General features: G+C 42.6%; 60 protein-coding genes (2 of these 60 running past the window's edge). 47 read left to right on the top strand and 13 right to left on the bottom strand.

Annotation, left to right across the window (positions count from 1 at the left end; translation table 11 throughout):
• Together ACWF5P_RS06020 and pdxK are read right to left on the bottom strand one after the other, a co-directional pair.
• Window positions 1-61, bottom strand: partial view of a YojF family protein gene (locus tag ACWF5P_RS06020; RefSeq protein WP_096339115.1) — the 5' end (the start) only. Its footprint begins 287 nt before the window's first position; 61 of the gene's 348 nt are visible here — the first part of the coding sequence; the start codon lies at window positions 59-61; its stop codon lies off the left edge, out of view.
• A gap of 124 nt (window positions 62-185) precedes the next feature.
• Window positions 186-1,013: a pyridoxine/pyridoxal/pyridoxamine kinase gene (gene pdxK, locus ACWF5P_RS06015; RefSeq protein ID WP_230176092.1), complete on the bottom strand. Its 828-nt coding sequence runs from the start codon at window positions 1,011-1,013 to the stop codon at window positions 186-188.
• Window positions 1,014-1,384: 371 nt separating this feature from the next.
• Between pdxK and mobA the strand changes: the two genes are divergently transcribed.
• Genes mobA through ACWF5P_RS05995 form a run of 4 tightly spaced genes read left to right on the top strand, consistent with a single transcriptional unit; the run spans window position 1,385 to window position 3,744 of the window.
• Entirely contained in the window at window positions 1,385-2,020 is a 636-nt protein-coding gene (mobA, locus tag ACWF5P_RS06010; RefSeq protein ID WP_452444712.1) for a molybdenum cofactor guanylyltransferase, read from the top strand.
• A complete protein-coding gene (locus tag ACWF5P_RS06005; RefSeq protein ID WP_427573370.1) occupies window positions 2,010-2,474 on the top strand; it encodes a molybdenum cofactor biosynthesis protein MoaE in 465 nt (154 codons plus the stop codon). Before mobA ends, ACWF5P_RS06005 begins: the two co-directional genes overlap by 11 nt.
• The gene (gene moaD / locus ACWF5P_RS06000) at window positions 2,467-2,700 is read left to right on the top strand and encodes a molybdopterin converting factor subunit 1 (protein ID WP_101223877.1); all 234 of its coding nucleotides are present in this window, start codon (window positions 2,467-2,469) and stop codon (window positions 2,698-2,700) included. The genes ACWF5P_RS06005 and moaD overlap by 8 nt, the downstream gene beginning before the upstream one ends.
• 24 nt (window positions 2,701-2,724) lie before the next feature.
• The gene (locus ACWF5P_RS05995; RefSeq protein WP_230176094.1) at window positions 2,725-3,744 is read left to right on the top strand and encodes a MoeB/ThiF family adenylyltransferase; all 1,020 of its coding nucleotides are present in this window, start codon (window positions 2,725-2,727) and stop codon (window positions 3,742-3,744) included.
• Between the two features lie 62 nt (window positions 3,745-3,806).
• Here ACWF5P_RS05995 and ACWF5P_RS05990 read toward each other — a convergent pair whose 3' ends face one another.
• Window positions 3,807-4,154, bottom strand: coding sequence for a general stress protein (locus ACWF5P_RS05990; protein ID WP_053536921.1), 348 nt, complete (start codon window positions 4,152-4,154; stop codon window positions 3,807-3,809).
• A 135-nt stretch (window positions 4,155-4,289) separates the two neighbouring features.
• Window positions 4,290-5,723, bottom strand: coding sequence for a phospholipase D family protein (locus tag ACWF5P_RS05985; RefSeq protein WP_452444711.1), 1,434 nt, complete (start codon window positions 5,721-5,723; stop codon window positions 4,290-4,292).
• Between the two features lie 151 nt (window positions 5,724-5,874).
• Between ACWF5P_RS05985 and ACWF5P_RS05980 the strand changes: the two genes are divergently transcribed.
• The 3 genes from ACWF5P_RS05980 (at window position 5,875) to ACWF5P_RS05970 (ending at window position 7,475) form a co-directional block, all read left to right on the top strand.
• The gene (locus ACWF5P_RS05980; protein WP_230176096.1) at window positions 5,875-6,555 is read left to right on the top strand and encodes a uracil-DNA glycosylase; all 681 of its coding nucleotides are present in this window, start codon (window positions 5,875-5,877) and stop codon (window positions 6,553-6,555) included.
• A 270-nt stretch (window positions 6,556-6,825) separates the two neighbouring features.
• A complete protein-coding gene (locus ACWF5P_RS05975) occupies window positions 6,826-7,083 on the top strand; it encodes a YwdI family protein (protein ID WP_076368544.1) in 258 nt (85 codons plus the stop codon).
• 23 nt (window positions 7,084-7,106) lie between these two features.
• The gene (locus ACWF5P_RS05970) at window positions 7,107-7,475 is read left to right on the top strand and encodes a DUF423 domain-containing protein (protein ID WP_098370223.1); all 369 of its coding nucleotides are present in this window, start codon (window positions 7,107-7,109) and stop codon (window positions 7,473-7,475) included.
• 108 nt (window positions 7,476-7,583) lie between these two features.
• Here the strand turns inward: ACWF5P_RS05970 and gerQ are convergent, their stop codons facing one another.
• Window positions 7,584-8,099 carry a spore coat protein GerQ gene (gene gerQ, locus ACWF5P_RS05965; RefSeq protein ID WP_434168165.1) on the bottom strand — a complete coding sequence of 172 codons (516 nt, stop codon included), beginning with the start codon at window positions 8,097-8,099 and terminating at the stop codon, window positions 7,584-7,586.
• 411 nt (window positions 8,100-8,510) lie between these two features.
• Window positions 8,511-9,260, bottom strand: a complete 750-nt coding sequence (gene hemQ / locus ACWF5P_RS05960; RefSeq protein ID WP_101223873.1) for a hydrogen peroxide-dependent heme synthase — start codon at window positions 9,258-9,260, stop codon at window positions 8,511-8,513.
• Between the two features lie 254 nt (window positions 9,261-9,514).
• Between hemQ and pta the strand changes: the two genes are divergently transcribed.
• Genes pta through ACWF5P_RS05945 form a run of 3 tightly spaced genes read left to right on the top strand, consistent with a single transcriptional unit; the run spans window position 9,515 to window position 11,560 of the window.
• Window positions 9,515-10,501: a phosphate acetyltransferase gene (gene pta, locus ACWF5P_RS05955; protein ID WP_434168164.1), complete on the top strand. Its 987-nt coding sequence runs from the start codon at window positions 9,515-9,517 to the stop codon at window positions 10,499-10,501.
• A gap of 35 nt (window positions 10,502-10,536) precedes the next feature.
• Window positions 10,537-11,385, top strand: a complete 849-nt coding sequence (locus ACWF5P_RS05950) for a lipoate--protein ligase family protein (RefSeq protein ID WP_101223871.1) — start codon at window positions 10,537-10,539, stop codon at window positions 11,383-11,385.
• Between the two features lies 1 nt (window position 11,386).
• On the top strand, window positions 11,387-11,560 hold the full coding sequence (locus ACWF5P_RS05945) for a hypothetical protein (RefSeq protein ID WP_434168163.1): 174 nt from the start codon (window positions 11,387-11,389) through the stop codon (window positions 11,558-11,560).
• 62 nt (window positions 11,561-11,622) lie between these two features.
• Here ACWF5P_RS05945 and ACWF5P_RS05940 read toward each other — a convergent pair whose 3' ends face one another.
• Complete coding sequence (locus tag ACWF5P_RS05940; protein WP_101223870.1) at window positions 11,623-12,369, bottom strand: RsfA family transcriptional regulator; 747 nt, start codon at window positions 12,367-12,369, stop codon at window positions 11,623-11,625.
• A gap of 268 nt (window positions 12,370-12,637) precedes the next feature.
• Here ACWF5P_RS05940 and ACWF5P_RS05935 point away from each other — a divergent pair, with 268 nt between their 5' ends.
• The 3 genes from ACWF5P_RS05935 to ACWF5P_RS05925 all read left to right on the top strand — a co-directional run bounded on the left by ACWF5P_RS05935 (window position 12,638) and on the right by ACWF5P_RS05925 (window position 14,945).
• Window positions 12,638-12,859, top strand: a complete 222-nt coding sequence (locus tag ACWF5P_RS05935; RefSeq protein WP_048683566.1) for a DUF1450 domain-containing protein — start codon at window positions 12,638-12,640, stop codon at window positions 12,857-12,859.
• Between the two features lie 236 nt (window positions 12,860-13,095).
• Window positions 13,096-14,403 carry an HD domain-containing protein gene (locus ACWF5P_RS05930; protein ID WP_434168162.1) on the top strand — a complete coding sequence of 436 codons (1,308 nt, stop codon included), beginning with the start codon at window positions 13,096-13,098 and terminating at the stop codon, window positions 14,401-14,403.
• 32 nt (window positions 14,404-14,435) lie between these two features.
• Window positions 14,436-14,945: a YwgA family protein gene (locus ACWF5P_RS05925; RefSeq protein WP_098185024.1), complete on the top strand. Its 510-nt coding sequence runs from the start codon at window positions 14,436-14,438 to the stop codon at window positions 14,943-14,945.
• A gap of 29 nt (window positions 14,946-14,974) precedes the next feature.
• Here the strand turns inward: ACWF5P_RS05925 and ACWF5P_RS05920 are convergent, their stop codons facing one another.
• Complete coding sequence (locus ACWF5P_RS05920; RefSeq protein WP_034315897.1) at window positions 14,975-15,160, bottom strand: 2-hydroxymuconate tautomerase; 186 nt, start codon at window positions 15,158-15,160, stop codon at window positions 14,975-14,977.
• A 140-nt stretch (window positions 15,161-15,300) separates the two neighbouring features.
• Here ACWF5P_RS05920 and ACWF5P_RS05915 point away from each other — a divergent pair, with 140 nt between their 5' ends.
• Both ACWF5P_RS05915 and ACWF5P_RS05910 read left to right on the top strand, forming a co-directional pair.
• Window positions 15,301-15,975, top strand: a complete 675-nt coding sequence (locus ACWF5P_RS05915) for a site-2 protease family protein (protein ID WP_434168161.1) — start codon at window positions 15,301-15,303, stop codon at window positions 15,973-15,975.
• Window positions 15,976-16,013: 38 nt separating this feature from the next.
• Window positions 16,014-16,523, top strand: coding sequence for a YwhD family protein (locus ACWF5P_RS05910; RefSeq protein WP_434168160.1), 510 nt, complete (start codon window positions 16,014-16,016; stop codon window positions 16,521-16,523).
• 150 nt (window positions 16,524-16,673) lie between these two features.
• Here the strand turns inward: ACWF5P_RS05910 and ACWF5P_RS05905 are convergent, their stop codons facing one another.
• The gene (locus ACWF5P_RS05905) at window positions 16,674-18,743 is read right to left on the bottom strand and encodes a PBP1A family penicillin-binding protein (protein ID WP_434168159.1); all 2,070 of its coding nucleotides are present in this window, start codon (window positions 18,741-18,743) and stop codon (window positions 16,674-16,676) included.
• Between the two features lie 207 nt (window positions 18,744-18,950).
• Here ACWF5P_RS05905 and speE point away from each other — a divergent pair, with 207 nt between their 5' ends.
• The 4 genes from speE (at window position 18,951) to argS (ending at window position 23,066) form a co-directional block, all read left to right on the top strand.
• Window positions 18,951-19,778, top strand: coding sequence for a spermidine synthase (gene speE, locus ACWF5P_RS05900; RefSeq protein ID WP_101223866.1), 828 nt, complete (start codon window positions 18,951-18,953; stop codon window positions 19,776-19,778).
• 14 nt (window positions 19,779-19,792) lie between these two features.
• A complete protein-coding gene (gene speB / locus ACWF5P_RS05895; protein ID WP_101223865.1) occupies window positions 19,793-20,671 on the top strand; it encodes an agmatinase in 879 nt (292 codons plus the stop codon).
• A 280-nt stretch (window positions 20,672-20,951) separates the two neighbouring features.
• Entirely contained in the window at window positions 20,952-21,392 is a 441-nt protein-coding gene (locus ACWF5P_RS05890) for a DUF1934 domain-containing protein (protein WP_434168158.1), read from the top strand.
• Between the two features lie 3 nt (window positions 21,393-21,395).
• Window positions 21,396-23,066 carry an arginine--tRNA ligase gene (argS, locus tag ACWF5P_RS05885; protein WP_101223863.1) on the top strand — a complete coding sequence of 557 codons (1,671 nt, stop codon included), beginning with the start codon at window positions 21,396-21,398 and terminating at the stop codon, window positions 23,064-23,066.
• A gap of 49 nt (window positions 23,067-23,115) precedes the next feature.
• Here the strand turns inward: argS and uvsE are convergent, their stop codons facing one another.
• Together uvsE and cls are read right to left on the bottom strand one after the other, a co-directional pair.
• Complete coding sequence (gene uvsE, locus ACWF5P_RS05880; protein WP_101223862.1) at window positions 23,116-24,069, bottom strand: UV DNA damage repair endonuclease UvsE; 954 nt, start codon at window positions 24,067-24,069, stop codon at window positions 23,116-23,118.
• A gap of 29 nt (window positions 24,070-24,098) precedes the next feature.
• Window positions 24,099-25,301 carry a cardiolipin synthase gene (cls, locus tag ACWF5P_RS05875; RefSeq protein ID WP_434168157.1) on the bottom strand — a complete coding sequence of 401 codons (1,203 nt, stop codon included), beginning with the start codon at window positions 25,299-25,301 and terminating at the stop codon, window positions 24,099-24,101.
• A gap of 293 nt (window positions 25,302-25,594) precedes the next feature.
• Between cls and ACWF5P_RS05870 the strand changes: the two genes are divergently transcribed.
• From ACWF5P_RS05870 to ACWF5P_RS05825, 10 genes are all read left to right on the top strand, one after another.
• Window positions 25,595-27,724 (top strand): heterodisulfide reductase-related iron-sulfur binding cluster, encoded by a 2,130-nt coding sequence (locus tag ACWF5P_RS05870; protein WP_452444718.1) that lies wholly within the window; start codon window positions 25,595-25,597, stop codon window positions 27,722-27,724.
• Between the two features lie 200 nt (window positions 27,725-27,924).
• Entirely contained in the window at window positions 27,925-29,115 is a 1,191-nt protein-coding gene (locus tag ACWF5P_RS05865) for an acetyl-CoA C-acetyltransferase (protein WP_402943295.1), read from the top strand.
• Window positions 29,116-29,151: 36 nt separating this feature from the next.
• Entirely contained in the window at window positions 29,152-30,003 is an 852-nt protein-coding gene (locus ACWF5P_RS05860) for a 3-hydroxybutyryl-CoA dehydrogenase (protein ID WP_434168156.1), read from the top strand.
• 34 nt (window positions 30,004-30,037) lie between these two features.
• A complete protein-coding gene (locus tag ACWF5P_RS05855) occupies window positions 30,038-31,174 on the top strand; it encodes an acyl-CoA dehydrogenase (protein ID WP_452444710.1) in 1,137 nt (378 codons plus the stop codon).
• A gap of 27 nt (window positions 31,175-31,201) precedes the next feature.
• Window positions 31,202-32,341, top strand: coding sequence for an acyl-CoA dehydrogenase (locus ACWF5P_RS05850; RefSeq protein ID WP_101223858.1), 1,140 nt, complete (start codon window positions 31,202-31,204; stop codon window positions 32,339-32,341).
• 112 nt (window positions 32,342-32,453) lie between these two features.
• A complete protein-coding gene (locus ACWF5P_RS05845; protein ID WP_101223857.1) occupies window positions 32,454-33,104 on the top strand; it encodes a TetR/AcrR family transcriptional regulator in 651 nt (216 codons plus the stop codon).
• An 11-nt stretch (window positions 33,105-33,115) separates the two neighbouring features.
• Window positions 33,116-36,382, top strand: coding sequence for a fused isobutyryl-CoA mutase/GTPase IcmF (gene icmF / locus ACWF5P_RS05840; protein WP_452444709.1), 3,267 nt, complete (start codon window positions 33,116-33,118; stop codon window positions 36,380-36,382).
• Window positions 36,383-36,519: 137 nt separating this feature from the next.
• Entirely contained in the window at window positions 36,520-36,681 is a 162-nt protein-coding gene (locus ACWF5P_RS05835; protein WP_157831069.1) for a hypothetical protein, read from the top strand.
• 210 nt (window positions 36,682-36,891) lie between these two features.
• Entirely contained in the window at window positions 36,892-37,488 is a 597-nt protein-coding gene (gene rpoE, locus ACWF5P_RS05830; RefSeq protein WP_452444708.1) for a DNA-directed RNA polymerase subunit delta, read from the top strand.
• Window positions 37,489-37,890: 402 nt separating this feature from the next.
• Window positions 37,891-39,498, top strand: coding sequence for a CTP synthase (locus tag ACWF5P_RS05825; RefSeq protein ID WP_101223854.1), 1,608 nt, complete (start codon window positions 37,891-37,893; stop codon window positions 39,496-39,498).
• Window positions 39,499-39,545: 47 nt separating this feature from the next.
• On the opposite strand, the gene ACWF5P_RS05820 is transcribed toward ACWF5P_RS05825, so the two are convergent.
• Window positions 39,546-40,073 carry a DUF2529 domain-containing protein gene (locus ACWF5P_RS05820; protein WP_434168153.1) on the bottom strand — a complete coding sequence of 176 codons (528 nt, stop codon included), beginning with the start codon at window positions 40,071-40,073 and terminating at the stop codon, window positions 39,546-39,548.
• A gap of 300 nt (window positions 40,074-40,373) precedes the next feature.
• Here ACWF5P_RS05820 and ACWF5P_RS05815 point away from each other — a divergent pair, with 300 nt between their 5' ends.
• From ACWF5P_RS05815 to ACWF5P_RS05745, 15 genes are all read left to right on the top strand, one after another.
• The gene (locus ACWF5P_RS05815; protein WP_101223852.1) at window positions 40,374-40,745 is read left to right on the top strand and encodes a response regulator; all 372 of its coding nucleotides are present in this window, start codon (window positions 40,374-40,376) and stop codon (window positions 40,743-40,745) included.
• Between the two features lie 246 nt (window positions 40,746-40,991).
• A complete protein-coding gene (locus tag ACWF5P_RS05810) occupies window positions 40,992-41,849 on the top strand; it encodes a class II fructose-bisphosphate aldolase (protein ID WP_101223851.1) in 858 nt (285 codons plus the stop codon).
• Window positions 41,850-42,021: 172 nt separating this feature from the next.
• The gene (gene fsa, locus ACWF5P_RS05805) at window positions 42,022-42,672 is read left to right on the top strand and encodes a fructose-6-phosphate aldolase (RefSeq protein WP_063234171.1); all 651 of its coding nucleotides are present in this window, start codon (window positions 42,022-42,024) and stop codon (window positions 42,670-42,672) included.
• Between the two features lie 209 nt (window positions 42,673-42,881).
• Window positions 42,882-44,165: a UDP-N-acetylglucosamine 1-carboxyvinyltransferase gene (locus ACWF5P_RS05800; protein WP_101223850.1), complete on the top strand. Its 1,284-nt coding sequence runs from the start codon at window positions 42,882-42,884 to the stop codon at window positions 44,163-44,165.
• Window positions 44,166-44,264: 99 nt separating this feature from the next.
• Window positions 44,265-45,227, top strand: a complete 963-nt coding sequence (glpX, locus tag ACWF5P_RS05795) for a class II fructose-bisphosphatase (protein ID WP_101223849.1) — start codon at window positions 44,265-44,267, stop codon at window positions 45,225-45,227.
• 318 nt (window positions 45,228-45,545) lie between these two features.
• Window positions 45,546-46,835, top strand: a complete 1,290-nt coding sequence (rho, locus tag ACWF5P_RS05790) for a transcription termination factor Rho (protein WP_034315849.1) — start codon at window positions 45,546-45,548, stop codon at window positions 46,833-46,835.
• 149 nt (window positions 46,836-46,984) lie between these two features.
• Complete coding sequence (gene rpmE, locus ACWF5P_RS05785) at window positions 46,985-47,185, top strand: 50S ribosomal protein L31 (RefSeq protein ID WP_034315847.1); 201 nt, start codon at window positions 46,985-46,987, stop codon at window positions 47,183-47,185.
• Between the two features lie 138 nt (window positions 47,186-47,323).
• Window positions 47,324-47,929, top strand: coding sequence for a thymidine kinase (locus ACWF5P_RS05780; RefSeq protein ID WP_101223848.1), 606 nt, complete (start codon window positions 47,324-47,326; stop codon window positions 47,927-47,929).
• A 189-nt stretch (window positions 47,930-48,118) separates the two neighbouring features.
• On the top strand, window positions 48,119-48,574 hold the full coding sequence (locus ACWF5P_RS05775; protein WP_101223847.1) for a hypothetical protein: 456 nt from the start codon (window positions 48,119-48,121) through the stop codon (window positions 48,572-48,574).
• 160 nt (window positions 48,575-48,734) lie between these two features.
• Complete coding sequence (gene prfA / locus ACWF5P_RS05770) at window positions 48,735-49,805, top strand: peptide chain release factor 1 (protein WP_048683507.1); 1,071 nt, start codon at window positions 48,735-48,737, stop codon at window positions 49,803-49,805.
• Window positions 49,806-49,812: 7 nt separating this feature from the next.
• Entirely contained in the window at window positions 49,813-50,667 is an 855-nt protein-coding gene (prmC, locus tag ACWF5P_RS05765; RefSeq protein WP_452444707.1) for a peptide chain release factor N(5)-glutamine methyltransferase, read from the top strand.
• Window positions 50,668-50,817: 150 nt separating this feature from the next.
• Window positions 50,818-51,750, top strand: a complete 933-nt coding sequence (gene spoIIR, locus ACWF5P_RS05760) for a stage II sporulation protein R (RefSeq protein ID WP_434168151.1) — start codon at window positions 50,818-50,820, stop codon at window positions 51,748-51,750.
• Between the two features lie 289 nt (window positions 51,751-52,039).
• Window positions 52,040-53,089 carry an L-threonylcarbamoyladenylate synthase gene (locus tag ACWF5P_RS05755; RefSeq protein WP_434168150.1) on the top strand — a complete coding sequence of 350 codons (1,050 nt, stop codon included), beginning with the start codon at window positions 52,040-52,042 and terminating at the stop codon, window positions 53,087-53,089.
• A 75-nt stretch (window positions 53,090-53,164) separates the two neighbouring features.
• Window positions 53,165-53,731, top strand: coding sequence for a manganese efflux pump (locus ACWF5P_RS05750; RefSeq protein ID WP_434168149.1), 567 nt, complete (start codon window positions 53,165-53,167; stop codon window positions 53,729-53,731).
• A gap of 144 nt (window positions 53,732-53,875) precedes the next feature.
• Window positions 53,876-54,319 (top strand): low molecular weight protein arginine phosphatase, encoded by a 444-nt coding sequence (locus tag ACWF5P_RS05745; protein WP_260358793.1) that lies wholly within the window; start codon window positions 53,876-53,878, stop codon window positions 54,317-54,319.
• Between the two features lie 39 nt (window positions 54,320-54,358).
• Here the strand turns inward: ACWF5P_RS05745 and ACWF5P_RS05740 are convergent, their stop codons facing one another.
• On the bottom strand, window positions 54,359-54,568 hold the full coding sequence (locus ACWF5P_RS05740) for a hypothetical protein (protein WP_452444706.1): 210 nt from the start codon (window positions 54,566-54,568) through the stop codon (window positions 54,359-54,361).
• Window positions 54,569-54,692: 124 nt separating this feature from the next.
• On the opposite strand from ACWF5P_RS05740, the gene rpiB reads away from it, so the two are divergent.
• The 3 genes from rpiB to ACWF5P_RS05725 form a co-directional block, all read left to right on the top strand.
• A complete protein-coding gene (gene rpiB / locus ACWF5P_RS05735; protein WP_101223842.1) occupies window positions 54,693-55,139 on the top strand; it encodes a ribose 5-phosphate isomerase B in 447 nt (148 codons plus the stop codon).
• A 69-nt stretch (window positions 55,140-55,208) separates the two neighbouring features.
• Window positions 55,209-55,802, top strand: coding sequence for a TIGR01440 family protein (locus tag ACWF5P_RS05730; protein WP_101223841.1), 594 nt, complete (start codon window positions 55,209-55,211; stop codon window positions 55,800-55,802).
• 370 nt (window positions 55,803-56,172) lie between these two features.
• Window positions 56,173-56,829: the 5' portion of a serine hydroxymethyltransferase gene (locus ACWF5P_RS05725; RefSeq protein ID WP_434168148.1), read on the top strand. Its footprint extends 585 nt past the window's final position; 657 of the gene's 1,242 nt are visible here — the first part of the coding sequence; the start codon lies at window positions 56,173-56,175; its stop codon lies beyond the right edge, outside the window.

Below are 56,829 nucleotides of genomic sequence, written 5' to 3'. Positions count from 1 at the left end.
CATCTTGTCCTGCGAAAGAATCAATGGCATTTTGCACCTCTGTACGGTCTATAGGTTTCATACTATAATTTCCTCCTTAACTGGGCGGCTAGATAAGCTTTTCCTTCTTTCTATTTTACTAAATAAAAACGAAAAAAGCGAAAAAGGCCGCTCGATGAATTTGAGCGGCCATTAAACTTGATGTTTTATTTTTGTGTTTTTTCAGCGATTCCATATTTATGGTATGCACCATGATTGACAGGTCCAACATAGTCATTCATCTTCCAAGAATGGCGAACGGCCTCGGTGATGAAGTCTTTAGCAATGAGGATAGCCTCACGCGGGCTTTTACCTTCAGCCAATTGAGCTGCAATGGCCGCTGAAGATGAACAGCCGGCACCATGTGTATTGGTCGTTTCGATTTTTTCTGATTCAAGGATTTCAAATTCAGTTCCGTCATATAAAAGGTCAATGGCTTTATCATGATCCAGCTTATTACCGCCTTTGATCAAGACATATTTTGCACCAAGTTCATGAATCTTTTTGGCTGCAGCCCTCATATCGTCAATCGTCTTGATAGGCGCAGTTCCCGCTAACTGAGCGGCCTCGAACAGGTTTGGCGTGACTACAGTTGCACGTGGAACAAGCAGTTCGCGCAGAGCTACAGCCGTTTCAGGGTGCAATACTTCATCTTCACCTTTACATACCATAACTGGATCGATTACGACCTTGTCCAGCTTCAACTCGTCTATTTTACGGGCAACAAGTTCAATGATTTCCACTGATCCAAGCATTCCCGTTTTCATGGCATCGATGCCGATTGATAGAATCGTTTCGATTTGGGCTTCTAAAACCTCGACCGGTGTAGGGAATACATTATGGGACCAGCCATTCTTTGGATCCATCGTCACGATTGTCGTTAAAGCGGACATACCGTAAACGCCGAATTCTTGGAATGTCTTTAAATCTGCTTGAAGACCTGCACCGCCGCTCGAATCCGATCCGGCAACTGTCATAGCTCTTTTCATAGTCATTATGTGACCTCCTCAGGAGAATTAGATTTCGATATTATCAGCATACCAGTTAATATCCTATTTTTAGAATATACCAAAATTTCTTTTATGTAAAACTTAGATTTCACCTTAATATAAGTACCTTAAGAAAGGTAATGGAATGGCCACGCATGAGTCATTTTTTCGGACATGGAATTCAGAAAATAAAATGGGTGGGTGGCCTGCTTTTTAGCTTTTGATCCTACTTTCCATCTTTTGATATGCAAAGCAAAGTTTGTGAAGGTGTCATTATTTTCAAAGTTGATTTAAAATATTTAAATATAGTGGGATACATTTAGTATAGCTTTACCGTTCGATGCTGGATTAAACCCAAAAAAGGGAGGGTGATTTCTATGGAATGGACAATGTTGCTTTTAGCTGGTGGGAAATCAAGCCGTATGGGCGTGAATAAGGCCCTGTTGTCCATAGGTGGCATTGTGAACATTTCAAGAGTGGCATCCGAATTGAAAAAGGTGTCAGAAAACATTATGGTCATTACGAATACAGTTGAAGAATATCGTTTTCTGCAGCTGCCGCTAATTCCGGATTTACATAAAGATCAAGGACCTCTTGGCGGATTGCATGCAGGGTTGACCTCATCGGAAACGGAGCTTCAGTTCCTTGCAGCCTGTGATATGCCGTTTGTGAGTGCAGCTGCCATAAAGGATATCATATCCAATTATGAACCTGAATTCGACGCAGTCATTCCAGAAATAAATGGCAGGCTCCAGCCGCTTTTTGCTGTTTACCATAAAAGATGTCTTCCTGTACTGACGGACTGTTTATTAAAACATGAATTGAAAATGAGACTATTTTTGGAAAAGATTTCGGTGAAAATCATGAAAGAAACCGAATTTAAGTTATATCGCGAGAATCCTGAACATTTTCACTACCTTTTTTTCAATATGAATACGATGGAAGATTATCAAGAGGCAGGTTATATTGATCGAACTGAATTATATATAAAGGATGGTAGACATGAATTATAATATTTCAAAAGAGCCGATTGTCATCCAGGAAGTGATTGATAAAGTAGTCAGTCGAAATGCTGGTGCCGTCACGACCTTTATTGGTACGGTGAGGGAAATGACGAAAGGAAAAAAGACTCTCTTCCTAATATACGAAGCGTATGAACCGATGGCCATCAAGAAATTGGAGCAAATCGGATCAGAGATCAAGGAGCGTTGGCCTGATGCAGAAGCGGCTATCACCCATCGTGTAGGTAAACTTGAAATCACGGATATCGCAGTGGTTATTGCCGTTAGTACGCCACATCGGAATGATGCATATGAGGCAAACAGGTATGCGATTGAAAGAATTAAAGAAATCGTCCCGATTTGGAAAAAGGAACACTGGGAAGATGGGGAGACATGGGTCGGAAACCAGTTGGAAACCGTTCCATATCCAACGGGGAAACCTGAAGAGGAGGATATTGATGATTAATGTACTTTTATTTGCCCAATTGAAAGATGAGCTAGGTAAGGAGACTGTTACTATAGAAGGAAATGGAATGAGTGTAGCCCAGCTAAAAGGAAAAATGAAGGTGGATTTTCAATTGGAAGGTCTTGAAACCGTGATGACAGCGGTCAATGAAGAATTTGCCGATGATGACACAATTCTATCTGATGGAGATACTGTAGCTTTCATTCCGCCAGTAAGTGGAGGCTAAAGCATTTGGAAGGGAGGGTTCACGGTGAAAGAGCGATTTTCAAGGCAGACTTTATTCGCCCCCATTGGTGAAGGGGGCCAATTGAAAATTATGAAGAAGCATGTATTGCTTCTTGGTGCAGGGGCTTTGGGATCTGCTAATGCCGAGGCCCTTACTCGTGCAGGAGTAGGGAAGCTTACCATTGTCGACAGGGATTATGTCGAGACCAGTAATTTACAGCGCCAACAAATGTATACGGAACGGGATGTCGAGGAGAAACTGCCAAAGGCAGAAGCGGCAAAGCGTCATTTATTTGATATCAATCATGAAGTTGAAGTGAATGCCATCATCATGGACGCAACAGCCCAGAACCTCGAGCAGCTGCTTGGTGATGTTGATTTGATCATGGATGCAACCGATAATTTTGAGACACGGATGATAATTAATGATTTATCACAAAAGCTTCATATACCATGGATTTATGGGGCATGTGTGGGAAGTGTGGGGATGACTTTGACGATCCTTCCCGGACAGACACCATGTTTGCACTGTTTGCTGAAAGCGATCCCCATTCAAGGTATGACCTGTGACACAGGAGGAATCATATCACCAGCAGTAACGATGGTAGTGGCACACCAAACTGCCGAAGCTTTGAAAATCCTTGTAGAAGATTGGGAATCTGTACGGCCTGCACTTGTTTCTTTTGATCTGTGGAGAAATCAATACCAAACCGTTAAATTGACAAAAGCAAAAAAGAAAGATTGTCTCTCATGCGGGGAGCAGAGGACATATCCCTTTTTAACAATGGAGAATGCAACGAAAACGGCTGTTCTTTGCGGGAGGGATACTGTACAGGTAAGACCGCCAAAACCTTTGAAACTGCAACTCGAGAAATTAGCCAAGGATCTGGACGGCAGCGGCTATTTGGTGAAATTCAATCCATTTCTTCTCTCTTGTGAAAAAGCTGGGGAGCGTATCGTCATTTTCAAGGATGGACGGGCGTTGATACACGGTACGAAGGACATGGTCCATGCAAAGGCCACGTACCAAAGCATCCTGGGATAATGATTATAAAAAACGAGGCCACAGGTTTTGGGGCCTCGTTTTTTATGAATTCATATAGGGTTTTAGTGTGTAACCCCGTCTTTATTGTCTTGTTTGGAAGCGACGATGACTACTTTTCCTTCGTCAAGAACTTCCTCGTAACGTTCTGCCTCCATATCACTAAGGCCAAGGTTGCTCATTCGATTACGAAGTTCATCTCCGCGTGATTTAAAGAGATTTCCGACGGTATCAAGGAAACCTTGTTCCTTCATGCCTACACCTTCTGTATTTGTATTCTCGGTAAGGTGTTTTGAACGGGTTTTATCATGGGCAAACAAATATACATCGTCTTTCGTATAACCTGATGTAACTAATTCATCGATTTTTTCCTTTGCTTGTAAACCGTTTTCTACTACATGTACTTGATACATATAAACTCCTCCTTGAATTTCAGTGAGATTCTCTTGAAAATAGGTAAATGGAATCTTGCTTATTACAGTTGCCGATTGGCTATAGTAGTATATAACCTTGTTTGGGCACGGATAAACATTTTTATCGAAGAATATTTAGTAAGTGGTGAAGCGGAATACCTTTTGAATGCGGTAGGTCAAGTATTTGAAGACAGGCAGTTTCTTTTGGTATTCACTGTAATCCACCGTGTAAGTTCCGTTTTGATTTGTCCAAAGTCTTTGAAAATAGCTATCGACATCCTTGGAAACGCCGGCATCATTTGGAGCATGGATTTCAACATTCGCTTCAAGATTATAGTCATCTAGATTGCGGGAGGTATAATTAGCCGATCCTCCAAGGATAACCGTTTCATTAGCCTTTTGGATCATCATCAATTTTGTATGGAACTGTTCTTTATCTGTTTTGTACCAGCGGATCGAGATGTTTTCATCCCCCAGTTTTTCAAATTCGGCGGCAACCGGAAGGTTGGGAAGCCCGATTTTCTCACTTCCGAAAGCGTTTTGATTCGGATCCAATATCATATGAATCTTCACACCCCGTTCAGCTGCATCCGTTAATGCCTCGACAACCTCGCGATCGGCAATGTAGAACATGGCAAGATGGATCTTGTCCCCCTTTTTTGCATCCTTAATTGCCTTAAGGACATGTTTATTGATTTTTCCTTCCGTTAGCAGTTGTACCGATATCGGTCCTTTATCTGCCGATGTCCCTTTGAACTCAGGAAATGACTTTGGTCCTCCCGAGAATTTCGAAGCGGCTTCTTCGGCTTTAAGAAAATCGCCGATGATATTCCCATCCATCTGGAACGCGATATTGGAATGGAATCCACTTGCGTCATGAGGATTGGCAGATGAGATGATGGCCGTTTTTTCAGTAGCGACCACTTTTCTGTGATTGGCTTTGATATTCATCAGTCTAAGGTAAGAACGCAAGGTGACCTTTGGTGCGCTTTTGGCCATTGGATTCACAATCCAGCCTTTTCCGCTTTCACCGAACCATTGGAAAAAGGTCCGATATACACCTGAATAGAGAGGATTAGGATCCCGGAGGCGGTCTAAGTTGGTAACAATGACATCAATGCCACTTTTTTTCATCGTTTCCAATGCCTCTAATTGGTAGGCATTATAGGAAGTGTTCACTTCATCTGTAATGAATATAACCTGGAGATCAGGTTTCCTTTTCTTCTGTTTCACCAGATTATCCTTCAGAGTCTCGGTTAACTTCGGGAAGTTTATCTTTTCATCATAAAAAGCATTAAACAAAAACATATCGATTACGATATAAGAATCAGCCTCTTCTATCGCTTGATTTATGGTTTGGAAAATTCGCTGCTCATGTTGCAGACTCCCTTGTTCATCGTGATAGGAAAGGTCATAGATGAAATCGATATCCTCGACATGATGAACTTTTCCTTCATAAGAAATACCATCGGGGAGAGGCTTGTAGCTGTTATAGACGATTACGATTGCAATGACGATCAAAATGCTGACAAGCAGATAAAATCGTTTTCTTTTGTACCATTTTTTCATAGGGAATCCTCCAACATGGTTAAATTGCTTGCTAACTTTCTATTTTCCCACTTTTGGGGTATATAGAAACATAAATCGTAATCTATGGAAAAGGCAAGGCGATTAAGTTTGATATAATATAGTTTCAAAAAGTGGAAAGGGGCTGTGGCAGATGGAAAAGCAGTTATTGACAAATGATTGGTGGCCTCTATTGAAAGAGGAATTCAAAAAAGAATATTACCAGGAGCTAAGGGAATTTATAAAGCAAGAGTACAGCCAGCAAGTCATTCATCCTGATCAGGACGATATTTTCAATGCGCTTCACTATACTCCTTATGAAGACGTAAAGGTTGTCATCCTTGGACAGGACCCTTACCATGGCCCTGGTCAAGCGCATGGCCTTAGTTTTTCAGTTAAGCCGGAAGTTCGCATCCCACCCTCTTTAAGAAATATCTTTAAAGAGTTAAACACCGATCTAGGCTATGAGGTTCCGGATAATGGTTACCTTGTTGAATGGGCAAAACGGGGAGTGCTTCTATTGAATACCGTCTTGACTGTGCGTGAGGGGGAGGCGCACTCACACCGCGGAAAAGGATGGGAAATCTTTACGAATCAAGTTATTCGCCTATTGAATGACCGTCCGAAACCGGTTGTATTCATCCTGTGGGGAAAACCTGCTCAAACCAAAATCCCTTTGATTGATGAAACCCGCCATAAAATCATTAAGTCCGTACATCCAAGTCCGCTGTCGGCTTCCCGTGGTTTCTTTGGCACAAAACCTTTTTCCAAAACAAATCAATTGCTGTTGGAAATGGGGGAATCCCCAATTGATTGGAAAATCACGAACCGATGATATGGGCAGGAAAACGAAACGGGTGAATTGTATGGCGTGCAGTCATTTCTATATAACTTGGGATCCCAGTTTTCCAAAGGGCTGCCGTGCTTTTCAATTCAAAACATCAAACCAGCCTTCTCTTGATGTCTTTCATTCCTCAGGACAGCCATGCTTGAAATTTCAAGCCAAGCCAATGAAAAGGTAGGAAATATGCAAGGTGTTTTCTTCTCTGATTTTTGCTATGCTAGTTATGATAGTTTTGACCTGTATATAGACGAGGTGGTAAAGTTGGATATTTCATCAAGACAAATGTTAGATAAAATCGAAGAGCTTGTTTTAAAAGCGAAACAGGCAAATTCAGAGGATAAGGTGCAGGGGTATGTAATCGCCATTAAGTCCCTTTGTGAAGTAATGGTGGATGAAAAAGCAGCGAACATCAGCATGCCGAAGCCAATCACATTGACCCAGCCCGTTATGTCGGCTACACCGAATGTAGAACCGGTTAAAATGGATGAGGCCAATGGGGAGTCCTTGTTCGATTTTTAAATTAGGGAAGGGGAGCGAAATAATTGAAACTGTTCATCATTTTAGGTGCATTGAATGGGTTTATTGCTGTGGCACTAGGTGCATTCGGTGCACACGGGCTGGAAGGGAAAATTCCTGATAAATATTTAGAAACCTGGCAAACCGCTGTTCAATATCAAATGTTCCATGCGGTTGGTTTATTGGTAATCGGAATATTGGCTGGGAAGATTTCAAGTCCGCTGATCAACTGGTCCGGCTGGCTTATGCTAATAGGAATTATCCTGTTTTCCGGAAGCCTATTCGTTCTAAGCGTTACGCAAATCAAAGTCCTAGGGGCCATCACACCGCTTGGCGGGGTTTCATTCTTGGTTGCTTGGGTCTTAATGATCATTGCTGCATATAAATACTTGTAATGAAGGTAGCTGACCTTCTGGGTCAGCTCTTTTTGGGAAAAAGTCATTCCAATATAAGAAGAGCCTCAGAATCAAATAGATTCTGAGGCTCTTCTATATAGGATTTTTTTACCTTGGCGAATAGGTGGTAAGCCCAGTGCCTCCAAATGGATATTCATATTCGATTTCTTCATCAAACGTTATATAATCTAAGTATACCATCGGGATTAAGTATCGTTTTCCCGTTTGAGGATCGCTTATGATTAAGTGATCGCGTCCTGCAGCCTCGATGATTCCTTTGAAGATCTTGGCATTCCATTCCTTGTTGTTTTCAAACGTTGTATAAACAGTGGCCAATTTCCCTTTATTCAAACGCAAGATGTTCTCGATGTACGACTGTTCGACCGGAAGCATGCCAGGTATCTGTGGTCCGGAAGGGGGTTGACCCATCGTCATCGGCACTTGTTGTGGCGTGCCTGCCATAGTGGGCTGTTGTGGCTGGTATGATGGCTGTTGGTATCCTTGCTGTTGGTAACCTTGTTGCTGGTTAGGATTCTGCTGCCTTAGTTCAGGCTCATTATTCTCATAGGGGTAATAAGGGCTTCCTCCGTACGGATAATTACCATAAGGATTATTTTGTGACATTGCATTCCCTCCTAAATTCAAGGTTTAGTTGATGCTGTGGAATTTGGACAATCCGAGAGAGTGGACTGGAAGAAACAGTGCGATTTATAGCGACCGGTAGTATTGTATATGTTTATTGGACAATCCCCGGGTGGCTTAAAAAACCACAATGAATGTTAAGCGATACATAACGGCTGCCGTTCATGATATAAGCCATATCCTCTTGTCGGCTAATTAATAGAAGTAACGTTCCTTCACCTCGCTGGAGTCAGGAATTGCCTTGATCAATTTTCCTGAAGCTGAATGGGACTGTGAAAAAATGAATTCATCACTATTGAAAATGTATGGGATATGGATTGAATTTATTCCAAAGCCGGGAAAAAATAAGGAGGGGACGCAAAAAAAGCCTCCGGAAACCGGAAGCTCTTCGTCTTATACGTATAGGAATGAAGGTACGTTTTCTTCCGGCAGGATATTGCCTACAAAGAAAGAACCAAATGCAGCGTAACGTGCACTCACTTCATCAAAACGCATTTCATAGATTAATTTTTTAAATTGAAGGACATCATCTGCGAATAGTGTTACGCCCCATTCATAATCGTCAAAACCGACAGAACCCGAAATGATTTGTTTCACTTTACCTGCATAACTGCGGCCAATCAAGCCGTGGGAACGCATTAAGCCTTTGCGCTCTTCCATGGAAAGCATATACCAGTTATCATCGCCATCACGACGCTTGTCCATTGGATAGAAGCATACATGTTTCGCTTTTGGAAGTATCGGATAAAGTCTGGAACGGACATGAGGGTTCTGGTATGGATCCTCATCATCTCCGCCAGCTAAGTAATTGCTTAATTCCACGACGGAAACGTATGAATAAGCGGGAATTGTATATTCGGCAAGCTTCGTTTTGTTGAATTCGTTTTCAATTGCATTCAATTCTTCCATGGTTGGGCGGGCAAACATAAGCATGAAGTCCGCTTTCTGACCAACGATTGAATATAGGGCATGGCTGCCTTCATTGTCGCTTTGTGTCATATTCCATTTATCCAGTAAACCTTGGAACTCTGAGATGGCCAATTGGCGTTCGTCACTTGATAACGTTTTCCAAGAAGACCAGTCAATTAGACGGAAATCATGTAAACAATACCAGCCGTCCAGTGTTTGTGCTGCTTCACTCATTACGATCACTCCTAAGTCTTATTATAACTTTAATATAACATAGTTTCAGTATAAGGAAATTTATATCAACCCGCAAACACCATCACTGTTTTCGGCGTTCTGCAAATTTCAGATTTGCGGATTGGGAGGGACCGAAGTGGCTGGAATTTACCTGGCTCCTGGAGTATTCTTAAAAGAAGACGGCAATGGATTTTCATCGAATGGTTAAATATAAAAAAAATGGGGGAAACGTATCTAAAAAGGAGGAATAGCCAATGAGTGATTTATTTGAAATATTGGAATCGAAAATTATGGGGCATAATTTAAAGATCGTTTTTCCAGAAGGGTTGGATGAACGGATTTTGGGAGCGGCAGGCAGGCTTTCCAAAGCTAAACTGGTGACACCTGTATTGATTGGGGATATCGGGTTGATTCAAGAGAAGGCAAAAGATTTAAAGGTCTCCCTTGATGCAATCGAAATATATGATCCGAAGAATTATATCATGATGGATGAAATGGTAGAAGCATTCGTTAAGGTCCGTGATGGTAAAGCGACCGATGTACAAGCACGTGAAATCTTAATGGATGAGAACTATTTCGGAACCATGCTCGTCCAAATGAAACTGGCACATGGAATGGTCAGCGGCGCAACTCATTCGACTGCCGATACGGTTCGGCCCGCCCTAAGGATCATTAAAACAAAGCCAGGCGTCCAAAAAACATCGGGAGTATTCATCATGGTCCGGGATGAAGAAAAATATGTGTTCGCGGATTGTGCCATCAATATAAACCCCGATTCCCAGGACCTGGCTGAAATTGCTATAGAAAGTGCGAAGACTGCACTAATGTTCGATATCGAACCGCGTGTGGCGATGCTGAGCTTTTCGACGAAGGGATCCGCAACATCCCCCGAGACCTTAAAAGTGGTTGATGCTGTCGATTTGGCAAAAGAAATGGACCCTGAAATCATCCTTGATGGGGAATTTCAGTTTGACGCGGCCTTCGTTCCTTCGGTAGCAAGAAAAAAAGCACCGGATTCCCTTATTCAGGGGGATGCGAATGTTTTTATTTTTCCAAGTCTCGAAGCAGGGAACATCAGCTATAAGATGGTACAGCGCTTGGGCGGCTTCGAAGCGGTCGGTCCGATCCTTCAGGGCCTGAATCGTCCGGTGAATGACCTTTCGAGAGGATGCAGTGAAGAGGATGTATATAAACTGGCTGTCATTACAGCGGCACAGGGGTTTGTGGCGCAGTATCAATAGGCAGCTTGAGGATTAAATGTTAGAGGGAGATTCGTATGGGTGAAATAGATTCATTATTAATGCAGCAAGAGTGGAGGATTATTGATCAATCTTCCGTCGGACCTCAGTTTCCTGCTCTGGAGTCCTTTGCGATGGATGATACATTTTGTGCTTCCGTAGGGTCAGGTGAATCAGCGGCCGTAGCCAGAGCGTGGGTACACCACCGAACCATCGTCATGGGTATACAGGATACGAAGTTGCCTTTTCTTAAAAAGGGTTTGGATCATTTAGAAGAACATGGCTTTCAGGCCATCGTGAGGAATTCCGGAGGGCTGGCAGTCGTGCTGGATGAGGGTGTCCTTAATTTGTCGCTCATTTTTCCTGAAAACGAGCGGAAAATTGAAATCAATCGTGGATATGATGCGATGTGGGAGCTTGTCCAATTGATGTTTTCCGATTTCCCAGTCACGATGGAAGCAAGGGAAATCGTCGGTTCCTATTGTCCTGGAAGTTATGATTTAAGTATAAATGGGCAAAAATTTGCCGGTATTTCCCAACGTAGGATCCGCAATGGCGTAGCGGTGCAAATCTATTTGTGTGTCAATGGAAGCGGAGCTGAACGTGCCAGTCTCGTGAAGGGTTTTTATGATGCAGCTAAAGGAAATGCAGAAACCAAATTCGTTTATCCTGATATCGTCCCTTCGGTGATGGCGTCCCTAACTGAATTGTTGGGTGTGCAATTGAGTGTTCAGGACGTGATGCTCAGATTCCTGCATGTATTGAAGGAACATAGCGAAAGGATATTCTCTGACACTCTTTCCGTTCAGGAATGGCCGATGTATGAGGCATACTTGACAAGAGTGGTGGAACGCAATGATAAAGTATTTGATGCATTAAAGGATTGAAATGAACGAAGCCGTTCCATTAAGTCAGGAACGGCTTCGTTCATTTAATACGACTTTAGCATTCACTGAAACTGTAAAAGGACTGGATGATAGGCAGCGGCGTCCAGGGAGATATTATTCCTTCTTTCTTGAAACAATGAAAAAAAGAGCCTTATTGGCTCCCTTTTTCGGATAAACATGGGTGAAACGGCCTTTATCATGTGGTTGATCTATGTAACTTATCCCCACATTATCTTATTACTCGGCCATTTTTTCCAAATTGCCATTCCGGTCCATCTTGAATTTAGTTGCCGGACGTTCCTCTTCCTCTAACAATACCAGCTTTCTTGCTCGATTCATGATATTCATCAAAGTTTCATAATCTTCCTGCATCAAGCCGCTGTTTTGCTCTAGGTGGCTGATTTTATTCTCCAATTCTTCATTTCGCTTTTTCAGCCCTTTAATTTCAAGCTTCAATCTTTCATTTTCGGTTTTTAATACTTCGGCTTGGAGCATGCGGCCGTTCATAGATTCCAAATAGGCGATGACGGTATCGAGGCTCATGGCCGTTTCCAAGGTTACTGGTGTGTGCTGTGTCTTAGGAGCGAGGGCTTCTGCCACAACGAATTCCTCTGCTGTTTCATAATTGGTAATATCGACTTCGGATTTCAACTCTAGTTCCTCTTCTTGTACATGGGGAACCATTATGTCGGAAATCGTTGGGGACGGCGGTGTATAAAGAAGTCGTTTTTTTCCTCCTTGATCTTTTCCAAGGATCCTTTGCCGCTGCTTACGCTGTTTCTTGGCAAGGGAAAGCGCTTTATCATAATTATGGCGGACAACTGCATTCCAGCGGAATCCGCATGCTGCAGAGGTGCGATTCAACTTATCTCCTACCTCTTCAAAAGCATTGAGCTGAGTGCTGCCTTCCCGCACATGGCGCAATACCGTTTCTGCCAAAAGCAAATCATCTTCTTCTGTCCAGGCGTCTTGACGAACCTTCATTTCTACATACTCCCTTTCTGGTAATTTTTAAAATAAATAACTATATAAAATATCGTGTGGCAGTGATTTATGGAGTGTTCTACTAGCATTTTGGACAAAATATGGATTTTTTATACAAAAAGGTTAAAAGGATACTAGTTTTTTGATTATTTACATGCTTTTCACATCATCCAGCCCTCTTGATATTCATAAGTAGAAACGGTAAAATACCCTTTAGTCGTATAAATGGATGAAAATAGTTTGTCATGGAAAGGATGGTGACCGGAGGATGTCCAATGAATTCAGAGTGTGCGATGACTGCTTGGCGGTAAACATTAAAACGTTGATCCCGCGTCTTGAAAAGCTTGATCCCGACGCGAAAATTGAAGTGGGCTGTCAATCCTATTGCGGTCCTGGCAGAAAGAAGTCTTTTGCCTTTGTCAATAACCGTCCAGTTGCTGCACCGACAGAAGACGAGTTACTAGATAAAATCAATAAAAAACTAAAGTAGGATCCATGATATATAGTTAGAGTGGATTGTTTGCTTATGATAAATGAAACAAGTAATCATCACCCAGATTCGACACACTGCGGTGATTTTTTATTTCTTTAATTTCAAGACAAAATCGGACTGAAACTTCCGTTTTCTTACAAAATGACCCCTCTTACTAGCAAGGTGGAAGTTAGGGTTTTTTGTCAAAACACGCTATAATGAGTGCATCGAGATTACGAAAAAGAGGGTAGTTCATGGAATATTCCGGTGAAAAATTACAAGAAGAAAAAGTATTCAAGGACCCGGTGCACCGATATATACATGTTCGCGACCGGGTTATATGGGATTTAATAGGGACGAAGGAATTTCAGCGTCTTAGAAGGATCAAACAGCTGGGAACGACTTATTTAACCTTTCATGGTGCGGAACATAGTCGGCTTAGCCATTCGCTTGGAGTATACGAGATTGTTCGGAGAATCGTGGATGATGTTTTCGAGGGCAGACCCGAATGGAAACCTGAGGAACGGTTACTATCCTTGTGCGCAGCACTTCTGCATGATTTGGGTCATGGTCCTTTCTCTCATTCTTTTGAAAAAGTGTTTGACCTGGATCATGAGCAATTCACGAGGCAGATAATCCTCGGCGATACGGAAGTTAATAGGATCCTCCTTAGGGTTGGACGTGATTTTCCTAAAAAAGTGGCAGAAGTCATAGCGAAAACCTATAAAGGCAAATTAGTAGTCAGCCTGATTTCAAGTCAGATCGATGCTGATAGAATGGACTATTTACAGCGTGATGCTTACTTCACTGGCGTGAGTTATGGACATTTCGATATGGAAAGGCTTTTGCGTGTAATGAGGCCAAGGGAAGAACATGCCGTCATAAAACAAAGCGGGATGCATGCGGTTGAGGATTATATCATGAGTCGATACCAAATGTATTGGCAGGTTTATTTCCATCCAGTTACGAGAAGTGCGGAGGTCATACTTACCAAGATTCTACATAGAGCGAAACATTTATATGAATCCGGTTATGAGTTTGCACAAGAACCAAACCATTTTTATTCATTGTTCAGGGGAGAAGTGACTTTAACGGACTACTTGAAAATGGATGAATCGGTGATGCTCTATTATTTCGAAGCATGGGAAGACGAAAACGATGCGATTTTAAAAGATTTATGCACTCGCTTCGTTAACCGTAAACTATTTAAATATGTGGAATTCCATCCATCGAACAGTCAAATGAACAGGTTGATGGAGTTAAGGACGCTATTCAAGAAGGCGGGCATTGATCCGGATTATTATCTCGTCGTCGATTCTTCATCAGATCTGCCGTATGACTTTTACCGGCCAGGTGAGGAAGAGGAGAGATTGCCGATTCACTTGCTGAAAAATAATGGCGAAATTCGTGAATTATCGCGTGAATCCGAAATTGTCGATGCAATTTCAGGGAAAAGAAGAACGGATCATAAGTTGTATTACCCAGCGGATTTATTGCGTGATGAATCTACGAAGAAAAATATAAAAAAACAGATTCGTAAGCTTTTGGAGCTATCGGATTAAAGTGGTACATTTTTGGTGAGGAGTGACGAGCCTTGTTTAAGGATCATGCAAACATTATCAATGCAATTTCTACTGCCGGTGAAATCTCGGGTCGGAAAAAATTACAAAAGATCGTTTATATCGCGAAGAAGCTGTCCTTCCCATTTCATGAAAAGTTTCAGTTTCACTTTTACGGACCATATTCGGAGGAGTTGACCTTACGGATTGAAGAGCTCTGCGAAATGGGCTACTTGAATGAAGTAAGGGAAAAAAAAGCAGGCTATTATCAATATTGTTATTCGATAACGGATGCAGGCCGGGATTTCCTATCCATCCAGGAAGTGGAGATGCCTGCTCTTGAGGCATGCTTACAGGATATGAACGAACAGAATGCCAGGTTTTTGGAGCTGGTTTCAACGGTATTATACTTCGACACGCTTGAAAAAGAGGAAGTCACCGAGAAAATTTTCACGCTGAAAAGCAAACAAAAATATACGCTTGAAGAAATTGATGAGGCATATGAATATATTGAGCAGCTAAAAACAAAAGCTAAGCCGAATTGATGGCTTAGCTTTTCCCCATTATGTAAAACTTATAAATCGCTTTTACGGACACCGGCTACTGCTAAATGATTTTTTGACATTTCTTCAATGAAAATCGTCACGGCTTCAGCTGGTGCTCCAGTTGTTTCCGTAACGGCTGCAGTCACCTTTTCGACTAAAGCCTTTTTTTGTTCGTCTGTACGGCCTTCAAGCATTTTGACTGTTACATATGGCATCTATTTTTCCCCCCTTCCTCTCTTATCTTGTAGTGTTTCACAATGGGAAAAGAAATGCAAGACACGGAAGTCAGAGTTTTTTCACTTCTTGCTCTTTTGATGTATACTAACGGTAATAAACAATGGGGGAGAAGCTATCGATGGAATTCTTTGATCAAATAGGAAGGTTTTTGGCTTATCCTTTGGAACAGCTTCCATATGTCATTGTGTCACTGTTAATCGCATTTACGGTTCATGAATTTTCCCATGCCTATGTGGCCTATAAGTTCGGTGACCCGACTGCAAAGAATGAAGGAAGAGTCACATTGAATCCGATTTCGCATTTGGATCCAATCGGAACTCTGTTGATATTGATAGCCGGATTTGGTTGGGCGAGACCCGTACCGGTTAATCGTTTTCATTTTAAGAATCCAAAATTGGCAGGGGTGCTCGTCTCTTTTGCCGGTCCGTTCAGTAATTTGCTTGTTGCAATTTTAGGGTTTTTAATATTTTATGGATTGCTTGCAGCAGGCGTTGGACCTGATTTACCATTATTCGTTCAGCCATTCTTCGAGGTGCTCATCAACTTGAATATCCTTTTGTTTGTATTTAATCTGTTACCGCTGCCGCCGCTCGATGGTTATAGGATCGTACAGGATCTTGTTTCAGCTGACTTGCGGGCAAAAATGACCCAGTATGAACAATATGGCTCACTGATTTTTTTGATTCTGATCATCACACCGCTGAGCAAGTATACAATTGGCCCGATTTTGAACAATGTTGTACCATTGGTAGGCGACGTCCTGAGTCGGTTCTTTACACTTTTGCTTTTTTAAACGATAGGAAATGACAAACCATTAAGGGGGATATAAGCATGGATGAACAACCAAAGAAAAAGGTAGGCTTCAATATTATAAAAAACGACCCAACAGAAGGTCATGGCGGATATGGAGCAGGGGTATTAACGCTCGATAATATTTCCCCGGTCATCATCGATGTGGATGCAGGTGAAGCAGAGGTCGATATCGGCGCGATGCATGCAAGAAGTGCAGTGGAAAAAGGGATCAAGTTTTTAAAGACTAAAGAGGAGGTCCCGAATGCCAAACCTTACTGGCTTGTTTGGGTGACCATTGAAGCCACTCAAAATGGCCCGCACTATGCAGGTGTGACAGCATGTGAAATGATGGTTGACAGGTCAATTAGACGCGGTTACAAATCGCTCCCGGAGCATGTTAACCGGATGGATAAATCGCTAAAGAGAAAAATCATCGTCGAGGACATGGACGATAAATCAAAGCTTGTGCTTGCAGACTTCCTGAAAAATCATGATGCAGGAATGTGGGAGCGTTCTTCAGATCTGCTGAAGGAGTCATTGACGGTTTGAAACTCGATTAATGGGTGAAATGTTAAGTTTAGTGAAAAATGCACTTGTAGGAAAGCGATAAAATCAGTAAACTTAAAGACAGCAGTTTAGTCACTGTGGAACTAGGACAGAAAAACCCCCGAAGCCGATGCCGGCTTCGGGGGTTTTTCGTTATCCCCAAGGTTTTAAGACTTTTTTGTACCATGGGGCCTTTTTATGTTCTTCTTCTTTTGGGGCATGTTTCGGATTCTCGCCCTTAAAGTGCTCGGCACAGTATTCGACTGGTTCGGTCCCTTTAACATAATAAGTCAATCTTGATGCAGGACAGTCCTTTGTGGCCAATTTTCCGCTAACGGGGTTCACGTTTACCCCGATTACGTTTTTGGTTTCCTTAAACGATTTTGCCGGTTTTCCTTGCAGGCCCCTTTCCATATAGGAAGCCCAAATTTTCTTTGCATAGCCTTTTTCAGCAGGGATCTCGATTTTTTTACCTTGATCATATCCAGTCCATACCCCTGCTACAAGCTCCGGTGTGTAACCGATCATCCAGCTATCAGTCGGAGTGGAGCCTGATTTGCCGGCATATGGGCGGGACAGCTGGGAACTGATGGTGCTGCCGGTCACTTTCGTATAGCCATTTAAGGTTTCATCGAAAACCCCTGTAAGCATCTGGGTCATGACAAATGCCTTATCCTCATCCAAAATCTGTTCCGGTTTATCATTTTCATCAAAAATCACTTCACCTTTTTGATTTTCAACCTTTTTGATAAACACGGGTTCAACCTTCTTGCCGCCGTTAGCCAGAATGCTGTATGCGTTCACCATTTCAATCGCCCTTACACCTGACGTACCGAGTGCCAGGGAAGGAACCGCATCCATCTTTGCCGTGATGCCGAAACGGTGCGCGGTATCGACCAATGTCTGTTCCCCAAGGAACAAGTGCGTTTTTACGGCGAAGATATTATCGGAAAGAGCAATGGCCTGAGCCATCGTGATTTCGCCCTCCGCATATTGATGGTTGTAATTATGCGGTGTGTAAGATGAGTGACCATCATCGAAAGAAAATGTAGTTGTCTCGCTTTTTAAGGTGGTGGACGGTGTGAAACCATTCTCCAGAGCTGAATAGTATAGCAAGGGCTTCATGGTTGAACCAGGCTGGCGAACGGCCTGTGTTGCCCGATTGAATGGCGACTCGGAGTAATCTTTCCCTCCGACCAGCGCACGGACCTCCCCGGTATCCGGATCCATTGCCACTATCGAGGCTTGAATGCCTGAAGACTTGGGTATGGTATTGGAAAGAACTTCTTCGGCAGCGTCCTGCTGGGTTTCGTCCAGTGTTGTATAGACCTTAAGCCCGCCAAGCTCGATCGTCCTGTCATCTAAATGAAGCTGAGTTTTTAAAGCCTGCTTGACGGCATCCTGGAAATAGGGAGCGGTCTTCTTGGTGACCGTTCCGTGTTCTCCCTTTAATGTAAGGGATGTTCGCAGCGCTTCCGTGATATCCTTTCCTGAAACATAGTTCTTGCTTTTCATGGCTTGCAGGACGATTCTCTGCCTTGATTTGGCTTTTTCAAAGTTATCCAATGGAGAATAGTTTGACGGCCCTTTTGGTATTCCGGCCAGCATGCTAGCTTCAGGAAGGGTCAAATCCTTGGCATCCTTGCCAAAGTAATATTGGCTTGCAGCTTGAGCTCCATAGGCACCATGGCCATAATAAATCGTATTTAAATAGCCTTCTAGAATTTCCTTTTTGGAGTAGTTCATTTCTAAACGTATCGTATAAAAGGCCTCATTAAATTTACGCGACCACGTTTTGTCATGCCCAAGAAACAGGTTCCTGGCATACTGCTGGGTAATGGTGCTCGCACCCTGGACTTTGGACATTGCCTTAATATCAGCAAGGATGGCTCCGCCGATCCGCTTTATATCAAATCCATTATGTGTGTAAAATTGACGGTCCTCAACGGCTACAGTCGCTTTGATGAGCTCTGGTGAAATCAACTCCATTCCGGCCCAATAACGTTTCTGGCCATTATCGGTTTCACCGATCACATTTCCATTATCGCTATAATAGAGAGTGGACTGCGGCACGACCAAAGGAGGCGGACCTAATATTTTTGCATAAATCAGTAAAGAGAGAAGCAATACAAAGAGTATTGTGAGCCCGATTGTGGCAAGGATAATGAAGGCCCGTACATATTTAGTTGTCCTTTTAAATCGTTCGCTTGGAATCAATTCCATTGCTTTCACCTCTCTTATCACGTAAGAATCTAGTATCTATTACTATTATGTAAAAAAAAGAAAATTTTAAACATAAGAACTGCATTTAAGAAATTTATCTTGCAATTCTGCTAGATTCGTCTATAATTTTTCTAGCTAATGACTATACCGATTTTGGGGAACCTATAAGGTGACTGACAATATGAAATGGAAAAGGAGCGTTAATAAATGAGCATTTGGTTTACTGAAAAACAAACAGAGAATTTTGGTATTACGATGAAAGTGAATCGTACTTTACATACGGAGCAAACTGAGTTTCAAAAGCTGGATATGATTGAAACGGAAGAGTGGGGCAATATGCTGTTGCTGGATGACATGGTAATGACTTCACAGCGTGATGAATTCGTGTACCATGAAATGGTAGCCCATGTTCCTTTATTTACCCATCCTAATCCAGAAAACGTTTTGGTTGTAGGAGGAGGGGACGGAGGAGTTATCCGTGAAATCCTAAAACACCCAAGCGTAAAAAAAGCTACATTGGTGGATATCGATGGGAAAGTTATCGAATACTCAAAGAAATTCCTGCCTGAAATCGCAGGCATGCTTGAAGATCCGCGTGTAGACGTACAAGTTGGGGATGGCTTCATGCACATCGCCAAAAGTGAAAATGAATATGACGTGATCATGGTTGACTCGACTGAACCAGTCGGACCTGCTGTCAATTTATTCACTAAAGGTTTTTATGCCGGGATTTCCAAGGCTTTGAAAGAAGACGGGATTTTTGTGGCACAATCCGACAATCCTTGGTTTAAAGCGGACTTAATTCGTGATGTACAACGTGATGTAAAAGAAATATTTCCAATCACCAGCTTGTATTTAGCGAATATCCCGACGTACCCAAGCGGCCTTTGGGCGTTCACGATCGGATCGAAAAAATATAATCCATTAGAAGTGACTGAAGATCGTTTCCATGAATTAGAAACGAAATATTATACAAAAGAACTTCATAAAGCAGCTTTCGTTCTGCCTAAATTCGTTCAAGATTTAGTGAAATAAGGGAGGCATGGACCATGAAATTCGATGAAGCCTATTCAGGCAATGTATTCATTAAAAGCCATCCTGTTTTTGAGGAATCGGAAGCTGTGCTATACGGCATGCCGATGGACTGGACGGTAAGCTTCCGTCCGGGTTCCCGCTTCGGCCCTACCCGAATTCGTGAAGTTTCGATTGGTTTGGAAGAGTACAGCCCGTATTTAGATCGTGAATTAGAAGAAGTTAAATTCTTTGATGCCGGGGATATACCATTACCATTCGGCAATCCGCAGCGCAGTATCGATATGATTGAAAAATATGTCGACAGCTTGTTGGATGCAGGTAAGTTCCCAATAGGTATGGGAGGGGAACATCTTGTAACATGGCCTGTCATCAAAGCCATGTTCAAAAAGTATCCCGATATGGCCATCATCCATATGGATGCCCATACAGATTTACGTGAGGATTATGAAGGAGAGCCGCTTTCCCATGCGTCCATCATCCGTAAATCCGCAGAACTTATCGGCCCGAAAAATGTATACTCTTTCGGCATTCGTTCCGGTTTGAAGGAAGAATTCCAATGGGCAAAAGAAAATGGCATGCACATCTCTAAATTTGAAGTTCTTGAACCTTTGAAAGAAGTACTGCCGCAGTTAGCTGGCCGTCCTGTATATGTGACGATCGACATCGATGTTCTTGATCCTGCGCACGCGCCGGGAACAGGCACCGTAGATTGTGGAGGCATCACCTCCAAAGAGCTTTTAGCTTCGATTCATGAGATAGCACGGTCTGAAATTAATGTAGTCGGCTGCGATTTAGTAGAAGTGGCACCGATTTATGATCCATCCGAGCAAACTGCGAACACTGCGAGCAAGCTGATTCGCGAAATGATTTTAGGTTGGGTTCAAAAAGGTTAATGGATGTAAGACTTGACTTGACTGTTCCTGTTTTTTGGCGGGAATGGTCTTTTTTTATCCATTCAGGAAAAGAATTTTACATCTGATGGACTCTATGTGAATAATTCCGCCCCGATGAGTCATTATTGTGTTAAATTCAAATGAATTGCAACAACATGATTTCGACAGTTTATCCTCACTTTTTTTGATTTACACTTTATTTTCCGCTCCAAGTTGAAACTTCCTTGAAGAATATTTATACTTATAAAGTTAAGAACGACATGATGAAGGAAGTGTAGCTTTGACTCTTCATGATATAGATAAGCAAGCGATTAAAGTGTCTTTACAGACAAAAATCAAGCACGGCTCAGAAACGGAAACGTATGAGCTGGTCACATTTGGTACAAAAATGTATAAAGGTGCAGATTTATATTTGCAATATAAAGAGGAAAATGAAGCCGGTCAAACACAAACGACCATCAAGCACAAACTGGATGAAACGATCCTGCTTAGAAATGGTGCCATTAAAATGAGGCAGCTTTTCCGCCTGAAGGAAGCGACAAATGGACATTACGAAAGTATATATGGCAGGTTAGGGTTACGGACGACAGCGAAGAAGATACATCATCAATGGGATGAGCAGACCAAACAAGGGAAACTCGTCCTTAAATATACGTTACATATGCAGGGAAGCGAACCCGGTCAATATGAGATGACGATTTCCTACAAGGAGGAAGCATAGCGAATGAATATAGTAAAAGAGGTACAGGAAAAACTGAAAGAAGAGATTAAAGCGGCAGTCATTAAAGCTGGTTTAGCAACGGAAGAGCAGATTCCAAATGTTGTATTGGAGCTGCCAAGAGATAAGACACATGGAGATTATTCCACGAATATGGCCATGCAATTAACGAAGATTGCAAGGAAAGCACCAAAGATGATAGCAGAGGCAATCATCGAAAACTTTGACAACTCAAAAGCATCCATCGAAAAAATTGAAATTGCAGGACCAGGTTTCATCAACTTCTACATGAATAATGCCTATTTGACAGAATTGGTTCCGGTCATTTTGAAAGTGGATGAAGCATATGGGGAAAGTGACTTTGGAAAAGGGGAAAAAATCCAAGTGGAGTTCGTTTCCGCGAATCCAACCGGTGATCTCCATCTTGGTCATGCACGTGGTGCAGCAGTAGGTGATACGCTATGTAATATCCTCTCTAAAGCAGGTTACGATGTTTCACGTGAATACTATATCAATGATGCAGGAAACCAAATCAATAATTTGGCCATTTCCATAGAAGCCCGCTATTTCCAGGCACTTGGCCTCGAAAAGGATATGCCTGAGGGCGGTTATCATGGCGAAGATATCATTGGCATCGGTAAGACGCTTGCAAGTGAATATGGGGATAAATATGTAAATGCCGATGAGAAGGAACGTTTTGAATTTTTCCGTGAGTACGGCTTGAAATACGAAATGGAAAAACTGAAAACGGACTTGGGTAATTTCCGTGTCGGTTTTGATGTATGGTACTCCGAAACATCCCTCTATCAAGACGGTAAAATTGATGAAGCACTTAAAGTGTTGAGGGAAAGGGGCCATGTTTACGAGGAAGATGGTGCTACATGGTTCCGCTCTACGGAATTAGGCGATGATAAAGACCGGGTGCTTATTAAACAGGATGGGTCTTACACATATTTGACACCGGATATTGCTTATCACCGTAATAAATTGGAACGCGGCTTTGAAACACTGATCAATATCTGGGGTGCAGATCACCACGGCTATATCCCGCGTATGAAAGCGGCTATCGAAGCATTAGGGTACAATCGCGAGCAGCTTGAAGTCGAAATCATCCAGCTTGTACACCTGTACAAGGATGGCGAGAAAATGAAGATGAGCAAGCGTACAGGTAAAGCAGTTACGATGCGTGACCTTATTGATGAAGTAGGTCTGGATGCAACACGGTATTTCTTTGCGATGAGAAGTGCGGATACTCATATGGACTTCGACTTGGATCTTGCGGTCTCACAATCCAATGAAAACCCGGTTTATTATGCACAGTATGCCCACGCCCGTATTTCCAGCATTTTGCGCCAAGGTGTGGAACAAGGGATCAGCTATGAAGGAGTAACTGATTTCTCTGCCCTATCTACTGAAAAAGAAGTGGAACTTTTGAAGAAATTAGGAGAATTCCCGCAGGCAATAGCGGAAGCAGCCGAAAAAAGGATGCCTCACCGCATGACGAATTATATATATGACCTGGCTTCTACATTCCACAGTTTCTATAATGCAGATAAGGTTCTGGATGTTGAAGAGATGGAAAGAAGTAAGGCACGTCTAGGACTGGTCAAATCCGTCCAAATTACTTTAAAGAATGCATTGGCCATCATCGGGGTTTCGGCACCGGAAAAAATGTAATGGAAAAAGCGGCTGTTTCTTGCGAAACAGCCGCTTTTTTTTAGGTTAATTAACACTCGACGGCACCGCCGCTCACCCTTTTTACACCACGAACCTTAGCTATATCTTCAATCAGCTGCAGCATCGCCCGGTCCTTCATCTTGGCCTCGATCATGAAATCAACGTCCTGTCCAAGATCCTTAAGCACTTTAAAGAGGGGCATGATGAACTCCAAATCGATATAATCTGCATGTGAGCGAAATTCACCTGCCGATTTTGGGGAGGAAATATGAATCTTTGGTACCGCCCCTGCCTGACTCCAAGTGGTGAACACCTCGGTAAGCAGCTCGTTAAGCGGCTCATCTGAAAGGTTTGCGAGATGATGGTGGTAATCGAATACAAGTGGGATGCCCTCCCTCTTACATACACCCAGGGTTTCAGATGCTGTATAGGTTTTATCATCATTCTCCAAAGTCATTCTTTCCTTGACGTGCATAGGCAGCGATTTAAGGTTGTCATGAACCCTTACAAGGGCGGACTCTTTATCACCATAAGCTCCACCGACATGGATATTGATGAAAGAGGTGTCCGCTATGCCCATTGCATCAAGCATTTTATAATGGAACTCCATATCTTTTACGGCATTTTGTGTAATCTCGGGTTTTGGGCTGGTAAATAGCGTAAACTGATTTGGATGAAAGCTGAGCCTCATCTTGTGTGCAGTGGCCCAATCGCCAAGCTGTTTCCACTCTTTTTTAAAAGGAGTAACGAAATCCCATTCTATTTCGGGGTGTGTGGCTAAAGGAACAATGGAACTGGACATCCGGTATATTTCAATTTGGTGTGCCGTGTTATATTGAAGGACTCTTAAGGTATTTTCAATGTTCTGCCTGGTCACATCTAGGAGTTTTTCCTTTCCTTTTTCTGGGCCAAGTGTGCTATATCTCTTGAAAGTAAGTGTCTTAGCCGGAGAAGCTTCCCATAAACAGGTGGCATTGGATACGAATCCAAATCTAATTTTCATTATATTTTTTCTCCTTGAGCAACAGGTTGTCAAAGAAAAGGAGAAAGGAGGGAAGCCAGCGATTCTTTTGCTGAACGGACTACATTCATGCTGGAAAGCTCGTCCCCGTTTAGCGGCTTGGATTCGGCCAGGTCCACTGCCAATTCCTTTTCTACATCTTTTATAAATGTCCGGTCAAATATGATGCAGTTTATTTCACTATTTAAAAAACAACTGCGTTTATCAAAATTAGCCGTACCGATATCACACATTATATCATCGATCAGTATCACTTTAGAATGGTAGAACCCTCTTTGAAATTGCATGATTTCAGCCCCGTCTTTTATTAGTACCCGGAAATAGGGAAAAGAAGCTTCCTTGACAAGGGAGTGGTCTGAAATTTCAGGTACGATGACCGTAACGGAAACATTGCGTGCAAGTGCTTCCCTTAATTCTTGAAATAAAGTTTCACTGGGAATGAAGTATGGAGTCCCGATAATGATTTTCTTAGTGGCTTGACGAATCATGTGTGTCAATGACTGTTCAAGATCACTGCCATTCGTGACGAAAACCTGATGTGCCTGCGTCCCGGGAGTCAATGTCGGGAAATAGGCAGGTGCTCCTCTGTAATCCTCATTTGTATCATAGAACCAATCCGAAAGAAAGACTTCCTGAAGGTCCTTTACACCCTCACCGGTCATTTTTAAATGGTAATCTCTCCATGGGTTCAGCTTCTCCCCCTGGTTTATATACTCCTTACCGATATTAAAGCCGCCAAGATAGCCAATTTTTCCGTCTATCACCGTAATCTTACGGTGGTTTCTTTTTTGTATTGTATAGAAAAGGAAGGGGAGCTTTGGTTTAAAGCTGAAAGAAAAATGAACACCGCTTTCAGTCAGCTCCTGAATGGTTTGACGGGACATCTTTTTACTTCCTATCCAATCGACTAAAAGCCGCACTTCCACGCCCGCTTCCGCTTTTGACTGCAGTAACTTCAAAAAGTCCTTACTGAATTTATCATTTTTTACTATATAAAAAAGGATATGGATGGAATCCTGAGCTTGCCTGACTTCCTCAATATAATCTTCAAACAGGATTTTCCCTGATGTGAATACAGTCATTTCGCTTTTCCGAGGCGGATATTTAATGTTGGTTGCGTGCTTCAAATAACGCTTATGCCCTACCTTAAGATCAACCCAGCACCAAGAGAAGATCAATAAAAATATAGAGGCAATCGTAGTGATTATCTTCAAAAAAAATCCCCCCTAAATGATTATATTTAGTTTGGCTCTAATTCCCTGTCAGTAACCATTAAAAAGCGGAGAAAGGGTCCTCATTTTTTCAGAATGAAGAAGGGTAATACACAGAATTGTCGAATTATATAATCAAGTAACCGAAAAATTAAATTGATTTAGAAAGAAAAAAGTTGACTGAATGCTCATTCATTATATAATGGAGTTAATCAAATTTCAGAAAAATGCCAAATTTCCCATAATGGTTCCTGGCATTTTACAATTTACTAAAGAGGGGGAAAGACTGCATGGAAATGAATGGCCTACTGTGGATCAACTTAGTTGCATTCCTGCTTGTAACCGCTTACGCCGCCGGTTTATTTGTCTATTTGATAAAGACTCGTATAGCTTATATAAAACTTGGCAAAAAAGTGGAATTCGATAACCGTGTGAAAGATCGTCTTGTTAAAATTGGGGTTTATGTATTTGGACAGAAGAAGCTCTTTAAAGATAAAAAGAGCGGGATCATTCATGCCTTGTTATTTTATGGTTTCATCTTAGTGCAATTTGGCGCACTTGACTTTTTCGTTAAAGGCTTAAGACCGGGGTGGCATTTACCGTTTGGCCCTGTTTATCCGGCCTTTACTTTCTTCCAGGAAATTGTGACGCTTACCGTTCTTGTTGCAATCCTATGGGCGGCATACCGTCGTTATGTCGAAAAGCTCGTTCGCTTGAAAAGGGATTTCAAAGCAGGCCTGGTTGTCATCTTCATTACCGGAATCATGATTACCGTATTGCTGGGAAATGGAATGGGAATGATCTGGCATGGACACGATGCAACTTGGTCAGAGCCAGTCGCATCAAGCATCGCTTTCCTATTCGGCTGGATGGGGACAACAGCGGCAACCGTCGTTTTTTATGTAGCTTGGTGGATGCATTTACTGATCATATTATCTTTCCTTGTTTATATCCCGCAATCTAAGCACGCTCACTTGATTGCCGGTCCGATAAATGTATTCCTGAATCGCCTGGACAATCCCGGGAAATTGAAACCGGTAGATTTGGAAGAAGAGATTCTCGACAAAGAAGGAAATCAATATTATGGTGCCAAATATATCGAAGACTTGACGCAATATCAAATGGTGGACCTCTATGCCTGTGTGGAGTGCGGGCGCTGTACGAATATGTGCCCTGCTACAGGTACCGGTAAAATGCTGTCACCGATGGATATCATAATCAAGATGCGTGACCATTTAACAAATACAGGCGCTGCCGTTACTACGAAGCAGCCATGGGTGCCATCTTTTGTTTTTGGGAATACGAAAGGAAATAAGATCGCTTTGGCTGGTGCCGCGCAGGGGGCGCAGGAATCAGCTGCAGCAACAGAAGCTTACAGTCCGAGCCTGATTGGCGAAGTCATTACGGAAGAAGAACTTTGGGCTTGTACCACATGCCGGAACTGTGAAGATCAATGCCCGGTAATGAATGAACATGTTGACAAAATCATCGATATGCGCCGTTATCTAGTGTTGACGGAAGGCAGACTTGATCCTGATGCGCAACGTGCCATGACGAATATTGAGCGTCAAGGGAACCCGTGGGGACTGAATCGTAAAGAGAGAGAAGATTGGCGAAGCCTTCGGGAAGATGTCAGCATCCCAACCGTAAAGGAATTAAAAAAGGCAGACGAAGAATTCGAGTATTTATTTTGGGTGGGTTCAATGGGGTCGTATGATAACCGGAGCCAGAAGATTGCCCTTTCCTTTGCTAAATTGTTGAATGAAGCAGGCGTTAAATTTGCAATTCTCGGAAATAAGGAGAAAAACTCAGGGGATACTCCGCGTCGATTGGGTAATGAGTTTGTTTTCCAGGAGCTTGCAATGAAAAATATAGAAGAATTCCAGAAGAATGAAATCAGGAAAATCGTTACGATCGATCCGCATGCATACAATATCTTTAAGAATGAGTATCCGGATTTTGGCTTGGAAGCTGAAGTGTATCACCATACTGAATTGTTAGCCAAACTTGTCAGTGAAGGCAGGTTGGTCCCTCAGTATCCTGTTAATGAGACGATTACATTCCACGATTCCTGTTACTTGGGAAGGTACAATGAAGTTTACAGCCCGCCGCGTGAAATCTTGCAATCCATTGCTGGTGTGAAACTTATTGAAATGGAGCGTAACCGTGAAAAGGGTATGTGCTGTGGAGCAGGAGGCGGTTTGATGTGGATGGAAGAGGAAACAGGAAATCGCATTAATGTGGCCCGTACCGAACAAGCTCTGGCCGTCAGTCCAACAGTGATCAGTTCAGGATGTCCTTATTGCCTGACCATGCTATCCGATGGGACGAAAGCAAAAGAGGTTGAGGAAAATGTTAAAACGTATGATGTAGCAGAACTGCTCGAAAAAGCGGTCATTGGTGAAAACAAATCGATTGCCTCTTAATTTAAATTGAATTGCCTGCTTCTTTTATAAAAGATGAAACAAAAGGGAGCAGGCAATTTTTTTCAATATTTATAAACTAAATATTTTCATTTTTGAGAAAAATGTGTAATATATTATAATATTAAGCGCTTACAAAACTATTTTTTTAACTCCAAATTGAGCGAGCGTTCAATCAATGTTACTTATAGGGGGAAATAATGATGGCGAAAACAGTGATTATTAGCGGTGTGAGAACACCTTTTGGTAAATTTGGCGGTGGCCTTAGCAGTTTGACGGCATCACAACTTGGTGGAATAGCAATCAAAGAGGCACTTGTTCGGGCAGGGATTGAAGGCAGCCAAGTAGATGAGGTCATCATGGGGAATGTGCTTCAGGCTGGCCAAGGCCAAATACCGTCCCGCCAGGCAGCCCGCCATGCTGGATTGCCATGGGAAGTGAAAACGGAAACCATTAATAAAGTATGCGCATCAGGACTTCGCAGTGTGACATTGGCTGATCAGATCATTCGTTTAGGTGAAGAAGAAATCATTGTTGCAGGCGGAATGGAATCGATGAGCAATGCTCCTTATATCCTTCCGAAAGCAAGGTGGGGCCTAAGGATGGGTGATGGAGAGCTTAAGGATACGATGATTTCGGATGGACTTAGCTGCAGCTTTACGGGCGTGCATATGGGGACTTACGGAAACAGTACTGCCGAGGACCTTGAAATCACCCGTGAGGAACAGGATAGCTGGGCTTACGAAAGTCATCAAAAAGCGATAAAAGCAATCGATGGCGGTATCCTTGCAGAAGAAATCATTTCCGTACAGGTGCCTGTGCGGAAAGGCGAGCCAATTACCGTTGAACATGATGAAGCCCCAAGAAAAGATACCTCTGCCGGGAAGTTAGCTAAATTAGGTCCAGCTTTCAGTAATGAGGGGACCATTACGGCAGGTAATGCACCAGGTGTCAATGATGGGGCAGGTGCACTCGTATTGATGAGTGAGGAACGTGCGGAAAAGGAAGGGAAAACGCCTTTTGCCTATATTTTAGCTCATGCAGAAGTGGCAGTGGAAGCAAAGGACTTCCCTAAAACGCCAGGTTTGGTCATAAATGAACTCCTGAAGAAGACAGGTAAATCGATAGAGGAAATTGATTTGTTTGAAGTGAACGAAGCATTTGCTGCGGTTGCGCTGGCCAGTGGGAAAATTGCCAACATCGAGCCGGGAAAAGTGAATGTAAACGGAGGGGCTGTAGCATTAGGTCACCCGATCGGGGCGAGTGGTGCCCGCATCATCATTACGCTGATGCATGAACTGAAACGCCGCGGAGGGGGATTGGGCATCGCAGCGATCTGCAGTGGCGGCGGTCAGGGAGATGCCATTTTAATTGAAGTGCCTAAGCAAGGATAATAGTTTCATAGATAGATACATGAGGAGGGATTTTTCATGGGCATTCAAAAAGTGATGGTCATTGGTGCTGGACAGATGGGATCTGGCATTGCCCAGGTCTGTGCAATGAGCGGTTATGAAGTTCTTTTACATGATTTAAAAGATGAATATGTAGAAAAGGGGTTAGGGACAATTACCAAGAACCTTTCCCGGCAGGTTGAAAAAGGAAAAATGGAAGCTGAAGAAAAAGGTGCAATCCTTTCCCGGCTGACTTCATCGACGGATTTAAATAATGCGGCTGTGGTGGATTTAGTGATTGAAGCTGCAGTTGAAAACATGGAAATAAAAACAAAAATATTCGCCGATTTGGATGAAATCACGCCACAACACGTCATTCTTGCATCCAATACTTCTTCGCTTCCGATTACCGAGATAGCCGCTGCCACGAAAAGGCCGGAAAAGGTAATTGGCATGCACTTTATGAACCCCGTTCCAGTCATGAAGCTGGTTGAGATCATCCGTGGCCTGGCTACAGCGGATGAGGTTTATAAAGAAGTTGAAGAGATGGCTGAATCCTTGAACAAGGTACCGGTGGAAGTTAATGATTTTCCAGGTTTTGTAGCGAACCGGATTTTGATGCCGATGATCAATGAGGCCATCTATACCCTTTATGAAGGCGTCGCCACTAAAGAGGCGATTGACGACGTGATGAAGCTGGGAATGAACCATCCGATGGGCCCGCTTACGCTAGCTGACTTCATTGGACTGGACACATGCCTGTATATAATGGAAACGCTTCACCAAGGTCTCGGAGACGATAAATACCGACCGTGTCCGCTGTTAAGGAAATATGTAAAGGCTGGATGGCTAGGCAAGAAATCAGGACGGGGCTTTTACGAATATAACTAATCTTAGAAAGATGTGCAGCTAGGGAGGGATAAGGATGGATTTCAAGTTTACAGAAGAACAGGAAATGATGCGGAAAATGGTAAGCGCTTTTGCGGAGAATGAGATTACCCCTCATATCGAGGCAATGGAAACAGGCGTGTTTCCAAAAACGATTCTGCAAAAAATGGGTAAGCTTGGTTTGATGGGAATCCCGATTTCAGAAGAATACGGTGGCGCGGGTATGGACTTCATGTCTTATATCATCGCCATCAATGAGATTTCCAAAGTTAGTCCAACTCTCGGTGTCATACTGTCCGTTCATACTTCTGTTGGAACAAATCCAATCGTTTATTTTGGAACGGAAGAGCAGAAGCGGAAGTATGTGCCTAAGTTAGCCGCTGGTATATATTTAGGCGCCTTTTGCTTGACTGAGCAAAGCTCAGGTTCCGATGCTGCGAGTTTGAAATCGAAGGCAGTGGCAGTAAAGGAAGACGGAAGATATCGAATAAATGGGTCCAAGGTTTTTATCACCAATGGCGGGGAAGCGGATGTATTCATTGTTTTTGCTTCAACCGACCCTCAGAAGGGAAGCAAGGGAATCTCTGCTTTTATTGTAGAAAAAGGGACGCCAGGCTTAATCATCGGTAAAGATGAACGTAAAATGGGCCTTCATGGCTCGAGCACCGTACAGGTGACGTTCGAGGATATGAAAGTGCCTGCAGCCAATCTCCTTGGAAAAGAAGGAGAAGGCTTTAAGATCGCAATGGCCAACTTGGATGCTGGAAGGATAGGCATTGCTGCTCAAGCGCTGGGAATTGCAGAAGGCGCCATGGAACATGCTGTCAAATATGCAAAAGACAGAGTTCAATTCGGCAAACCTATTGCAGCACAACAGGGGATTGGTTTCAAGCTTGCTGAAATGGCAACGAGTATAGAAGCTTCAAGGTTACTTGTCTATCGAGCGGCGTATTTACGCTCACAGGGATTGAAGTGCGGTAAAGAGGCGGCAATGGCTAAGCTATTCGCTTCGAGGACGGCTGTTGATGTGGCGATAGAAGCAGTCCAGGTGTTCGGAGGCTATGGATACACGATGGAATATCCTGTCGAACGCTATTTCAGGGATGCAAAGGTAACTGAAATTTATGAGGGTACCAGCGAAATACAGAGGATGGTCATCAGTAAGAATCTCTAATTTACGAAATGCTTAGGAGGCATAGACATGCAATTTAAACTAACGGAAGAACATGAAATGATCAGGAAAATGGTGCGCGATTTTGCCCAGAATGAAGTGGCTCCGACAGCTGCCGAGAGGGATGAAGAAGAACGATTCGACCGTGAAATCTTCGATAAAATGGCCGAACTTGGATTGACTGGGATTCCTTGGCCTGAGGAATACGGCGGTATTGGAAGTGATTATTTAGCGTATTGCATAGCGATTGAGGAACTTTCCCGCGTTTGCGCTTCCACTGGGGTGACTTTATCAGCCCATACTTCCCTTGCAGGATGGCCAATATATAAGTTTGGATCTGAAGAGCAAAAACAAAAATACCTTCGTCCAATGGCACAGGGTGAAAAAATCGGTGCATATGGGCTGACCGAGCCTAGCTCAGGCTCTGATGCAGGCGGTATGAGAACGACTGCTAAGCTTGTAGGTGATGAATATATTATCAGCGGTTCAAAAATCTTCATTACGAACGGCGGGATTGCGGATACATATGTCGTCTTTGCATTGACGGATCCAGAATCCAAACAAAAAGGAACGAGTGCCTTTATCGTTGAAAAGGACTTCCCGGGTTTTAGTGTCGGCAAAAAAGAGAAGAAGCTTGGAATCCGTTCATCACCGACCACGGAAATCATTTTTGATGAATGCCGAGTGCCTAAAGAAAATCTCCTTGGAAAAGAAGGAGAGGGCTTTAAAATAGCGATGATGACGCTAGATGGCGGCCGTAATGGGATTGCAGCCCAGGCAGTGGGCATAGCCCAAGGTGCATTGGATGCCGCAGTTGATTATGCAAAAGAGCGCGTCCAATTCGGCAAGCCGATTTCTGCACAGCAAGGAATCGGTTTTAAATTGGCGGATATGGCAACGGGTGTTGAAGCTTCAAGGCTATTAACCTATCAGGCTGCCTGGTTGGAATCAGTGGGCCTTCCTTATGGAAAAGAGTCGGCCATGTCCAAACTTTTTGCTGGAGATACAGCCATGAAAGTGACGACAGAAGCAGTGCAGGTCTTTGGAGGTTATGGATATACAAAGGATTATCCTGTAGAACGGTATATGCGTGATGCGAAAATCACCCAAATCTATGAAGGTACACAGGAAATTCAAAAGCTGGTCATCTCACGGATGATTACTAAATAGGATTGAAATTGAGGTTTTCCGATGAGGCATTGCCTTTACCGGAATTCCCTTTTCAATTTCTTTAGAATGTCTTTGGCAATTAAATGATGGGCTTTTTAAAAGGAGTTTGAAAATGGAAAAAAGAGAGGTTCTTGCATCTGTAAAGGATGAACGCCTGGTTGAAAAAAGGCGTACACAAATGATTAAAGGGGCGGTGACCCTTTTTAAGGAAAAGGGATTTCATCGTACGACTACCAGGGAAATTGCCAAAGCGGCCGGCTTTAGTATCGGCACGTTATACGAGTATATCCGAACAAAGGAAGATATATTATATCTCGTTTGCGACTTTATCTACGATGAAGTACAGGAAAAGCTTCAGAAAGAAATAGATCAGAGCGATGGGACACTTGAAAGCTTGAAGCTTACGATCGCCTATTTTTATAAAGTGATGGATGATATGCAGGACGAAGTGCTGGTCATGTATCAAGAGGTGAAGGCACTGACGAAAGATGCTTTACCTTATGTATTGAATAAAGAACTTCGGATGGTCGGCATGTTTGAAAAGGTGATTACGAAATGTGTTGAGAATGGGGAGCTATCGTTGACGGCAAAACAAATAAGCCTTGTTTCTCATAATATTTTCGTTCAGGGACAAATGTGGAGTTTTAGAAGATGGGCTTTACACAAAGAGTATACGCTTCAAGAATATGTTGAACTGCAGACGCAATTATTGATTCAAAATATATCGCTTCAGAAAAATACTGAGTTAAATTCGTTTCAATAAGGAGGAGCTCAATGGGTACAGTTGAGGTGTATAAACCGAAGAACCATATTAGATTCGTTACTGCTTCGAGTTTATTTGATGGACATGATGCATCTATCAATATTATGAGGAGAATCCTTCAGTCCAGCGGTGCAGAAGTCATTCATCTAGGTCATAATCGTTCGGTGGAAGAGATCGTGAATGCGGCCATCCAGGAAGATGTTCAAGGCATAGCCATGTCATCTTACCAAGGCGGACATGTGGAATATTTTAAATATATGTATGACCTGCTGAAGGAAAAGGGAGCCGGGCACATTCGTATTTTTGCCGGCGGCGGCGGGGTCATCATCCCAAGGGAAATTAAAGAACTCCATGATTATGGGATAGCCCGGATCTTTTCTCCTGATGAAGGGCGGGAATATGGGCTTCAAGGAATGATAAACGTATTGATGGAGGAGTGTGATTTCTCGACAGTCAAACCATCTTTACAGGAACGTTTTGATGAATTGGTTGCTGGGGGAACAAATGCCATTGCCCAATTCATTACCTTTGCCGAAAACAGACTCGATGCTTCACAGGAATCAGCGGCAGCGGTTGAGAGTCTTTTTGAGCAGATCAAGACTTCCGAAAAGAAGGTTCCTGTTCTAGGGATTACGGGAACTGGCGGTGCTGGAAAAAGTTCATTGACTGATGAATTGATACGAAGGTTCATTAACGAAATACCAGACGAGAGAGTTGCCATTTTATCTGTAGACCCGACCAAACAGAAAACGGGCGGTGCCCTGCTTGGTGACAGGATTAGAATGAACTCGATTTTTTCAGAGCGTGTTTATATGCGGAGCCTGGCCACGCGTCATTCAAAAAGTGAGTTGTCTTTGGCGATAAAAGATGCCATTTCAGTCGTGAAGGCAGCTGGCTTCGATTTAATCATCGTTGAAACGAGCGGAATTGGTCAGGGAGATGCAGAAATTGCTGAGATATGCGATGTATCCATGTATGTAATGACGAGTGAATTCGGAGCACCTTCGCAACTTGAAAAAATCGATATGATTGATTATGCAGACTTGATAGTCATTAACAAATACGAGCGCAAAGGCTCAGAGGATGCAAAAAACCAAGTTCAAAAGCAATACCAAAGAAGCCGTACACTTTTCGATCAAGATCCATCTGAAATGCCGGTATACGGTACCATCGCTTCTCAATTCAATGATCCAGGCACCAATGCATTATTCGCTGCACTGATTGAAAAGCTTAATGAAAAATCAGGGACGGTTTGGAGTACCGCCTTTTCGAAGGAAGCGGATGTTTACAAGCAAAATGTCATCATCCCTACTGACCGTCGGTATTATTTACGTGAAATCAGTGATACGGTCAGATCTTATCATAAGCGTGCGGCTGAACAAGTACGTATTGCCCGCAGGCTTTTCCAGCTTGAAGGAGCAATTGAAGCAATTAAGGAAAATGATAACAACGAAGATATGGTGGCTTCTTTAGAAAAACTGAAAAAGGAAACCGCTTCGAATTTATCACCTGAATCTAAAAAAATACTTTCTGGATGGATGGAATTAAAAGAAAAGTATGCAGGAGAGCAGTTTGTAACGAAAGTCAGGGATAAAGAAATCGTCACAAAGCTGAAAACTAAAAGTTTATCAGGTTTAATGATTCCGAGAGTGTCACTGCCTAAATATGTGGATTATGGAGAGATCTTAGGATGGGTATTCCGAGAGAACGTTCCGGGCTTCTTTCCTTACACAGCGGGAGTCTTTCCATTCAAGCGTGAAGGAGAGGACCCGAAGCGGCAATTTGCCGGTGAAGGATCACCCGACCGAACCAACAGGCGTTTTCATTATTTGTCAAAGGATGATAATGCAAAACGGCTAAGTACGGCTTTCGATTCGGTAACTTTATATGGCGAGGATCCCGATCACCGGCCTGATATCTATGGAAAGGTAGGGGAAAGCGGAGTCAGCATCTGTACGTTGGATGACATGAAAAAGCTGTATGCAGGCTTTGACCTTTGCCACCCCTCAACCTCTGTATCGATGACCATCAATGGACCGGCACCAATCATTTTGGCCATGTACATGAATACGGCAGTCGATCAGCAGATTCAACGGAAAGAAGAAGAGTTATGCCGTCCCCTTACGGACGCAGAAGCTGAAGAAGTGCAGGCTTATACCCTTCAAACGGTACGCGGAACTGTTCAAGCGGATATTCTGAAAGAGGACCAAGGTCAGAATACTTGCATCTTCTCTACGGAATTTGCTTTAAGGCTAATGGGGGACATTCAAGCATATTTCATTGATCGAAAAGTCAGGAACTACTACTCTGTATCCATTTCCGGCTATCACATTGCAGAAGCGGGTGCCAATCCCATTTCACAGCTTGCTTTTACATTAGCGAATGGCTTTACTTACATCGAATATTATTTAAGTCGCGGAATGAATATTGATGACTTTGCCCCGAATTTGTCGTTCTTCTTCTCAAATGGGCTCGACCCGGAATATACGGTTATCGGGAGAGTGGCAAGAAGGATTTGGGCTACGGTCATGCGGGATAAATATGGTGCGAACGACCGCAGCCAGAAGCTCAAATACCATATACAGACTTCAGGGCGCTCACTTCATGCGCAAGAAATTGATTTCAATGATATCAGAACGACACTTCAGGCTTTAATGGCGCTGCAGGACAACTGTAATTCCTTGCATACTAATGCGTACGATGAAGCCATCACGACGCCTACTGAAGAGTCCGTGCGCCGGGCAATGGCCATACAAATGATCATTACAAAGGAGCATGGGCTCTCAAAAAATGAAAACCCGATGCAAGGAGCCTTCATCGTAGAGGAATTGACGGATCTCGTTGAAGAGGCCGTACTGCAAGAGTTCGATCGCATCAATGATCGGGGCGGTGTGCTGGGTGCAATGGAGACGCAGTATCAGCGCGGGAAAATCCAGGATGAATCGATGCATTACGAAATGAAAAAGCATACGGGAGAATTGCCGATCATCGGTGTCAACACGTATTTGAATCCAAATCCTCCTTCCGAAGAAGCGGTGAACAGCATGGAAATTGCCCGTGCAACAAAGGAAGAAAAGGAAGGGCAAATCATAAATCTCCGGGCATTCCAAGAAAGAAATAAGGAGTTCACGGATGAGGCGCTAACTAAACTGAAATTGGCAGCCATGAATGGGGAAAATATCTTTGCTGAACTCATGAACTGCGTCAGAGTGGCCAGTCTTGGTCAGATAACGAGGGCGCTATATGATGTAGGCGGTCAATATCGAAGGAATATGTAAACTGAGAAGGGGCTCCGAACGTTTAGGGGCCTCTTTTTTAAATAATTTCCGCATTTTTTAACAAAATGAAGATTTTACCTTATAATTATTTGGAAAAGGGGCAAAAATGAAGAATCAGCCCTATTGGAGTTGAGAAAATGAACCTGAAAATGATTGGATCGATCATAGGGTACATTCTTGCCATCATTATTTTATTTGAGCTGTATGAGCATCAATTGGGTGCCATCTCTTTTTTTATCCTGACTATTGTCTTTTTTACGGCAGCCTATCGACAGAAATCGAAAAAGGAAAGTGAATGATTTTTAGCTTTTGGTTTCCTGAATGATAGACAATAAGGTAAATCTGTGAAAGTATCAGATAGAACTAGCATAAACCCATTTAGATTGTTTATAATGGAGTATATGTCTAGCAGGAATTGTCGTTATTTTATCGAACTACTGTTTTAGATTATTTTTTTATGTGAAAAAACACGGAATTCAGTGTTTGAATAGAGAAGGGAAGTGCGGAATTTGAGTTTAAAACAATACTCAAAAGAGCAGTTATTGGAAATGTCCTTAATAGAGATGGCATATGATTTGTTAGTGGAAAGAAATGAACCGATTCCATTTAAAGACTTAATAAGTGAATTAGCTTCGCTGCACCATTTATCTAAAGCGGAAGTGGAAAAGAAAATTGCACAATTCTATACGGATTTAAATGTGGATGGCCGCTTCACTTCACTTGGGGACAACCGCTGGGGATTGAAAACATGGTACCCGGTTGACCAAATCGAGGAAGAAGTCGTACATGTTGTAAAACCTAAAAAGAAAAAGAAAGCCAAAAAGGCTGCTGCCGTTATCGACGATTTCGATGAACTTGAAGACGAAGATCTTGACTTTGAAGAAGATATCGATGATCTGGACGAGGATGAAGATGATGACGATGATGATATTCTAGGTTCTCCAGTCATCGACGAAGTGCTTTTGGATGATGACGTGGATGATGACGATGATCTGGAAGAAGAAATAATCGAAGATGATGCATTTGTCCTGGAAGATGATGAGGACGAAGACGAAGACGAAGATGAAGATGACTTGGATGACTTGGATGAAGAGGCTGAGAAATAAATAATCGCCCTTGACTTTTTGAGGCGAAATTTGTAGAATCATTTTTGGGCTCCTTAAAAAAGGACACAATGATTAAATTATATCGCTCCCTTACTTTTATTGTAAGCGGAGCGTTTTTGTTTTTAATGATGGAATGAATAAATGACATCATTTTTTTATTTTTAAAAATGATTTCTCGTAGAATTGTAAAAACTATAGAGAACATATTTTTGTTTACTGTCATTTAAGGAAATTTATTCTTGTTCATGTATCCTGCATGACTCTCACTAAAGACCTTTAAGTGATTAATGGTTTGTACTGGTTTACGATTTTTTAGCTTTTAACCGCTCATGTGGCGGAAGATTTGATTCAGTTCCGATTAAGAACAGAATTGGAAGAAAACATTCTATAGGAGGATATAAAATGACAAAATATATTTTTGTGACAGGTGGAGTAGTTTCTTCCTTGGGAAAAGGGATAACGGCCGCTTCTTTAGGTAGATTATTAAAAAATAGGGGATTGAATGTTACGATCCAGAAGTTTGACCCTTATATTAACTTGGATCCAGGTACGATGAGTCCATACCAACACGGTGAAGTGTTTGTAACGGATGATGGTGCTGAAACGGATTTGGATTTGGGGCACTATGAGCGTTTCATTGATATCAACCTTGGCAAACACAGCAATGTGACTACGGGCAGAATTTATTCAACGGTCCTGAGAAAAGAACGCCGTGGCGATTATCTAGGTGGAACAGTTCAAGTCATTCCGCATATCACGAATGAAATTAAAGAACGGGTTTTCCGTTCAGGCAATGAAACGAATGCCGATATAGTCATCACTGAAATCGGCGGTACTGTAGGGGATATCGAGTCTCTTCCATTCCTTGAGGCGATTCGCCAAATCAAGAGTGATATCGGAATCAATAATGTTATGTATATCCACTGTACACTGGTTCCTTACATCAAAGCTGCTGGTGAAATGAAAACAAAACCGACACAGCATAGTGTAAAAGAATTACGCAGTCTAGGCATTCAGCCGAATATCATCGTTGCACGTACAGAAAGTCCAATTTCACAAGATATGAAGGATAAAATTGCTTTATTCTGCGATATCGATAAAAATTCCGTTATAGAATGTCTTGATGCGGATACTCTTTACTCCATCCCACTTGCGCTTCAAGCACAAAATATGGACCAAATCGTTTGTGATCACTTGCAATTGGACTGCGGCGAAGCGGATATGGAAGATTGGAAGGAACTAGTCAAAAAGGTTACTTCTTTATCAAAGAAAACAAAAATCGCTTTAGTCGGAAAATATGTTGAATTGCAAGATGCTTATCTTTCTGTAGTGGAAGCACTTAAGCATGCAGGTTACGCATTTGATGCAGATGTTGAAATCGACTGGGTGAATTCCGAAGATGTAACAAAAGAAAATGTTGCTGAACTTCTGCAAGATGCAGATGGAATCCTTGTTCCAGGCGGTTTTGGAGATCGTGGAATCGAAGGGAAAATTGCTGCTACCGAATTTGCCCGCACTACGAAAAAACCATTCTTCGGAATTTGCTTAGGCATGCAGTTGGCGTCAATTGAGTATGCTCGCAACGTCCTGGGATTGCCAGAAGCTCATTCAGCTGAAATTAATGAAGATACTCCAGATCCAATCATCGATCTTCTTCCTGAACAGAAGGATGTAGAAGATTTGGGCGGTACACTGCGTCTTGGTCTGTATCCATGTAAGCTTATCGAAGGAACTAAAGCATACGAAGCGTATAATGACGAGGTTGTTTATGAGCGTCACCGTCACCGTTATGAATTCAATAACCACTACCGTCAAGCAATGGAAGAGGCAGGATTCATCTTCTCTGGTACTAGTCCGGATGGCCGTCTAGTTGAAATCGTTGAATTGAAGGATCATCCTTGGTTTGTGGCTTCTCAATTCCATCCGGAATTCACGTCACGTCCTAACCGTCCGCAGCCGCTATTCCGTGATTTTGTCGGCATGTCTTTAAAGCGCAGCGAAAAACTTTAATAAACAAAAAAACAGCCCAATGTGGCTGTTTTTTTTTAGATGAATAATCATTCTTCTTCATACTCTTTTATGATTTCTTCAAGAGTGAATTTAATCCCATAATAAGCGAAAAGAGCGGCAATGAGGGTAGGATACCCATATCGATTTCCGGTTTCATCAGGAATCAAGCCCCGTTGGATACGTAAATCAATATGAACGTCTGCCAACTCCAAAAGAGAATCCCCTTCAGAAGGGACGGATGTAGAAACCGCAACAAATGGGATATCCTTTTCCTTGAGTTGTTTTGCCAGCAACAATGCTTCTGCATCATCCGAATGGCGGCTGAATATGAGAAACCGATCTTCCCTGGAAATAGTTTCTCCTGATTCATATCTTTTTACCTTCGGAAAGGGTTCTGCCCCATCCAAAGCCTCGGCAGTGACACCCTGCATTTCACCAAAACCGTGAATGTACACCGCACCGTCCCCAACCGCAGCCTGAGCCAGCAAGCGTCCGGCATCCTCCATTTCAAAGGCTTCATTTTCAATCATTTTCTTAAATATACCGCTTATCTGTGTCGAAAAAATTTTTAACATGGTCAGGGACTCCTTTAAAAAATAATATACCCATTATAAAGGACTTTCCTTTGCAATGACAGGTTTCTGGGATTTTGATCCGGAAGGTCCGAATTTACTAAATCGGTCGAAAAAACAAAAAAATTAAAATTCCTCTTAGCCATACAGCAGGAATTTTGTTACAATTATCGAATATGAACAATAAATGCGTTGGACCTAAAAGTCATATGACGCAATCTATGTAACTACCCTTTTTCGGGTAATATGGCCTTATAGGCCAGTATATTTAATGGATGAATCGGGAAGGGGAGAGGTGATAAAATGCCAGGGAAAATATTGATTGTTGATGATCAGTTCGGGATTCGTATTTTATTGAACGAGGTTTTACATAAAGAAGGGTATGAAACATTTCAAGCCGCTAATGGAATTCAAGCCTTGGATGTGCTAAATAATCATTCACCTGATCTTGTATTGCTGGATATGAAGATTCCGGGAATGGATGGCATTGAGATCTTGAAAAGAATGAAAGTCGTCGATCCGGACATCCGGGTCATAATCATGACGGCATATGGTGAACTTGATATGATTCAAGAAGCAAAGGATTTAGGTGCTATGACACACTTTGCAAAGCCGTTTGATATTGATGATATTAGAAAAGCGGTTCGTGAATACTTACCGATTCAATCAAGTTAAATGTCTTGAAAATTTAATATTACTGATGGAGTAATTGCTGCGGCTATCTTTTTTTAGATGGGCCGTGTTTTTTTGGAATAAAATTTGAGGCTCGGTATAGTGTATTTGTTGCTGTTTTTTTGATGTATTGATATGCTAAAAGAGGAGAGATATTCTGATTTATAAGCGTATGCTACTTTCGTTTTAGGGAATATCTAGAAAGAATTAACTTTAAAATAATAACATCCACTAGTAGGAGGAAATCAAATGCCTTTAGTTTCTATGAAAGATATGCTGAATAAAGCCCTTGATGAAAAATATGCAGTAGGTCAATTCAATATCAACAACCTTGAATGGACTCAAGCTATTCTAGCTGCTGCAGAACAAGAAAAATCTCCAGTCATCCTTGGTGTTTCCGAAGGTGCTGCCCGCCATATGGGTGGTTTTAAAACGACTGTGATGATGGTTCAAGGATTGTTGGAAGACATGAAAATCACTGTTCCTGTGGCCATTCACCTTGACCATGGTTCAAGTTATGATAAATGTAAGGAAGCTATCGAAGCCGGATTCACTTCAGTAATGATCGATGCTTCACATCATCCGATCGAAGAAAATATCGAAACAACCAAGAAGGTTGTCGAATTCGCTCACGCACGGAATGTTTCTGTTGAAGCGGAAGTGGGCACGGTTGGCGGACAAGAAGATGATGTAATTGCTGATGGAGTCGTATATGCAGACCCTCAAGAATGCGAACAGTTGGTTAAAGAAACAAATGTCGACTGCTTTGCTCCAGCTTTGGGATCCGTTCACGGACCATACAAAGGTGAACCTAACCTTGGGTATAAAGAAATGGAAGAAGTGCGTGATTTAACGAAAAAACCTCTTGTTCTTCATGGTGGTACAGGCATCCCTACGAAAGATATCCAAAAAGCGATTTCGCTTGGAACATCAAAAATCAATGTGAATACGGAAAACCAAATTGTATTCACAAAAGCGGTTCGTGAAATTCTGAATAACGATACTGAAGTGTACGATCCTCGTAAATACATCGTTCCTGGCCGTGAAGCGATTAAAGAAACTGTCATCGGCAAAATTCGTGAATTCGGTTCAAACGGCAAAGCATAATAAGGGTTCCATCCCTTTAAATGTAAGATGATAAAGGCAATATTCCCATTGGGGGGCTCCCCCCTAATGGTTTCTTTTAGATGCAGGGCTGAATCCGGGCTCTATTTTTAGAACAATTAGAATTCAGATGCATATAGGAAAATAAAAATCGATTACATACGGAGGCTATTTTATGAAATTCTTTATAGATACAGCAAACATGGAAGAAATCAAACAAGCGCATGAACTTGGCGTTTTAGCAGGTGTTACGACTAACCCATCCCTTGTTGCTAGGGAAAAGGGAGTTTCTTTCCATGATCGGCTAAAAGAAATCACAAGCCTTGTTAAGGAATCCGTTTCTGCTGAAGTCATTGCGCTTGATTTTGAAGGAATGATGGCTGAAGCCAAGGAACTAGTTGCGATTGCACCGAATATCACGATTAAAGTGCCAATGACTCCGGACGGCCTGAAGGCTGTTTCAGCACTTACAAAACAAGGTGTCAAAACAAACGTCACCCTTATTTTCAGTGCAAACCAAGCATTATTGGCAGCTAGGGCAGGAGCAACTTATGTATCGCCATTTTTAGGTCGCTTGGATGACATCGGCCAAAATGGTTTGGATCTAATTTCGGATATTGCTGACATTTTTGCGATCCATGATATCAATGCCGAAATCATCGCAGCTTCCATCCGCCATCCGATGCATATTACTGAAGCGGCTCTTAAAGGGGCGCATATTGCAACGATCCCTTATAAAGTTTTAATACAATTATTCCACCACCCATTAACGGATAAAGGAATTGAAGCTTTTTTGAACGATTGGAATTCACGTACTGAAGCATAATGCCTTGCCGCTAAGTCGCTATAGATTGCACCGTTTAAATAAAATTAACATAAATTAGAAATTTTTCTCTTTTTTTTACATGAATTTTCTACTTTTGTGTAAACTAAAGAACTAGATAGTAAATGTTGTCGGATTATGCAATTTTCTTGTGGTAAAATATTACTTTTTGGAAGTAGCTTCTAAGTGCTTAGCGTGGAAGGGAGTTTATTATGGAAAAACTTAAAATTGCCGGTGGCTATCCTCTAAAGGGAAGCATTCGTGTCAGTGGAGCAAAAAATAGTGCGGTCGCCCTTATTCCTGCAACAATTTTAGCGGACTCTCCCGTAACGATTGAAGGCCTGCCTGATATCTCGGATGTACAGATGCTGAAAGCGTTAATGGAGGAGATTGGCGGCGAGGTATCCTTTGATGAAGGAGAAATGACAGTCAACCCCAGCAGGATGATTTCAATGCCTCTTCCCAATGGAAGGGTCAAGAAGTTACGTGCCTCTTATTATTTAATGGGGGCAATGCTTGGTAAATTCAAAAAGGCAGTGATCGGCTTGCCTGGTGGCTGCCATTTAGGACCTCGCCCGATAGATCAGCATATTAAGGGGTTTGAAGCACTGGGCGCACAGGTGACGAATGAACAAGGAGCCATTTACCTTAGGGCGGACGAGCTAAGGGGAGCACGCATATATTTGGATGTCGTTAGTGTAGGGGCAACGATCAATATCATGCTTGCCGCCGTTTTGGCCAAAGGCCGCACTGTGATAGAAAATGCTGCGAAAGAACCTGAAATCATCGATGTTGCCACATTGTTGACCAATATGGGAGCGAAAATAAAGGGTGCAGGGACGGATATCATTCGTATTGATGGTGTGGAAAGTTTGCACGGGTGCAAGCATACGATCATACCGGATCGGATTGAAGCCGGCACTTTCATGATTCTAGCGGCTGCTGTCGGAGAAGGAATTCTGATTGATAATGTCATTCCCCAGCATTTGGAGTCATTGACTTCCAAGTTGAGGGAAATGGGGATTAATATTGAAGCGGGTGATGACCAGATATTTGTCTCACCGGGAGAACAATATAAATCCGTTGATATCAAGACATTGGTTTACCCTGGATTCCCAACGGATCTTCAGCAACCTTTCACTTCCCTCTTAACAAAAGCAACCGGTTCTAGCATGGTCACCGATACGATATACGGGGCCCGCTTTAAGCATATTGATGAACTGCGACGCATGAATGCGAAGATAAAGGTCGAGGGCAGAGCGGGCATCGTCGATGGTCCTGTCCAACTTCATGGGGCAAAAGTGAAGGCAAGCGATTTACGTGCCGGAGCGGCTCTTGTAATAGCCGGTTTAATGGCTGAAGGGATTACAGAAGTGACCGGGCTTGAACATATAGATCGCGGATATAGCCATCTTGTTGAAAAACTTTCAGGTTTGGGAGCAACGATTTGGCGTGAAGAAATGACGCAAGAAGAAGTGGAGCAGCTTAAAAGCTGATCCCTTTTCTTGTTACCTCATTGTGTTACTATATATGATATAATGTGTTATACTAATATATAAATAAATCATGCTAGTGTACATGAGGGGGAACCGGAAATGGAAAGAAGTTTATCGATGGAGCTTGTCCGCGTAACAGAAGCGGCGGCACTGAATTCAGCTCGTTGGATGGGAAGAGGAAAGAAAGACGAAGCAGATGATGCAGCAACAACTGCAATGCGGGATGTTTTCAATACTATTCCCATGCAAGGAACGGTTGTAATCGGTGAAGGGGAAATGGATGAAGCGCCAATGCTTTATATTGGCGAAAAACTTGGTACCGGTCTTGGGCCAATGGTGGATGTTGCGGTTGATCCATTAGAAGGAACGAACATCGTTGCATCCGGCGGCTGGAATGCATTGGCTGTATTGGCGATAGCCGATAAGGGGAACTTGCTTCATGCCCCGGATATGTATATGGATAAAATAGCTGTCGGACCAGAGGCTGTCGGTCAGATTGATATCAATGCCTCCGTGTTGGACAACCTGAAAGCGGTAGCCAAGGCAAAAAATAAAGATATCCAAGACGTGGTTGCAACAGTATTGAACCGCGATCGTCATTCGAAGATCATTCATGAACTTCGTGAGGCAGGGGCACGTATCAAGTTGATCAACGATGGAGATGTAGCGGGAGCCATAAATACGGCCTTCGATCTTACCGGTGTTGACATCTTATTCGGATCTGGCGGAGCTCCAGAAGGAGTTATTGCAGCCGTTGCCCTGAAATGCCTTGGAGGGGAAATTCAAGGCAAGCTCATTCCTCAAAGTGATGAAGAAGTGGAGCGCTGTGGAAAAATGGGCCTTGAATTAGGAAGAGTCCTCAGAATGGAAGACCTTGTTCGCGGAGATGATGCAATTTTTGCAGCAACAGGTGTGACAGATGGAGAGCTTTTACGCGGCGTACAATTCAAAGGGCATTACGGCGAAACACAATCCGTAGTCATGCGTGCTAAATCTGGTACAGTTCGTTTCATTGATGGTCGTCACAGTCTTAAGATTAAACCGAATGGTTTGATTGACTGATAGCGTTTTTTAGAAAAATCACTTTTAAAAAGCGAGCGGTTTCATCGCTCGCTTTCTCTTTTAAAAAATTTAAGTTGAATAATTAAAATAAAAAAAGTAAAATAAAGCTTGGTCTACTATTAATAATTTAGAATCTGCCCTTTCACTCCAAACTTCAAGAAGCCTTCAATTAATTTTCTTCTTTACATGTAAAAATGTATCATCCTTTCTAAGAAAACTCTGGTCGGGTACATGGATTGCGGTTTTTCTTCCATCTAACAAACCATTTCTTTTTCAGTATGGGTGAAAACGTTTAATTAATAAAAGTGTGGTGTCATAATGAATTTAACTATTTCTAATTTAGAAAACATGAAACTAAAGGATCTCTATGAGCACGCGCGTGAATATAAAGTTTCCTATTACAGCAAACTTTCAAAAAAGGAACTTATTTTCGCTATCCTGAAAGCACAAGCTGAGCAGGATGGTCTCCTATTCATGGAGGGCGTTTTAGAAATCATCCCTTCAGAGGGCTTCGGTTTCCTGCGTCCAATTAATTATTCTCCAAGCTCGGAGGATATTTATATTTCTGCTTCACAGATCCGCAGATTCGATTTGCGGAATGGAGATAAAGTGTCCGGTAAGGTAAGGCCGCCAAAAGAAAACGAGCGCTATTATGGATTACTGCATGTTGAAGCAGTCAATGGCGATAATCCGGAATCAGCAAAAGAGCGTGTCCACTTTCCAGGTCTAACACCGCTGTATCCAAACAGGCAAATTAAACTGGAAACGACACCGAAGAACTTATCAACCAGGATTATGGATGTCCTGGCACCGGTAGGTTTTGGACAGCGTGGGCTAATCGTCGCACCGCCAAAAGCCGGTAAAACGATGCTCATCAAGGAAATTGCCAATGCAATAACCACAAACCATCCCGAATCGGAATTGATCGTGCTGTTGATTGATGAACGCCCGGAAGAAGTGACTGACATTGAACGGTCCGTTGCTGGGGACGTGGTAAGTTCAACGTTTGATGAAGTGCCGGAAAACCATATCAAGGTGGCTGAGCTAGTGTTAGAACGAGCGATGCGCCTTGTGGAGCATAAACGTGATGTCATCATTTTAATGGACAGCATCACTCGACTTGCCCGAGCTTACAACCTTGTCATTCCGCCGAGCGGACGTACACTATCAGGGGGTATTGACCCCGCTGCATTCCACCGTCCAAAACGCTTTTTCGGTGCGGCGAGGAATATTGAGGAAGGCGGCAGCCTGACGATCCTTGCTACAGCATTGGTAGATACGGGTTCAAGAATGGACGATGTCATTTATGAAGAATTTAAAGGTACGGGTAATATGGAGCTGCATTTAGATCGTGCCCTTGCCGAAAGACGCATCTTCCCGGCAATCGATATTCGCCGCTCAGGCACTCGTAAAGAAGAATTGTTAATTCCGAAAGATCGCCTGGATAAACTATGGGCCATCAGGAAAACAATGTCGGATTCGCCTGATTTCTCGGAGAAATTCCTTCGCCGTCTAAAACAGACAAAGGGTAATGAAGAATTTTTCAGTAAGCTGGATGAAGAGATGTCAGAAATGAAAAAGGGGCCGGCGAGCGTAAAACGTTCTTAAACCCTGTAAGAAACAAACAGTTGCACAACTAGTCTTAAGTTGTTATAATGAGTTCATGTGTTTTTACAATAAATGTGAGGGTGTTTTTCCCTCAACTTGAAGTATATAACTCTGTTTCGAATGATTCAGGGCATAAGGAGCTGAAAAGAATGAAAACTGGAATTCATCCAAATTATAAGCTTTCAAAAGTAATTTGCTCTTGCGGAAACACTTTTGAAACTGGTTCAGTTAAAGAAGAGATCAAAGTTGAGACTTGTTCAGAATGCCATCCATTCTACACTGGTCGTCAAAAATTCGCTGAAGCTGGCGGACGTGTTGATCGTTTCAACAAAAAATACGGTATTAAATAAGCCGGACTTTTTAAAAAACAGGCAAGTATTTTTCTTGCCTGTTTTTTCTTTTCCATAAACAAGTAAGAATTTATATAAAGCCGGGTCGACTTCAATTATGGCCAAGGGATCGACAGGTGGAAGGGAGTAGCTGTTTCCATGTATGTAATGAAACAAACAGGCTGGATCGAGCTTATTTGCGGAAGCATGTTTTCGGGTAAATCCGAGGAATTGATTAAACGAGTCAGCCGTGCTCAATTTGCTAAAGAGCAAATAGCTGTATTTAAACCAGCTATTGATAATCGCTATGCGGAAGAGGCTGTCGTATCACACAATGGCTCTTCTGTGATGGCAAAACCGATTGCCCATTCAACGGATATTTTTAAGTATTTGGACAAGCCCCTGGATATTATTGCAATAGATGAAGTGCAATTTTTTGATCATGAAATTATCGGGGTTGCCCAGCATCTTGCGGACAGCGGTTATCGAGTGATTATGGCTGGACTCGATCAAGATTTCCGAGGTGAACCATTCGGTCCTATGCCTGTTCTATTATCGCTGGCAGAATCGGTGACTAAGCTGCAGGCTGTGTGTGAAGTGTGCGGATCACCTGCAAGCAGGACGCAGCGCTTGATAGATGGGGAGCCGGCCTCCTATGATGAGCCGATCATCCTTGTGGGTGCATCGGAATCATATGAGCCCCGCTGCCGCCATCATCACGAAGTTCCGGGTAAGCAGCCTGTTGGGATTAAAGAACGTATTTGAATGCTGGTGCCCTATGATCCAATGTGGTCGTAGGGTGCTTTTTTTTTGTTGGGAATAATAATAAAGGGTGGACTTATTCAAGTGGTATGACCAATACATGGAAGCGAAATAAAAGATAAATATTGCCCCATTTTGGGTAGGCTAACGAGGAAATGTTCTTCTTAACCAGTCAAAATGGAGGGAAAAAATATGAAATCAAAACTGCTTATCATGACAGCCTTTTTACTTGCTGCACTAACGGCATGCGGTCAAAATGACAATGCGATAAATAATGATTCGGAATATGGGGATCAATCCCGGGATGGCAAGGATTTTGTTGGCAATGGTTTAAAACGTGTATCCAATAATGATTGGGACAATGAAGCGGAACGGCCGTCAGATCAAATCCTCAATACACCGCATCATACATCCAATAATTCACCATCCATGGGGCAGCAAATTGATGATATCCGAGGGGCCATTGAATCGGAAACCAATTATGAGGCGGGCTCCGTTTGGTTTAATGGAAATACCATACATGTTACGGTCCATGATAAAGGCAAAATCAAGACGGAAAAAGAGAGACATAAGGAAATGCAGCGAATACAAGGCATTATAAACAGGGCTGTGCCTCAATATAATATAGATGTAAAATTAAAGAAATAACGACATTTTTGAATCCTCTTTGACGTTGATTATTCACCTATACTATAATTAACCTAGAAGTGAACTGAGCTGGGGCACTGAACTACTTATTTATAGTTAGAAAAGATGGATTACTTCCAATTCGTTTCAGGTGTTTTGGAAAATTTATGAGGTGAATAATTTGTTTGATCGATTGCAAGCAGTAGAAGATAGATATGAAAGATTGAATGAGCTATTAAGTGACCCGGAGATCATTAATGACTCCAAGAAGCTAAGGGAATATTCTAAGGAGCAATCCAGCATACAAGAGACTGCTTCGACTTATAAAGAATATAAAGCGGTTCGTGAGCAACTCCAGGAAGCGAAGGCGATGCTTGAGGAGAAGCTTGATGCGGAAATGCGTGAAATGGTAAAAGAAGAGATCAATGAACTTGATGAGACCATACAAGGCCTTGAGGATAAGCTGAAAATATTGCTTATTCCGAAAGACCCCAACGATGATAAAAACGTAATCATGGAGATCCGCGGAGCGGCTGGCGGAGATGAGGCGGCCTTATTTGCAGGCAGTCTATACCGGATGTATAGCCGTTTTGCCGAGGTGCAGGGCTGGCGGACTGAAGTCATTGAAGCAAATCCTACTGGGCTTGGCGGCTACAAGGAAATCATATTCATGATTAATGGCAATGGCGCTTATTCAAAGTTGAAATTCGAAAATGGAGCTCATCGCGTTCAGCGAGTACCTGAAACGGAATCAGGCGGGCGGATTCATACATCCACAGCCACAGTTGCCGTTTTACCTGAAGCTGAGGAAGTGGAAGTTGAAATCCATGATAAGGATATTCGTGTCGATACCTTTGCATCAAGCGGTCCTGGTGGGCAAAGTGTCAATACGACAATGTCAGCGGTGCGCTTGACTCATATTCCGACTAATACGGTTGTATCCTGTCAAGATGAAAAATCACAAATCAAGAACAAAGAAAAAGCAATGAAGGTTTTGCGTGCCAGGGTGTTCGATAAAATCAATCGCGAAATACAGGCGGAATATGATCAAAACAGGAAGCTGGCCGTTGGAACGGGCGATCGATCTGAAAGGATTCGCACTTATAACTTCCCGCAAAACCGCGTTACCGACCACCGCATTGGTTTAACGATTCAAAAACTGGATCAAATCATGGAAGGTAAACTGGATGAAGTTGTTGATGCATTAATCATGGAAGACCAATCTTCAAGGCTGGAAAATGCAGATGAGTAATTCTGCCGTGAAAGTTTTTGAAGCCCTTAAATGGGCTTCTTCTTTTTTAAAGGAAAATGATCGTGATGCCAATGCTGGGGAAATCCTGTTACAGCACTTTTTAAAACAAACTCGCTCCCAAATGCTGGCCAACCTTCATGATGAGCTTAGTGAAGCGGATTTTGGGCAATTTAAGGACGCAATCGAGCTGCATGCTGAGGGGACGCCAATCCAATATATAATCGGCAGTGAAGAATTTTATGGACGGACCTTTTGTGTGAATGAAGAAGTGCTCATACCGAGACCGGAAACAGAAGAATTGATTTATTATACATTACGTAAACTCCCAGCCATTTTTATGGAGGGACAGAAGCTCCGTTTAGCTGATATTGGGACCGGCAGCGGCGCAATTGCCATAACGATGAAACTTGAAAAATCAAACCTGATGGTGACGGCCACGGACATAGCGGAACCATCGCTCGAGGTGGCGAGGAAAAATGCCGAATCACTTGGTGCCGAAGTGGAGTTCATGCAAGGTGATTTGCTTTTGCCTTTCTTGAACATGAACCAGAAGGTGGACATCCTTTTATCGAATCCGCCATATATACCAGATGATGATCATAAATCCATGTCAGTAGTCGTGACAGGACATGAACCGCATCGTGCATTATTTGCCGGTATCGATGGGCTGGATTTTTACCGCCGCTTTATGGAGCAGTTACCTTTGATCATGAAGGTGCCTGGACTGATCGGTTTTGAAGTGGGCACTGGACAGGGTGAGGCGGTTGTCGATTTATTGAAGCGAACATTTCCTGCCGCAGAAGTATCCATTGTAAATGACATAAATGAAAAAGATCGAATGGTCTTTGCTGCATTAAAGTGATCCGTCTCCTTCCGTGAGGCGGATTTTTTTATGGGCACCACCCTCATTATCCTTTGGAATCTATATTTCCAGCTATCAACTTTTTTTATTTTTACTAGTTTAAGATAGCTTGAAAATGGTGAGACTAATTCATGTGAGGGGGCGAAGGCGATGAAAACAAAACATTTAGCCATTATCTATCTATTAATCTTAACTATAGGAACGATCGTAAGTATATATATGCCTAAAGCGGAGATGGTCGGTGCAGAAGATACGAAGGTGATCCCGGATGAGGCGATTCGTCTGCGGATACTTGCTAATAGTGATGCAGAAAAGGATCAAGCGGTTAAACGTCTTATTAGGGATGAGGTAAATGAAGATATCACAAAGTGGGTCGAGGAGCTTACTTCTTTGGATGAAGCGAGGGATGTGATCACCTCGCATCTACCGGATATCCAGGCGACAGCTGAGGCAGTTATAAAGGAACAGGGTTTGGAGCAGTCAGTAAAAGTCGATTTTGGACAAGCGGAATTTCCGACAAAACTCTACGGGCAGTATTTATATCCGGCAGGGGATTATGAAGCGGTGATTATCACACTTGGTGAAGGGGAAGGCGCTAATTGGTGGTGTGTTCTATTTCCGCCATTATGTTTCTTGGATTTTTCAAATGGGACGGCTGTAAGTCAAAGTCCGATTGTCGAGGAAGAAGATGAAGGATCCCTGACTTCGGATGGGAAGGCGTATGCAGCAACGAATGAAGAGAGTGAACCTGTTGCAGAGGGAGAAACTGAAGTAGTGTTGGCTGAAAAAGAAAAAGGGCCCGAGGAAGAAGTTGAAGAAGAGGTAATGGAGGAGAGTGTAAAAGAGGAAGTAACGGAAGAAACGGTAAAAGAAGAGGTTGCTGAGCAAGAGGTAAAAGAAGAAGTGATGGCAGTAAAAGATAAGGAACAAGTGGCGGAGGAAGTCAATGATGGGAGTGTTGAAGATAACAAGGTTGAAATTGCGGCATCCAATGAACAAGGTCAGCGATTATATGAAGGGGAAAAGGAGCCTGAGGTGGAAGTGAAGTCCTTGTTTGCAGAAATCTTCAATGATCTATTTTAAAAAGGGGGCAGCGGCCCTTTTTTTTACTTTCAGATAATTATAAAAACATATCCACAGGGTTATTAACAAAAAATCAAAAAAATCTGTCATTAATCTTTAATATCCACAAACTTATCCACGGATTCGATATGGTTATCCCCAATTTGTGGATAACACTTGAATTATGTGTATACTTCTTTTATACTTTCAAAGTATCTTTTAAGTGAAATTAGTACGTTAAATTGAAAATATCCTTCATATTAAAGCGATTATATAAAATAAGAAATGTTAAAAGGCGATGATGTTCAAAATGAAAACGAAAATTTGGTCAGTGGATAAAAATGTGGATAATTTACAAAGTTATCCCCAGATTACACAATCAGCTGAATTATTAAAGGCTAACCAAGTGGTTGCTTTTCCTACAGAGACTGTTTATGGACTAGGTGCGAATGCCAAAAATGACGAGGCGGTCAAAAAAGTGTTCGAAGCAAAAGGGCGTCCGAGTGATAATCCTTTAATCGTTCATATAGCCTCTGAAGAGCAGCTGTCAGGTATTGTAGAAGAGATTCCGGAACAGGCCAGGAAGCTAATGGCAGAATTTTGGCCGGGTCCTTTGACTTTGATCATGAAACGAAAACCGGGCCAGCTATCAAATCTTGTGACAGCTGGATTGGAAACGGTGGCTGTCAGGATGCCGGATCACCAGGTTGCCCTCGGCCTTATTCGTGCGAGTGATTTGCCCATTGCGGCTCCAAGTGCAAATACTTCTGGGAAACCGAGTCCCACTTCAGCTAAACATGTTGAAGCTGACTTAATGGGCCGGATTGCAGGCATAGTCGATGGCGGGACTACCGGTGTGGGCGTAGAATCCACAGTACTTGATTGCACTGTTGAAATTCCTGTTATATTAAGGCCCGGCGGAGTGACCCTGGAACAGCTGGAAGCTGTGATAGGGGAAGTCCGGCAAGATGTCGCTTTGAAGAATCAGGAAACGGCGCCAAAAGCCCCGGGCATGAAATATACCCACTATGCTCCGAAGGCCCCTCTATATTTAGTCAAGGGTAATCAAGCTTTCCTTCAGAAGCTTGTGGATGAGAAAAGAAGTGACGGGTTAAAGGTGGGCATCATAACTGCTTATGAACATCAACAGGATTATAAGGCCGATTATGTGGTCGTCCCAGGTTCATTAGCTGATTTACATACTGTTGCGACAGGCTTATATGATGCTTTAAGACAGTTTGATGAGCTGGAGGTCGATGTCATTTTTAGTGAAATGTTTCCTGACCATGGAATAGGAGCAGCGGTCATGAACCGGCTTGAGAAGGCTGCAGGTCATCAAATCATCAAGGAACATGTGTAATAAGGACTGATTTATTCTTCTATTTCTTTTCGGACATGCATAACATGTAGTAGGCACGTCCGAGGGAGGATTGGAATGAATACATTTGCTGGAGAAATCATCACCTTATTGCTAATGGCATTCGCGTTGGGAATGGATGCCTTTTCAGTCGGCCTTGGAATGGGAATGTTTAAGCTAAGGTTGAGGCAAATTCTTTTTATAGGGCTGACAGTTGGCTTTTTTCATATTTGGATGCCCTTGCTTGGAATGGGGGCAGGCCGTTTCATTTCAGAAAAATTCGGGACCTTCGCTACATACGCCGGCGGTCTATTGTTGGTCATTCTTGGTATACAGATGTTTATCCCTGGTAAAAAGGATGGAGCTGGTATCAGGGAAAATAAGATGCTGGCTCCTGTCGGGAAAGGTCTATTCATTTTTGCTTTAGGGGTAAGCCTGGACAGCTTCTCGGTAGGATTGACCCTGGGGATCTACGGTGCAAAAACGATTTTAACCATTCTCTGCTTTGGGTTTGCTGCCACCCTATTAACGTGGGCAGGGCTTTTGCTGGGTAGAAAAATTCAGGGTTTGCTAGGCGTGTATAGTGAGATTCTTGGCGGAAGCATTCTATGTGCGTTTGGATTGAAATTATTGTTCTCTTTTTGAGCCGCTTGACTTCATATCTATCCTTCCTCAACTGTTCCGATTACCGGGGCGGTTTTATTTTTTCCTAAGACATGTTGAGAGTGATTTTTTTGACTATAATAAACGGGCGATAGCTTATAATGAATAAAAAAGGAGGCATCATAAATGATCCGTGTATTATTTGTATGTACAGGCAACACATGCAGAAGCCCGATGGCAGAAGCGATATTGAAAAATAAGAATATTGCGGGCGTTGAAGTGAAGTCCGCTGGCGTGTATGCTTCATCAGGCCAGGATGCTTCAACGCATGCAAAAAATGTATTGGTTGAAAATGATATAGTGCATAATCATCATTCAACGCCTTTATCCGAGAAGGAAATGGAATGGGCGACTCATATTTTCACCATGACGGAAGGGCATAAATCGGTCATTACCCGTGCATATCCCCAGATGGCCGATAAGACTTTTACTTTAAAAGAATTCATTATTGATGATAATTATGATAAGGACATAATAGATCCGTTTGGCGGTTCTGAAGGCATTTATCGGGAAACGTTCAGGGAGCTGCAGGAATTAATTGAAGAATTAGTCTTAAGGCTTAAAAAGTAAACAAAGTACATAATGTGGTCGCTGCAGTAAAAGATATTACTAAGCTTGTTGACCGTCAATTGGAAAGTGTACGATCGAGGCAGCACAAGAAGTTGATGATATTGCAGAAGAAACATCTGCTGGAGCGGAAGAAGTGACAGCTGACAAGCGAACAAGCTCATAGTCATGGGAAATGTTAAAAATCGGCAATGGAATTAAAGTGCAAGCGGAAAAGTTAAACAGGATCATTACCCGCTTCACTCTTGACATTTTACAGCAGGAAACCCAAGGCGGTTTCCTGCTTCTTTGAGGGGGAAAAAGGATGGACATCCTTTATCTTTTCATAATTTTGTGACACAATAAAATCAATTGAAAAAGCTAGAGGAGGATTATGATGAAAGTTGCGATTGCTTCTGATCATGGGGGTATACATATCCGTGAAGAAATAAAGAATTTAATGAATGAGTTACAGATTCCATTTGAGGACTTTGGCTGTGAATGCACTACTTCGGTGGATTATCCTGATTATGCCTTGCCGGTTGCTGAAAAAGTGGCACGCGGTGAGTTCGATCGGGGCATTTTAATCTGTGGAACTGGAATTGGAATGAGCATCGCTGCTAATAAGGTCAAAGGAATTAGATGTGCGTTGGTTCATGATGTCTATAGTGCGAAGTTGACCCGCCAGCATAATGATACCAATATGTTAGCGATGGGGGAACGTGTCATTGGCCCGGGTCTGGCCAGGGAAATTGCACAAACATGGCTGACTTCGGAATTTGAAGGCGGTCGTCATCAAAACAGGATCGGTAAGATTGCGGAGTATGAAGGTAAACAAAGCTAATTTTTATGGTTTTTGGAGAGACCCCTTTTCTTTTGATAGCAAGTTTTCTTTTTGAAAGGATGCGTTTTCATGATAAGTGATGCTACATTTTCAAATGAGCTAGAGATATGGGAAAACCAGTTTCGGGAGCTTTTACATGAGTTTCAAGAACAGACGGCTTTAAAAGAGAAACAGCTACTGGTAATCGGCTGCAGTACAAGTGAAGTGATCGGGAAAAGGATCGGTACTGAAGGGACGCTCGATGTTGCAGGGATGATTTTTTCCGTAGTGAGGGATTTTCAAGTGAAAACGGGTGTTCAGGTTGCATATCAATGTTGTGAGCATCTTAACAGGGCGTTGGTTTTGCAAAGGGAAACCGCGATTCGATATGATTATGAAGAAGTTTCGGTTGTACCTGTAAGAACAGCTGGGGGATCGATGGCGACGTACGCCTATCAGCAATGGAAAGATGCTGTCGTCGTTGAACATATTAAAGCGGATGCGGGGATAGACATTGGGGACACCTTCATTGGCATGCATCTGAAGCATGTGGCGGTTCCAATCCGCTCTGCCATTAAAGAAATAGGGCATGCACATGTGACCATGGCCAAAACCCGCCCGAAACTGATTGGCGGGGAACGGGCCGTTTATCAGGACATCTCTGAAAACAAGAGTTGTACTTAAGGTAAGTGAGACAGCATTTCTCGGATGGGGAATGCTGTTTTTTGATGGAATCTGTTCAAAATCGTAAAGCTAAAGCTAAGGTTCACAAGAAAAATCTCTATTTGGGAGTGCTAATAGAATGGAGATTTCGCTCGTTAAATATAGGGTGAAAGGGCTATTTACCATGATTTTGATGTCAAATACGAACATTTTTAAATGAAAAAACATTTAATGTTCGATAAAATTAGACTATCACTTCTAAATTAGACATGTTAAAATGGAGTAGAATTTTCTAATAATTATTGGTAAGGCTTTTTCATGCTTTTTTGAAGGCATGTTGCACATAAATACTAAAAAGCGAATCACGCACAATTTGAGGAGGAATTACGGAATGAATCGTTTAGCAAAGCAAGATGAGCAAGTGTTTAACGCAATTCAACTGGAATTAGGGCGTCAAAGAAGTAAAATTGAGCTTATTGCTTCTGAAAACTTCGTGAGTGAAGCTGTCATGGAAGCACAAGGGTCGGTCTTAACTAATAAGTATGCAGAAGGATACCCTGGAAAACGTTACTATGGCGGATGTGAGTATGTAGACATCGTTGAAGATCTAGCACGTGAGCGTGCGAAAGAAATTTTCGGCGGGGAGTATGTGAACGTACAGCCGCACTCTGGAGCTCAAGCCAATATGGCCGTTTACTTTACAGTGCTTCAAACCGGCGACACAGTGCTTGGAATGAACCTTTCGCATGGAGGTCATTTAACACATGGAAGCCCAGTTAACTTCAGTGGTGTTAACTACAACTTCGTTGAATATGGTGTAGACGAAAAAGATCACCGTATCGATTACAATGATGTTTTGGAAAAAGCGCGTCAGCACAAACCGAAATTGATCGTAGCGGGTGCAAGTGCATACCCACGGGAAATTGATTTCAAGCGATTCCGCGAAATTGCAGATGAAGTCGGTGCTTATTTAATGGTCGATATGGCACATATCGCAGGTTTGGTTGCGGCTGGTTTACACCAAAGCCCAATTCCTTATGCTGACTTT

This window comes from Peribacillus sp. NPDC055009, from assembly GCF_053608705.1.
The sequence above is the reverse complement of the archived record's forward strand: the minus strand, read 5'-3'. Positions and strand labels throughout refer to the sequence as shown.

What these genes read in the sequence shown, in the direction of transcription:
- ACWF5P_RS05845 (WP_101223857.1), top strand. Translation starts at nt 32,454, where the DNA reads ATGGAAAAAAGAGAGGTTCTTGCATCTGTAAAGGATGAACGCCTGGTT.
- ACWF5P_RS05905 (WP_434168159.1), bottom strand. Translation starts at nt 18,743, where the DNA reads ATGGAATTGATTCCAAGCGAACGATTTAAAAGGACAACTAAATATGTA.
- ACWF5P_RS05800 (WP_101223850.1), top strand. Translation starts at nt 42,882, where the DNA reads ATGGAAAAACTTAAAATTGCCGGTGGCTATCCTCTAAAGGGAAGCATT.
- moaD (WP_101223877.1), top strand. Translation starts at nt 2,467, where the DNA reads ATGATTAATGTACTTTTATTTGCCCAATTGAAAGATGAGCTAGGTAAG.
- ACWF5P_RS05815 (WP_101223852.1), top strand. Translation starts at nt 40,374, where the DNA reads ATGCCAGGGAAAATATTGATTGTTGATGATCAGTTCGGGATTCGTATT.
- ACWF5P_RS05910 (WP_434168160.1), top strand. Translation starts at nt 16,014, where the DNA reads ATGGATGAACAACCAAAGAAAAAGGTAGGCTTCAATATTATAAAAAAC.
- ACWF5P_RS05870 (WP_452444718.1), top strand. Translation starts at nt 25,595, where the DNA reads ATGAATGGCCTACTGTGGATCAACTTAGTTGCATTCCTGCTTGTAACC.
- ACWF5P_RS05865 (WP_402943295.1), top strand. Translation starts at nt 27,925, where the DNA reads ATGGCGAAAACAGTGATTATTAGCGGTGTGAGAACACCTTTTGGTAAA.
- ACWF5P_RS05855 (WP_452444710.1), top strand. Translation starts at nt 30,038, where the DNA reads ATGGATTTCAAGTTTACAGAAGAACAGGAAATGATGCGGAAAATGGTA.
- ACWF5P_RS05745 (WP_260358793.1), top strand. Translation starts at nt 53,876, where the DNA reads ATGATCCGTGTATTATTTGTATGTACAGGCAACACATGCAGAAGCCCG.
- ACWF5P_RS05860 (WP_434168156.1), top strand. Translation starts at nt 29,152, where the DNA reads ATGGGCATTCAAAAAGTGATGGTCATTGGTGCTGGACAGATGGGATCT.
- rpmE (WP_034315847.1), top strand. Translation starts at nt 46,985, where the DNA reads ATGAAAACTGGAATTCATCCAAATTATAAGCTTTCAAAAGTAATTTGC.
- rho (WP_034315849.1), top strand. Translation starts at nt 45,546, where the DNA reads ATGAATTTAACTATTTCTAATTTAGAAAACATGAAACTAAAGGATCTC.
- ACWF5P_RS05755 (WP_434168150.1), top strand. Translation starts at nt 52,040, where the DNA reads ATGAAAACGAAAATTTGGTCAGTGGATAAAAATGTGGATAATTTACAA.
- uvsE (WP_101223862.1), bottom strand. Translation starts at nt 24,069, where the DNA reads ATGAAAATTAGATTTGGATTCGTATCCAATGCCACCTGTTTATGGGAA.
- ACWF5P_RS05850 (WP_101223858.1), top strand. Translation starts at nt 31,202, where the DNA reads ATGCAATTTAAACTAACGGAAGAACATGAAATGATCAGGAAAATGGTG.
- pdxK (WP_230176092.1), bottom strand. Translation starts at nt 1,013, where the DNA reads ATGACTATGAAAAGAGCTATGACAGTTGCCGGATCGGATTCGAGCGGC.
- ACWF5P_RS05810 (WP_101223851.1), top strand. Translation starts at nt 40,992, where the DNA reads ATGCCTTTAGTTTCTATGAAAGATATGCTGAATAAAGCCCTTGATGAA.
- ACWF5P_RS05945 (WP_434168163.1), top strand. Translation starts at nt 11,387, where the DNA reads ATGAACGAAGCCGTTCCATTAAGTCAGGAACGGCTTCGTTCATTTAAT.
- ACWF5P_RS05915 (WP_434168161.1), top strand. Translation starts at nt 15,301, where the DNA reads ATGGAATTCTTTGATCAAATAGGAAGGTTTTTGGCTTATCCTTTGGAA.
- argS (WP_101223863.1), top strand. Translation starts at nt 21,396, where the DNA reads ATGAATATAGTAAAAGAGGTACAGGAAAAACTGAAAGAAGAGATTAAA.
- glpX (WP_101223849.1), top strand. Translation starts at nt 44,265, where the DNA reads ATGGAAAGAAGTTTATCGATGGAGCTTGTCCGCGTAACAGAAGCGGCG.
- speB (WP_101223865.1), top strand. Translation starts at nt 19,793, where the DNA reads ATGAAATTCGATGAAGCCTATTCAGGCAATGTATTCATTAAAAGCCAT.
- ACWF5P_RS05740 (WP_452444706.1), bottom strand. Translation starts at nt 54,568, where the DNA reads ATGTCAAGAGTGAAGCGGGTAATGATCCTGTTTAACTTTTCCGCTTGC.
- hemQ (WP_101223873.1), bottom strand. Translation starts at nt 9,260, where the DNA reads ATGAGTGAAGCAGCACAAACACTGGACGGCTGGTATTGTTTACATGAT.
- ACWF5P_RS05835 (WP_157831069.1), top strand. Translation starts at nt 36,520, where the DNA reads ATGAACCTGAAAATGATTGGATCGATCATAGGGTACATTCTTGCCATC.
- ACWF5P_RS06005 (WP_427573370.1), top strand. Translation starts at nt 2,010, where the DNA reads ATGAATTATAATATTTCAAAAGAGCCGATTGTCATCCAGGAAGTGATT.
- ACWF5P_RS05750 (WP_434168149.1), top strand. Translation starts at nt 53,165, where the DNA reads ATGAATACATTTGCTGGAGAAATCATCACCTTATTGCTAATGGCATTC.
- rpiB (WP_101223842.1), top strand. Translation starts at nt 54,693, where the DNA reads ATGAAAGTTGCGATTGCTTCTGATCATGGGGGTATACATATCCGTGAA.
- pta (WP_434168164.1), top strand. Translation starts at nt 9,515, where the DNA reads ATGAGTGATTTATTTGAAATATTGGAATCGAAAATTATGGGGCATAAT.
- ACWF5P_RS05930 (WP_434168162.1), top strand. Translation starts at nt 13,096, where the DNA reads ATGGAATATTCCGGTGAAAAATTACAAGAAGAAAAAGTATTCAAGGAC.
- ACWF5P_RS05825 (WP_101223854.1), top strand. Translation starts at nt 37,891, where the DNA reads ATGACAAAATATATTTTTGTGACAGGTGGAGTAGTTTCTTCCTTGGGA.
- ACWF5P_RS05940 (WP_101223870.1), bottom strand. Translation starts at nt 12,369, where the DNA reads ATGAAGGTTCGTCAAGACGCCTGGACAGAAGAAGATGATTTGCTTTTG.
- ACWF5P_RS05730 (WP_101223841.1), top strand. Translation starts at nt 55,209, where the DNA reads ATGATAAGTGATGCTACATTTTCAAATGAGCTAGAGATATGGGAAAAC.
- ACWF5P_RS05990 (WP_053536921.1), bottom strand. Translation starts at nt 4,154, where the DNA reads ATGTATCAAGTACATGTAGTAGAAAACGGTTTACAAGCAAAGGAAAAA.
- ACWF5P_RS05920 (WP_034315897.1), bottom strand. Translation starts at nt 15,160, where the DNA reads ATGCCATATGTAACAGTCAAAATGCTTGAAGGCCGTACAGACGAACAA.
- icmF (WP_452444709.1), top strand. Translation starts at nt 33,116, where the DNA reads ATGGGTACAGTTGAGGTGTATAAACCGAAGAACCATATTAGATTCGTT.
- ACWF5P_RS05775 (WP_101223847.1), top strand. Translation starts at nt 48,119, where the DNA reads ATGAAATCAAAACTGCTTATCATGACAGCCTTTTTACTTGCTGCACTA.
- ACWF5P_RS05950 (WP_101223871.1), top strand. Translation starts at nt 10,537, where the DNA reads ATGGGTGAAATAGATTCATTATTAATGCAGCAAGAGTGGAGGATTATT.
- gerQ (WP_434168165.1), bottom strand. Translation starts at nt 8,099, where the DNA reads ATGTCACAAAATAATCCTTATGGTAATTATCCGTACGGAGGAAGCCCT.
- ACWF5P_RS05780 (WP_101223848.1), top strand. Translation starts at nt 47,324, where the DNA reads ATGTATGTAATGAAACAAACAGGCTGGATCGAGCTTATTTGCGGAAGC.
- ACWF5P_RS05980 (WP_230176096.1), top strand. Translation starts at nt 5,875, where the DNA reads ATGGAAAAGCAGTTATTGACAAATGATTGGTGGCCTCTATTGAAAGAG.
- ACWF5P_RS05935 (WP_048683566.1), top strand. Translation starts at nt 12,638, where the DNA reads ATGTCCAATGAATTCAGAGTGTGCGATGACTGCTTGGCGGTAAACATT.
- spoIIR (WP_434168151.1), top strand. Translation starts at nt 50,818, where the DNA reads ATGAAAACAAAACATTTAGCCATTATCTATCTATTAATCTTAACTATA.
- speE (WP_101223866.1), top strand. Translation starts at nt 18,951, where the DNA reads ATGAGCATTTGGTTTACTGAAAAACAAACAGAGAATTTTGGTATTACG.
- fsa (WP_063234171.1), top strand. Translation starts at nt 42,022, where the DNA reads ATGAAATTCTTTATAGATACAGCAAACATGGAAGAAATCAAACAAGCG.
- mobA (WP_452444712.1), top strand. Translation starts at nt 1,385, where the DNA reads ATGGAATGGACAATGTTGCTTTTAGCTGGTGGGAAATCAAGCCGTATG.
- ACWF5P_RS05985 (WP_452444711.1), bottom strand. Translation starts at nt 5,723, where the DNA reads ATGAAAAAATGGTACAAAAGAAAACGATTTTATCTGCTTGTCAGCATT.
- ACWF5P_RS05820 (WP_434168153.1), bottom strand. Translation starts at nt 40,073, where the DNA reads ATGTTAAAAATTTTTTCGACACAGATAAGCGGTATATTTAAGAAAATG.